The 57,671-nt window shown below is 33.0% G+C and carries 43 protein-coding genes, 1 tRNA gene and 1 other RNA gene (1 of these 45 running past the window's edge); 31 read left to right on the top strand and 14 right to left on the bottom strand.

The genetic code is table 11. The annotated features are described in order from the left end of the window. The 4 genes in view from HPY79_03810 to HPY79_03795 are tightly spaced (at most 54 nt apart) and all read left to right on the top strand, a layout consistent with a single transcriptional unit that may run on beyond the window. On the top strand, positions 1–616 hold the 3' portion of the coding sequence (locus HPY79_03810; GenBank protein NSW44934.1) for a glycosyltransferase family 4 protein. It extends 509 nt beyond the left edge of the window; only the last 616 of its 1,125 coding nucleotides appear in the window; the start codon falls outside the window, past its left edge; the stop codon is at positions 614–616. 54 nt (positions 617–670) lie between these two features. Further along, complete coding sequence (locus HPY79_03805) at positions 671–1,720, top strand: arsenic efflux protein (protein ID NSW44933.1); 1,050 nt, start codon at positions 671–673, stop codon at positions 1,718–1,720. Between the two features lie 12 nt (positions 1,721–1,732). Beyond that, positions 1,733–3,160, top strand: a complete 1,428-nt coding sequence (locus HPY79_03800; protein NSW44932.1) for a bifunctional metallophosphatase/5'-nucleotidase — start codon at positions 1,733–1,735, stop codon at positions 3,158–3,160. 10 nt (positions 3,161–3,170) lie between these two features. Then, on the top strand, positions 3,171–3,623 hold the full coding sequence (locus tag HPY79_03795; protein NSW44931.1) for an LEA type 2 family protein: 453 nt from the start codon (positions 3,171–3,173) through the stop codon (positions 3,621–3,623). A gap of 449 nt (positions 3,624–4,072) precedes the next feature. Here the strand turns inward: HPY79_03795 and HPY79_03790 are convergent, their stop codons facing one another. Both HPY79_03790 and HPY79_03785 read right to left on the bottom strand, forming a co-directional pair. Continuing rightward, positions 4,073–5,506, bottom strand: coding sequence for a hypothetical protein (locus HPY79_03790; GenBank protein ID NSW44930.1), 1,434 nt, complete (start codon positions 5,504–5,506; stop codon positions 4,073–4,075). A 7-nt stretch (positions 5,507–5,513) separates the two neighbouring features. Further along, positions 5,514–7,436, bottom strand: a complete 1,923-nt coding sequence (locus tag HPY79_03785; GenBank protein ID NSW44929.1) for a hypothetical protein — start codon at positions 7,434–7,436, stop codon at positions 5,514–5,516. Between the two features lie 544 nt (positions 7,437–7,980). Here HPY79_03785 and ffs point away from each other — a divergent pair. The 5 genes from ffs (at position 7,981) to HPY79_03760 (ending at position 14,095) form a co-directional block, all read left to right on the top strand. After that, positions 7,981–8,080: signal recognition particle sRNA small type (gene ffs / locus HPY79_03780), an RNA gene on the top strand. 64 nt (positions 8,081–8,144) lie between these two features. Next, positions 8,145–10,871, top strand: a complete 2,727-nt coding sequence (locus HPY79_03775) for a tetratricopeptide repeat protein (protein ID NSW44928.1) — start codon at positions 8,145–8,147, stop codon at positions 10,869–10,871. Then, positions 10,871–12,430: a response regulator gene (locus HPY79_03770; protein ID NSW44927.1), complete on the top strand. Its 1,560-nt coding sequence runs from the start codon at positions 10,871–10,873 to the stop codon at positions 12,428–12,430. The genes HPY79_03775 and HPY79_03770 overlap by 1 nt, the downstream gene beginning before the upstream one ends. Beyond that, a complete protein-coding gene (gene tsaE, locus HPY79_03765; protein NSW44926.1) occupies positions 12,430–12,849 on the top strand; it encodes a tRNA (adenosine(37)-N6)-threonylcarbamoyltransferase complex ATPase subunit type 1 TsaE in 420 nt (139 codons plus the stop codon). Before HPY79_03770 ends, tsaE begins: the two co-directional genes overlap by 1 nt. Positions 12,850–12,868: 19 nt before the next feature. After that, positions 12,869–14,095: an alanine dehydrogenase gene (locus HPY79_03760; GenBank protein ID NSW44925.1), complete on the top strand. Its 1,227-nt coding sequence runs from the start codon at positions 12,869–12,871 to the stop codon at positions 14,093–14,095. A gap of 61 nt (positions 14,096–14,156) precedes the next feature. Here the strand turns inward: HPY79_03760 and HPY79_03755 are convergent, their stop codons facing one another. After that, complete coding sequence (locus tag HPY79_03755; GenBank protein ID NSW44924.1) at positions 14,157–16,541, bottom strand: TonB-dependent receptor; 2,385 nt, start codon at positions 16,539–16,541, stop codon at positions 14,157–14,159. Between the two features lie 217 nt (positions 16,542–16,758). On the opposite strand from HPY79_03755, the gene HPY79_03750 reads away from it, so the two are divergent. The 15 genes from HPY79_03750 to HPY79_03680 all read left to right on the top strand — a co-directional run bounded on the left by HPY79_03750 (position 16,759) and on the right by HPY79_03680 (position 32,874). Next, positions 16,759–21,153, top strand: a complete 4,395-nt coding sequence (locus tag HPY79_03750; protein NSW44923.1) for a PKD domain-containing protein — start codon at positions 16,759–16,761, stop codon at positions 21,151–21,153. Between the two features lie 195 nt (positions 21,154–21,348). Beyond that, entirely contained in the window at positions 21,349–22,350 is a 1,002-nt protein-coding gene (pta, locus tag HPY79_03745; GenBank protein ID NSW44922.1) for a phosphate acetyltransferase, read from the top strand. A gap of 11 nt (positions 22,351–22,361) precedes the next feature. Further along, positions 22,362–23,579: an acetate kinase gene (locus tag HPY79_03740; protein ID NSW44921.1), complete on the top strand. Its 1,218-nt coding sequence runs from the start codon at positions 22,362–22,364 to the stop codon at positions 23,577–23,579. Between the two features lie 22 nt (positions 23,580–23,601). Continuing rightward, positions 23,602–24,501 (top strand): bifunctional enoyl-CoA hydratase/phosphate acetyltransferase, encoded by a 900-nt coding sequence (locus tag HPY79_03735; protein NSW44920.1) that lies wholly within the window; start codon positions 23,602–23,604, stop codon positions 24,499–24,501. Between the two features lie 85 nt (positions 24,502–24,586). Further along, positions 24,587–25,663 carry a butyrate kinase gene (buk, locus tag HPY79_03730; protein NSW44919.1) on the top strand — a complete coding sequence of 359 codons (1,077 nt, stop codon included), beginning with the start codon at positions 24,587–24,589 and terminating at the stop codon, positions 25,661–25,663. Positions 25,664–25,763: 100 nt separating this feature from the next. Beyond that, positions 25,764–26,933: a proline dehydrogenase family protein gene (locus HPY79_03725; GenBank protein NSW44918.1), complete on the top strand. Its 1,170-nt coding sequence runs from the start codon at positions 25,764–25,766 to the stop codon at positions 26,931–26,933. Between the two features lie 12 nt (positions 26,934–26,945). Then, entirely contained in the window at positions 26,946–27,449 is a 504-nt protein-coding gene (locus HPY79_03720) for a hypothetical protein (GenBank protein ID NSW44917.1), read from the top strand. Continuing rightward, positions 27,449–28,573 (top strand): DNA-protecting protein DprA, encoded by a 1,125-nt coding sequence (gene dprA / locus HPY79_03715; protein ID NSW44916.1) that lies wholly within the window; start codon positions 27,449–27,451, stop codon positions 28,571–28,573. The genes HPY79_03720 and dprA overlap by 1 nt, the downstream gene beginning before the upstream one ends. A 52-nt stretch (positions 28,574–28,625) precedes the next feature. Next, positions 28,626–29,396 carry a TatD family hydrolase gene (locus tag HPY79_03710; protein ID NSW44915.1) on the top strand — a complete coding sequence of 257 codons (771 nt, stop codon included), beginning with the start codon at positions 28,626–28,628 and terminating at the stop codon, positions 29,394–29,396. Between the two features lie 3 nt (positions 29,397–29,399). Next, a complete protein-coding gene (locus tag HPY79_03705; protein ID NSW44914.1) occupies positions 29,400–30,431 on the top strand; it encodes an asparaginase in 1,032 nt (343 codons plus the stop codon). A gap of 86 nt (positions 30,432–30,517) precedes the next feature. Beyond that, positions 30,518–30,607, top strand: a tRNA-Ser gene (locus HPY79_03700). A gap of 52 nt (positions 30,608–30,659) precedes the next feature. Continuing rightward, positions 30,660–31,496, top strand: coding sequence for a MotA/TolQ/ExbB proton channel family protein (locus HPY79_03695; GenBank protein ID NSW44913.1), 837 nt, complete (start codon positions 30,660–30,662; stop codon positions 31,494–31,496). An 8-nt stretch (positions 31,497–31,504) separates the two neighbouring features. Then, positions 31,505–31,813, top strand: a complete 309-nt coding sequence (locus tag HPY79_03690; GenBank protein ID NSW44912.1) for a hypothetical protein — start codon at positions 31,505–31,507, stop codon at positions 31,811–31,813. A gap of 9 nt (positions 31,814–31,822) precedes the next feature. Next, complete coding sequence (locus HPY79_03685; GenBank protein NSW44911.1) at positions 31,823–32,404, top strand: biopolymer transporter ExbD; 582 nt, start codon at positions 31,823–31,825, stop codon at positions 32,402–32,404. Next, positions 32,404–32,874, top strand: coding sequence for a biopolymer transporter ExbD (locus HPY79_03680; protein ID NSW44910.1), 471 nt, complete (start codon positions 32,404–32,406; stop codon positions 32,872–32,874). The genes HPY79_03685 and HPY79_03680 overlap by 1 nt, the downstream gene beginning before the upstream one ends. A gap of 81 nt (positions 32,875–32,955) precedes the next feature. Here the strand turns inward: HPY79_03680 and HPY79_03675 are convergent, their stop codons facing one another. Then, complete coding sequence (locus HPY79_03675) at positions 32,956–34,293, bottom strand: saccharopine dehydrogenase NADP-binding domain-containing protein (GenBank protein NSW44909.1); 1,338 nt, start codon at positions 34,291–34,293, stop codon at positions 32,956–32,958. 496 nt (positions 34,294–34,789) lie between these two features. Between HPY79_03675 and HPY79_03670 the strand changes: the two genes are divergently transcribed. The 5 genes from HPY79_03670 to HPY79_03650 all read left to right on the top strand — a co-directional run bounded on the left by HPY79_03670 (position 34,790) and on the right by HPY79_03650 (position 38,161). Then, positions 34,790–35,221, top strand: coding sequence for a hypothetical protein (locus HPY79_03670; protein NSW44908.1), 432 nt, complete (start codon positions 34,790–34,792; stop codon positions 35,219–35,221). 241 nt (positions 35,222–35,462) lie between these two features. After that, positions 35,463–36,293 carry an ABC transporter ATP-binding protein gene (locus HPY79_03665; GenBank protein NSW44907.1) on the top strand — a complete coding sequence of 277 codons (831 nt, stop codon included), beginning with the start codon at positions 35,463–35,465 and terminating at the stop codon, positions 36,291–36,293. Between the two features lie 4 nt (positions 36,294–36,297). After that, complete coding sequence (locus HPY79_03660) at positions 36,298–37,056, top strand: hypothetical protein (GenBank protein ID NSW44906.1); 759 nt, start codon at positions 36,298–36,300, stop codon at positions 37,054–37,056. 3 nt (positions 37,057–37,059) lie between these two features. Next, entirely contained in the window at positions 37,060–37,428 is a 369-nt protein-coding gene (locus HPY79_03655) for a GntR family transcriptional regulator (protein ID NSW44905.1), read from the top strand. 1 nt (position 37,429) lies between these two features. Beyond that, entirely contained in the window at positions 37,430–38,161 is a 732-nt protein-coding gene (locus HPY79_03650; protein ID NSW44904.1) for a DUF2807 domain-containing protein, read from the top strand. 46 nt (positions 38,162–38,207) lie between these two features. Here HPY79_03650 and HPY79_03645 read toward each other — a convergent pair whose 3' ends face one another. From HPY79_03645 to guaB, 10 genes are all read right to left on the bottom strand, one after another. Continuing rightward, positions 38,208–39,464: an HlyC/CorC family transporter gene (locus HPY79_03645; protein NSW44903.1), complete on the bottom strand. Its 1,257-nt coding sequence runs from the start codon at positions 39,462–39,464 to the stop codon at positions 38,208–38,210. Between the two features lie 179 nt (positions 39,465–39,643). Next, a complete protein-coding gene (lptC, locus tag HPY79_03640) occupies positions 39,644–40,216 on the bottom strand; it encodes an LPS export ABC transporter periplasmic protein LptC (protein NSW44902.1) in 573 nt (190 codons plus the stop codon). Positions 40,217–40,228: 12 nt separating this feature from the next. Further along, a complete protein-coding gene (locus HPY79_03635) occupies positions 40,229–42,268 on the bottom strand; it encodes a hypothetical protein (protein ID NSW44901.1) in 2,040 nt (679 codons plus the stop codon). Then, the gene (locus HPY79_03630; GenBank protein ID NSW44900.1) at positions 42,265–42,984 is read right to left on the bottom strand and encodes an SAM-dependent methyltransferase; all 720 of its coding nucleotides are present in this window, start codon (positions 42,982–42,984) and stop codon (positions 42,265–42,267) included. Before HPY79_03630 ends, HPY79_03635 begins: the two co-directional genes overlap by 4 nt. A gap of 15 nt (positions 42,985–42,999) precedes the next feature. Beyond that, positions 43,000–44,568, bottom strand: a complete 1,569-nt coding sequence (locus HPY79_03625; GenBank protein NSW44899.1) for an organic solvent tolerance protein OstA — start codon at positions 44,566–44,568, stop codon at positions 43,000–43,002. A 30-nt stretch (positions 44,569–44,598) separates the two neighbouring features. Beyond that, positions 44,599–45,570, bottom strand: a complete 972-nt coding sequence (locus HPY79_03620; GenBank protein NSW44898.1) for a MoxR family ATPase — start codon at positions 45,568–45,570, stop codon at positions 44,599–44,601. Between the two features lie 5 nt (positions 45,571–45,575). Next, positions 45,576–46,907 (bottom strand): peptidylprolyl isomerase, encoded by a 1,332-nt coding sequence (locus HPY79_03615; GenBank protein ID NSW44897.1) that lies wholly within the window; start codon positions 46,905–46,907, stop codon positions 45,576–45,578. Next, positions 46,904–47,779 carry a hypothetical protein gene (locus HPY79_03610; protein NSW44896.1) on the bottom strand — a complete coding sequence of 292 codons (876 nt, stop codon included), beginning with the start codon at positions 47,777–47,779 and terminating at the stop codon, positions 46,904–46,906. Before HPY79_03610 ends, HPY79_03615 begins: the two co-directional genes overlap by 4 nt. Next, positions 47,779–49,746: a peptidylprolyl isomerase gene (locus HPY79_03605; protein ID NSW44895.1), complete on the bottom strand. Its 1,968-nt coding sequence runs from the start codon at positions 49,744–49,746 to the stop codon at positions 47,779–47,781. The genes HPY79_03610 and HPY79_03605 overlap by 1 nt, the downstream gene beginning before the upstream one ends. A 24-nt stretch (positions 49,747–49,770) precedes the next feature. After that, a complete protein-coding gene (gene guaB, locus HPY79_03600) occupies positions 49,771–51,243 on the bottom strand; it encodes an IMP dehydrogenase (protein ID NSW44894.1) in 1,473 nt (490 codons plus the stop codon). A gap of 349 nt (positions 51,244–51,592) precedes the next feature. Here guaB and HPY79_03595 point away from each other — a divergent pair, with 349 nt between their 5' ends. Together HPY79_03595 and HPY79_03590 are read left to right on the top strand one after the other, a co-directional pair. Then, a complete protein-coding gene (locus tag HPY79_03595) occupies positions 51,593–56,509 on the top strand; it encodes a hypothetical protein (protein NSW44893.1) in 4,917 nt (1,638 codons plus the stop codon). Position 56,510: 1 nt separating this feature from the next. Continuing rightward, complete coding sequence (locus HPY79_03590; GenBank protein ID NSW44892.1) at positions 56,511–57,236, top strand: methyltransferase; 726 nt, start codon at positions 56,511–56,513, stop codon at positions 57,234–57,236. Positions 57,237–57,671 lie beyond the last annotated feature (435 nt).

The following is a 57,671-nucleotide window of genomic DNA, read 5'->3' as shown; positions in this document are numbered from 1 at the left end:
TAATGCACCAAATTTACCTGTGTGTGTATTATCGCACGAGCAAAAAGTCGCCATTCGACAAAAATATACCGGTGGTAAACCTTACTTTTTTTATTTAGGTTCGTTGCACAAACGTAAAAATATTGGGCGAATGTTGTTGGCTTTCGATGCCTTTTTGACTGAACAAAAATCTGATTATTATCTGGTTATAGGTGGACGAGCGATGTTTTCTGATAAAGAAATGGAAAAAGATTATCAGAAAGTAGTACACAAAGAAAGAATTGTATTTACCGGTAGGTTAAATGACGAAGAAGCAAGTAAGCTTATGGGGGGAGCTACAGCATTGTTGTTTGTCTCGTTGTTTGAGGGTTTTGGAGTACCCATTGTTGAAGCCATGCAATGCGGTGTGCCTGTTATAACTTCTAACCTTACATCTATGCCCGAAATAGCCGACGATGCAGCTGTGTTAGTTAATCCGCTCTCAGTGCAAGAGATAGCTCAAGCAATGACCCAATTGGTCAACGATGAACCTTATCGAAAAAGGCTTATCGAAAAAGGTTTTAGTAGAGTGCAGGTTTTTTCGTGGGATAATTCTGCTGAAAAATTTTGGGAAGCTATTGAAAAAATGTTAAAGTAGCTACAATCCTATTTCTTTGCTTTGAATTTTATTAGATTTGCAAAAAATAATGTTATGCATGGGGAATGGTTTGAATTGATTCAAAAAACATTGATGGTATCGGGCTTTGTACTGATGCTTATGATTGTTATCGAATACATCAATGTTAAAACATCGGGTAAATGGAATCAGGGGTTAGTTAAAAACAACTTTTTTCAGCTTTCAAGTTCAATCTTTTTAGGTTTAACACCCGGATGCGCTGGAACTTTTGCAGTGGTTTCATTGTATTCTCATAATATTTTTGGCTTTTTTGCACTGTTAGGAGCTACTATTGCTACTTTTGGCGATGAAGCCTTTGTTATTTTTTCAGCATCCCCCGAAACAGCTTTCAAATTAACCCTTTGGTTAAGTATTACCGCTATTTTATTAGGACTGCTTTTTATGGTTATTAAGTTGAAGCCAACTGTCAATTTAGAAAAACACTTTGAAACGCACGATGAAGATTGTTGTAAACATTCTGAACATACTCATGTGGTAGATATTACTCATAATTTTAGAAAAATTACAATAGAGCGTGCATTTCTAACGGCAATTATTGTTTTACTAACGCTAAATATTTTATTCCCCGAACATGCCGATCATGCTGAGCATGAACATGATTTATTATCGCCTGAATCGATAGTTTTTTTTATTTTATCATTAGTGTCTTTGTTTATCGTAATGACTGTACCAGAACATTTTCTTAAAGAACATATTTGGGGACATGTGTTGAAAAAGCATTTTGTTCGATTATTTTTGTGGTCGTTTGGAACTATTTTTGCCATTCAAATTTTGCAATTAATTTACCCCATTGACCATTTAGTTTCAAATAATTTGTTTTTAATGTTACTTTTATCGATATTCATAGGTATTCTTCCTATTTCAGGACCTCATTTATTCTTTTTTACATTATTTATGCAAGGATTGATACCTTTTAGTATTCTTTTTGCTAATTCGTTGGTGCAGGAGGGGCATGCCGGTATTCCATTATTAGCAGAAGATAAAAAGGCTTTTGTTTGGATTAAATTCATTAAAATAATTATAGCAATTGGAGTAGGTCTTATTGGTATTAAAATAGGTTTTTAAAACATTTAATTTATGATAAAAAGACTTTTCGTTCTGTTAATTTTTGTTCCGTATTTTCTTTTTGCACAGACAGCAAGAGAAACTGAAATCGTTATTTTGCATGTCAACGATATGCATGGTAAAATCGATAAAATGCCTTATTTGGCTACCATGGTAAAAGAAATTCAGGCAAAGCACAAGCATGTGTTTTTGTTTTCGGCGGGCGATTTGTTTAGTGGTAATCCAATAGTGGATAAATACAGCGAGAAGGGTTTTCCCATCATTGATTTAATGAACATGTTGCCATTTTCGCTTTCTACTATTGGTAATCACGAATTTGATTTTGGTGGCGAGGTATTAGCTAAACGAATCTCCGAACTAAAACATCCTGTGGTAGTTAGCAATATGGTAAAAATGCCAAAATATTTTTCTAAACCAAAACCATTTGAAGTTTTTAAAATAGATGATATTGAAATGGCGGTTTTAGGCATTACGCAGGTAGGAGAGCATGGGGTTCCTGATACCCACCCCGATAGAGTGAAAGAATTTGGATTTGTAGAGGGTAAAAAAATGGCACTTCAAATATTGCCAACATTGAAAAAATATCCTGTACGAATTGTATTATCGCATATGGGAGTCGATAATGATTCGTTGTTGGCATTACAAGCTCCACAAATAACAGCTATTGTAGGAGGACATTCGCATAAAGCATTACAACCCATGAAAGTTGTTAATGGCGTCCCCATTGTGCAAGCCGAGAATTATTTAAAATATCTGGGCATGATGACGATAAAAGTGGTAAATAAGAAAGTGGTTTCAGTTAAAGATACCTTGCTGCCAATCAATAAAAATATTCAACCCGATACTGCACTTTTACGTAAGGTCGAATTTTATAACAACAACGACGAATTTAAGAAAATTGTGGGCTATATAGGCGATACCATTAAGGGCGAAATGGCTTTGGGTTCATTGTTTACCGATGCATTGCAGCGAATTGCCAAAACCGATTTGGCAGTTCAGAATTCGGGTGGTATTCGCGTGCATATGTTGCCCAAAGGTGCAGTAACCGTTCGGCAATTGTACGAATTAGACCCATTTGGCAACGAGTTGATGATTTGTAAACTAAAACCCGAAAATCTTCGTGAAATGATTCAATATGGATATTATAAAGAAGGGAAGTTAGATATTTTTTCTGCTGGATTTAAGTCGCGTGTATATTTAAACGATGTTAATAAGATTGCAAAAATTGAATTGCTCGATAATAACAATCAACCTTTGGATGAAAATAAAGTATATACGGTAGCAATGGGGAGTTATTTATGCAATGCATATCGTTTTGGCAAACAAGGAGAAAGCCAATCAACCAAAATGACCACCACCGATGCTTTGATGAAGTTTCTTTCACAAATAAAATCAGCTAATTATGCTGGTGCAACAAGTAGCGAAATAATACATAAATAAATGGAGTGCAATGAAAATATTATTCCCCTTATTATTTATAGCTTTTTTAACTTCGTGCAAAATAAATGAAGTAGAAGTAAAGAAATTTGAAAGCATCAAATTTAAAAATATTGGCGAAAACAAGGCAAATCTCGAGTTAATGATACCGGTAAATAACCCTAATAAGTTTGGTTTTACTATTTCCGATATTAAGCTTGATTTAGCTCTGAATGGAAAAGAAATAGGGAAGGTAAAAAAAACAACCAAGTTGCGAATACCCCCTCGTTCAAATCAATTGTATCCTGTTGGAATAGAAATTGAAATAGATAAAGCTTTGGGAAATATTACTTCTTTAACCGCAAGTTTACTAAAAAATAAAGTTGGTGTTAAAGCCAAAGGTTATGTCAAGGTGCGTAAGTTTATTTTTACCAAAAAAATCCCCATCGATCAAAATGAAGCTGTAAAGCTGTTTAGAGATAAATAATAATACTCATTTTGTATTTGCTAGGCTATTTTTTTTGCAATATCTATTTTTCTAATTTTACAACGTCCCAAAATGTCAATTGTTGAACGATGAACCCAGATTACGCATTAGAAATGCGATAAATCGTGGTTATCCCAATGTTGATGAATAAAAGCTTCTTTTTTTGTCGAGTCCAACCTTTTTCCCGTCATTCTGAGCTTGTCGAAGAATGACCCCAATGCTCATTAGGTTTGTGAATGGTTATACCTCTACAGACTCGGTATGACGGTGGGTATAGGGTTGATTTGAATTACTTATTTTTATCACAGATTACGCATTAGAAATGCGTAAAAGATAAAATGCCCCGTTCACGTCATTGCCTTTAGATTTGCATTGTGTTGCAAAATGAAGCGACTAAACGAAGTGAATAATCTCCCCAACATCCCTCGACAATAAACGATAAACAAAAACTAATTCTTAATCAAAATAGGTTTCGATATAATATTTTTTTCAGAAATCATAGTAAAATAATAAATCCCGGCAGCTACGGGAATATTTGTAGTTATGTTTTGCATCGGTTCACTTAGAATCATACTATTGGAAAATAAGGTTTGACCAATGGAGTTAGTAAGTAAGAATTTATAGTTATTATTAGGAATTCCTTGAATAAGAAAAGATAATTGTCCGTTGCTTATAATAGGTTGAAAATCTTCGTTGTAGTTTTCTGATGAGCAAGTGGCTTGTACTATTTGCGAATACTTGCTTTCTCCATTGTTGTCTATTTGTAGTAAGCGGTAATAGGTGTTAGGATAGTAGGGATTTATATCGTTAAAAGAATACGTAATCATACTGTTGCTATTTCCTTGTCCTTCAATAAAGCCAATGATTTCCCATTCTTGTGCATCGGGACTTTTTTGAATTTCAAAACCTTTGTTGTTGGTTTCGCTGAACGTTTGCCATGTCAACGTATTTTTGTTGCCGTCGCAATTAGCTATGAGAGAAATAAGTTCAACGGGGAGTGGCTTACTTGTACTTCCAAGTGTAATAAGAATATAATTGAGCGATATGGCATCGTTGGTGGTTGTACTATTAACATAGTCGCTACCAGTAGTAACCGTAGTAGATCTTGGTTGCCAATAAATAGGGTTGCCTGCACCATATTGAACTTTTTGGAACATTTGTAAATCAGATTCAATATGTCCATTTAATTCGTAATTATTAACTCCTCCCCAATAGTAAAAATTGTTTACCGTTATAGGTGTATAGGCTCCCGAACCTGGTTGTATTCGATACCATCTAAAAATGCTATAATTGCTGGTGAATGTACCTGTACCTTGTTGTGCATTGCAACCTCTAACAATTCGTGTATCGTTGCCTAAGGCAATGGTGGGTGTAAAGTTAAGTCCTAAGCCAGCAACATTACTACTGGGGTTATTGCGTATAGCTTTGATGGTTCCTATGCCGCTACCTTCGCCGCCATCACTCATTTCATCGCTATTGGTACCTCTAATACGTGCGTTTTCATTTTCACCAGATACGTTTCCAGTATAATCTAAATCACAAATATAATTTGTTACATCAAAATTGCCCGTTTGTAAATATAAAGTACCAAAAATTCGAACATCGGTTAACATGATGATATGATCGAAACCACTCGTTTTTAACGTATATACATTTGAAAAAGTGGTTGTATTGGTGCCTTTAATATATTGATTACCACCCCCTGAAAATTTTACATTGCTACCATTAGCACAAGTTACAGTGCCATTATTTGTCCATTTGGCATTATCAGAAAGTATGAGATTAGAATTAGATGTTAAATAAAAATTAGAGGCATTGATGATAAGACCTTGAGAAAAAGACTTGTATGAAATGATTATTAATATAATCAAAAAACGTAACATTATTACATTATTTATTTTTTTTAACATATAATTTAGAAACAATATCTTCTTTTTTGGACTTTGTTTTACTTTTTCTAATCGTTACCTCAGGTTCTTTAATCGGCAATAATATTCCAAAACGTTCATCTTCATTTCCTTTTCGTTTAGCAATTACACGATAAGAAAATGAAGCATTACTATCATTTCCATCATTTTGAATAACTTTAAATTTATCAAATTCTTTTTCAACATAAACACCACCTGAACATTTCCCTTCAAGTTGAATAAAAATATGCATAGGATGTTTTTCATTTATTGTTACTGCTTCAAGAAATAAAGTATCTAGATAAATAATTGCTACACCATTGTTTAATTGACCAAAACCGATATCTTCATACCAAACTTCTGGACTTTCAGTACAATAAAGTAATCTTGTTGTACCATCGCTCGCTTTAAATAAACTACTTTTGGTTCCAGTTGCAGTTAATCTTCCCCTGCAATAAATACCGTATCTATTAGCAACATTATCTATTCCACAATTAGCATATACTGTAGCTTGAATATTAGTAGTTCTCGATGCATTACTATATGCATAAACTGCAATTGCGCTGCTACTATTAGTATTTGACACATCATTTCTGAAATAGCTTCCCAAACCTGTAGCTGTGTTATTGACTCCTTCTATACCTGCTCCACCTGTTAAAGTATAATATGATAAATAATTACCACCAAGGCCAATTATAGCGATTCCATTTGAATGTTTATTTATTGAAAATAAACCCGCACCCCTACTTTGTGAAGTAGAAGTATATATCCCATTACCATTATTAGTACTTGAAGCAGCAGAATTTGAAAAATAACCTGCATCGCCACTTGGGTTATTCGTTGCCCCATAAATACCAGCAGCATTTTCATCAGCTGTCGTATTATCTAAAAAACCAAGAATAGCAGAACCAGAACTATTCGTTGTGTAACCATAAATACCATTAGCGTTAATACTTGCAATTGTGCTGTTGTTATATCCAAAAATAGCACTAGCATTATTTTGATTTGTATAAGCATTCAAAGCAAAAGGATATGTTGCATTTCCTACAATTCCAACAAAATCTGATGGATCAACAGCCGTTGTTTGTCCAAAAACATATTGATTCCCAGAATTAAAATAACTTAGACCGCCACCTCTAATAATTGTACTATAAGTGCCATAAGTTGTACCATAAAGACCTATTCTACCATAACCTGGAGCCCCACCTTCTGAACCCATAAATATAGTAGGATTTGTTGAGCCGTAACCTCCTATTTGTAAGGCATCTGTTGCGGCCGTACCATAGCCAATTCTAACGGCACCACTACTAAAAACTCTAATCCTCTCATTATTATTCGTTTTAAAAATAAAATCTTGTGCATCGGTCGTACCAATAAAATTGGTTGTAGGGTTTGTACCACTATTACCTGTAAGTTGCCAAGCTAATGAATTCATGGAACCGAAAGAGCCAGAACCTAAAAGAACATCGGTAGCCGTTCCACTAAAATTAGTAATAGATAAGTCACCACTACTGTTTGTTCTGAGAATGGCTCCTGATGCTCCAGAGGAGTAACCTGCAAAACGAACGGTGCCTGTTGTATGCAGTTGTGTTGCGGGTGCTGAAGTACCGATACCAACATTACCTGTATTCGTAATTCTCATTCGTTCTGTGGCATTGGTTCCAAAAATAAGTGCATTGTTTTGTCTATTCAAAATTGAATAATCGTTGCTTGACACAGAAAAAGTTAATCCTGTATTAGCGGCGCTGCTACGGCTCAATTGTAATAAATTTCCATCTGAAGTCCAATAAATATGCAATGGACTTTGTGGAGTTGTAAAAGTACCATCATTGCTAATACCAATGTTCTGGGCGTTTAACCATAAAAAACTAATAACTAATAATGATGTAATATAAAAATGTTTCATATTCTTTTTTTTAATTAAACGTAAAATTACCTAAAGGGTTGCCTGTATATTTTATTTTTTGACAAAGGTAATTTTTTTTATGATAAAAGTCAATATTTAAGTTAGAAAAAAATAGTTTAATGGTGTATAAATTTGTCCTACATGCTTTTATTAATTTATGTAATTTTTTTTTGATTTTTAGAATTCTTTGAATGTAAGACTTATGTGTCTGTTTTTCAAAGGATTTTTTTTAATTAAGTAAATTTACTCTTGGTTAAGAATAATTAATTAAATTTTACGATTGTTTGTGTCATTATCTTTTAACTGTTAATATGAAACTATTGCAAAACTCTTTTTTGTCATTACTATTTTGTTCACATAATTGATAAGATATTGAAAATAAGATTGATATTTTAATTGCAATAACAATACTGTTGTTTTAATTTGTTTTTGCAAAGGTCTTAATATATGAATATCATATATTTATATACAAAGCAATTAGCTATTTGTTAATAAAAAATGATTTAGTCTTGCAAGTAACTAAAAAATGTTGTACTTTTGTGTCGGGCAAGTCTTATACGACCAGCTCCCTCTGAACTCCCCCAGGTCTGGAAAGAAGCAAGGGTAGGAGGTTGTAGCGGTGCGATATAAGTAGCTTGCCCTCTTTTTTTTATTAGTTGATGCAATAATTTCATAAAAGTTTAGTTATTTTGCATAAGTTTTTTTTACATGAAGCTATTTTGTGTTTATATATCAATTTTACTTTTTTTGTTGATATCGTCTTGTTCGACTAAAAAGAACACTTTTGTTTCTCGTACGTATCATAATTTGACTTCGCATTACAATGCTTATTTTAATGGTAATGAATCTTATAAACAAGCCATAAAACGCATTAATGCCAATCCGAGTGACGATTATTCGCTAATTTTGAATGTAATGGCCATACTCAATGACGAAGCTGTGAAACAGGCTTCTGCCGATATGGAACGAGCAAAAGATAAAGCAGCTATTGTTATAAAAAAGCATTCAATAACAGTTAGGCCAAAGGCAAAATCGAACATGACGCCTCGACAAAAAGCTTTTCGTAATCGTACCGAATTTTGCGAATGGGTTGACGATAGTTGGTTATTGCATGGCAAAGCAAATTTTGTAAATCATGACTGGTATGCTGCAGAAGAAGATTTTGAATATATAATAAAAGAATATACATGGAGTTCGATAAAATACGAAGCAAGTATTTGGTTAGCATTAACGTATATACAACTTACAAAATACGAAGATGCTAAGGCATTACTCGATAGAGTAGATGGTGATAAAGATTTTCCTAAAAAGTACCGAAAATTTTTAAATCAAACATATGCTCAGCTCTTTATAAAACAACAAAATTTTACTCAAGCTATATCTAAATTAACCACAGCCATAAAATTCACCCGTAAGCGACAGGAAAAGGCTCGAAGTTTTTACATTTTAGCACAATTATATCAATATAATAAACAATTGTCTAAAGCAACAGAAAATTATACCCAAGCGATAAAATATAGCAATCGCTATGAAATGACTTTTAATGCTCAAATAAATAGGGCAACATGTTTCGAGGGTGGTAATGCCGATATGATTCGTAAGGAATTGTTTAAAATGCTTAAAGATGATAAAAATTTAGATTATTCAGATCAGATATACTATGCAATTGCCAATTTATATTACAAAGAAAACAATACTTCCGAAGCGCTCATGTACTATAAAAAAAGCATCGAGAATACAAAAAGCAACAATCATCAAAAAGCTATTTCGTATATGTCGGTTGGTGATATATACTTAAATATGAAAGATTATGTTAAGGCTCAGGCGTATTTTGACTCCTCGTTAACATTAATGGATAATAACTATCCTGAATATAAACGTGTAAAAAGTTTGGCTAATAATTTAAATACATTGGCTGATAATTTAATTATTATTCAAACCGAAGATAGTTTACAAAGATTAGCTAAAATGTCAGAAAAAGATCGGAATAAAATAATTGACGACATAATACAGCGATTGATAGACGAAGAAAAACGTAAACAAGAAGAAGAACAAAAGCAGGCTAATAATATGCTGTTTATGAACCAGCAAAGTTTAAATCCTTTGGCAAATCAAACCTCTGGTGGCAAATGGTATTTTTACAATCCTTCGACACTAGCTATGGGGATGGCCGAATTTAAACGTAAATGGGGGAATCGTAAGCTCGAAGACGATTGGCGTCGTAAAAATAAAGCAGTAGTATTAACCGCCAATGCTGAAGATACAACTCAAACTCAGAGTGGTAATCAGCAAGTTGCTTTAAATCCTAAGCAAAGGGAATATTATTTAGTAAATTTACCCCTTACTGACTCATTAATGCAAGCGTCGAACAAAAAATTAGAAGATGCATATTTTAAATCGGGTGAAGCTGCTATGAATCAACTCAATGACTATGATTTAGCAATTAAACAATTTACAACGCTAATCGAACGTTTTCCAAATACTTCATATAAATTATTAACATATTACGATTTATATAGATTACATAATATTTTGCAACAAACTTCTCAGGTAGAAAGTTATAAAAATAAAATAATTAATGAATTTCCTGATAGTAAGTTTGCTCAAATGCTTTCAAATCCTAATTATTTGAAAGACGAAGAAGAAAAAACAATGAAGATAAAGACATTGTACGAAGAGGCTTTCGATTCATTCAAAGACAACGATTTTAAAACGGTATTTCATCATTACAGAACAGCTGATTCACTATATAAAGATACCCCCATATTTTTAAAATTTAAGTTGCTCAAAGCTATGACTGATGGTAAACTTGGTAAAATTAATGATTATAAAAATCAATTATCGGAAATCATTGAAAAATATCCGGGTACTTCGGAAAAACAACATGCGGAGTTTTTATTAGCTTCGCTCAATAATTTTGACCCTAATTATTTAGCTTCCTTAAGTCAGAATAATATAAAACAACAAAGTATAAATAAAAACAATTCAAATACTGTACAAAATACTCCTAACAACAATCAAACAGAGGAAAATAAAGAAGAGGCAGAAGATACATTTTACAGTTATGACGAAAATGCAAATTATCAGTTTATAATTTTGTTAGATAAAAATGCAGATATAAATCGATTAAAATATAATTTATTTGGTTATAACATAGATTATTTTAGCATGTTTGATTTTCAGATTCTAAATGGAATATGGAACGACAAGTATTACTATATCAAGGTATTTCCCTATAAAAATTTTAAAGAAGCGGTTAAATATTACAAGCATGTTAGTAAGAATCAGGATATTGTATTTAAAAACATTCATGAAAAACATTATCAATATTTTGTAATCTCTGACGATAATTATACAAAGCTTCAATCTACTGGCGAAATAGAGCGTTATCAAAAGTTTTTTAAACGCAAGTTTTTAAAGAAAAAGCAGCAATAATGAGCACTAGCTTTAATATTTTATGGGTGGACGATGAAATTGATTTGTTGACACCTTATTTTCATTTTCTCAAAAGCAAGGGTTATGAGTTACATTCATGCTCAAACGGGACCGACGCATTAGATTTAATAAAGCAATCAAGCTACGATTTAGTAATTTTAGATGAAAATATGCCCGGTTTAAGTGGCTTACAAGTACTCGATGAGGTAAAAAAGATAAAGCCACACTTACCGGTTATTATGGTTACCAAGAGCGAAGAAGAAGATATAATGAATAGTGCCATTGGTGCTAACATTACTGATTATTTAATAAAACCCGTTAATCCGAATCAATTATTGCTTGCTATAAAAAAAGTTTCTGAAAAGGTAAAGTTAATTAGCGAAAAATCGCTTCAACAATATCAAAGCGAATTTAATCATCTGACACAACAAATAATGTATGCTCAAAATTTGGAAGATTGGAAAAAAATATATAAAAATATATTATTTTTTGAACAACAGTTGGAATTGACCCATAACGAAAGCATGCTCAATGTATTGCAATCTCAAAAGATAGAAGCTAATCATACTTTTTGTAAATACATAAAAAATAATTATTTACAATGGTTTTCAGATACTCGCCAATCGTTACCTCTTATTTCGTCAAACTTATTGTCAAAGAAATATTTTCCTTTGCTCAATCAATACGAAAAAGTAGCTCTTATTCTTATTGATAACTTACGTTACGATCATTGGGAAGCAATATCAAAATTGTTATATAATAATTTTATAATTGAAACTGATTTATATACGGCCATTTTACCAACAACTACATCGTATGCTCGAAATTCACTGTTTGCAGGTTTAATGCCTTCTGAAATTGAAAAGATTTTTCCAGATATTTGGAAAAATGACGACGATGAAGGTTTAAAAAATATGTACGAAGAAGAGCTATTGAAAAGACAATGTGCACGTTTGGGGATAAAAAAAAGCTTCTTTTTCAATAAAATTATCACCAATCATGATGGTAGTCATTTTCTTACTCAGTTGCCTAATTTACTTCAAAAATTTAATCAAGGAGTTATAATTTATAATTTTATTGATATACTTTCGCACTCTCAAACCGAATCGCGTACCATGCGTGAACTTGCCAACACCGATGAAGCTTATCGGAGTATTGTTTATTCATGGTTTGAGCACAGCCCCCTTTTCGAGATTTTTATGAAATTGGCAGAAGAAAAATATATTCTCTTTGTTACAACCGACCATGGTTCTATTCGGGTTGAGAATCCTGTAAAAGTAATAGGAGAGCGTAATCTTAATACCAATTTACGTTATAAACAAGGTAGAAATATGAACTATAATGCTAAAGAAGTATTTGAGATTAAAGAACCTTCTAAAGCCTACCTTCCGAAAGCGATGGTTACTGCATCGTATATATTTGCTCTAAATAATGATTTTTTCGCTTACCCCAATAATTTTAACCAATACGTTGGTCTTTATCGCGATACTTTTCAGCATGGTGGGGTCAGCTTAGATGAAATGTTAATTCCATATGCTATCTTGAAACCCAAAATATGATTCGAATAGAATATACCGATATAAATAAAATATCGGAAGTCTCAACAAAAATAATAAAACTCGCAAATCATTTTCGTATATGGGCTTTTTATGGCGAAATGGGTGTAGGTAAGACTACACTTATAGCCGAATTGGCAAAGCAATTGGGATCTAGTACATTAGCGAGTAGCCCTACATTTGCTATTGTTAACGAATATCCATTACCTAATGACGAAAAAATATATCATTTCGATTTTTATCGTTTATCCAATTTGCATGAGTTGATAGAGATTGGTTTCGAAGATTATCTTACATCAGGAAATTATTGTTTTATGGAGTGGCCAGAAATTGCCGAGCCCATATTAAATCAATATTCATTTTTAAAAATTTTTATAGAACAAAATGAAAAAGGAAACCGATATATTAGTATAAACGTATAAAGCTTCAAAAAAAAATAACATGACGCCCAAAAAAACAACCATTAAATCAGATACTTTAAGAGTAACCGAATTATTAACGCAAGAAGAAAAATTAGCATTTAAACACCCCTCTAAACGATTTGTAATAGGTATTCCAGCAGAAGAAAGCAACGAAGAGAATCGTATTGCCCTTACACCTTTAACGGTCGATTTGCTCATAAATAATGGTCATGAGGTGCTAATACAATCGAATGCCGGTAAGGCAGCTAATTTTTTCGACCATCAATTTAGCGATGCTGGAGCTATTATTGTAAAAAATAAAGAGGAAATTTTTGCTCAATCGGATGTGCTAGTAAAAGTTTCACCCCTTACTGATGCCGAAATTGGCTTGATGCACGAAGGACAAATATTATTATCGATTCTTCATGTTCATACAAAAAATAGAGATTACATTCAACGTTTAATACAAAAACGAGTTACTTGTATTGCTTTTGAATATCTAAAAGACGAAAACGATTGTTACCCAATTGTTCGCAGTATGAGCGAAATTGCTGGTAATACGTCGATTTTGATTGCCGCCGAATATTTAAGTAATGCTCATCATGGCAAGGGCGAGATGTTGGGAGGTATTACGGGGGTCAATCCTTCGGAAGTTGTGATACTTGGCGCTGGAACGGCAGGCGAATATGCTGCCCGTACGGCACTTGGATTAGGTGCTATTGTTAAAATTTTCGACACTTCTGCTTATAAGCTTAAGCGATTACAGAATAATATTGGTCAACGAATTTATACATCGGTTATTCATCCGGTTGTTTTAGCTAATGCTCTTAAAACAGCCGATGTTCTGATTGGAGCTTTGCGTGTTTTGGAGCAAGGACCTCGCTTTTACGTTACAGAGGAAATGATTAAACTGATGAAAAAGGGTAGTGTGGTTATTGACATTAGCATTGATCAGGGAGGTTGCATCGAAACGTCTCGATTAACTACTCATGCAAGTCCGGTTTTTGAAAAATTTGGAGTTGTTCACTATGGGGTGCCCAATATTGCTTCTCGAGTTTCGAGAACTGCTTCATATGCTTTAAGTAATATTCTGGCACCATTAATCCTTGATTTGGGATATGCTGGCTCTATCAATAACCTAATTAAACAAAATAAGGGTTATAGAAACGGGGTGTATGTTTTTAATGGTATTTTAACCAATCCATATATTGGCGAAATATTCGATTTACAATATAAACCTATAGACCTGCTTTTAGCTGCATTTTAAATTGATTTAAGTATAATACCATACCCGCTAATTTTTTAGCTTAACGGGTATGGTAAGTTTTTTAGAATTTTATCGAAAAACCTGCTGTTACATGAAAAGGAGCCTGTGGATAATATCCTATCATATATTCCTTTTTATTGCCCGAATAATAAGTATATGCCCAACCATTGCTGATATAAACCTTATTATTTAAGAAATTATTGGCAGTTAGTTGAAATTTACATTCTTTTGCCCATTTGGTATTAAAGTTATATTCTACGGTAAAGTTGTTAACTAAATAAGAATCGAGCATCGTTTCAGGATTTTGAGTATTATCTAAATATTGTTTATCGACGAATTTAGTTTGAAGCATCAATTTTAGACCATGAACAGGAATGTATATAAATTGATTAGAAAAAATATTGTTGGGCGAATAAGAAATATCGGTGTTTTTTAAAATGGTATCTCTTTGACCCCATGTATCCCAGTCGTCAAAATAAGCTACAAATTCTTTTATTTTGTTTTGACTGGTGGTGAAATTGAAATTCCAAAGAAGTTTTTTCGTGATGTTCATACCAAATTCAAGCTCTATACCTCTGCGATAACTATTTTCAACATTGGTCATAATAGGACTACCTACATTATTGATAGCTCCTGTTAAAACTAATTGGTCGCGATAATTCATATAGAATAAGTTAATACCGACAAAAATATTTTCGTTTTTAAATTGATATGCAAGTTCGTAGTCGAATAATTTTTCGGGTTTGGGAACTTTTCCAGAATCAGCATCGGTAAAATTAGAGCGTTCGGGTTCGCGATGTGCTACTGCAAAAGTTGCAAAAATAGTTTGTTGGTTGCTAATGTTATAGTTAAACCCGCATTTAGGATTGAAAAATAGGTATTGTTTCGATTGTGTAATGTCTCTTAAATCGTCGTCTATACCACCAATAGCATAATCAATGGCTCTAAATTGTATGTCACCATAAACAGAAAGGTTGGCTAATAAGTGATAATTAACTTTTGCGTAGATATTGTAATCTTTTTTATCGCCGGTTCCGTTGTACCAACGATATTTTTTACTTGTGCTTTGAGCCATTGTATCGGGTACTATTTTAGCCCAGATAATATCACCAAAATGTTTGCCTTCGTAACGATTAGCACCTAAGCCAAGAGTAGCAAAAAGACTTTTTTTGTGGTAGTTAAATGAACTTACAATACCATAAAAATCGTTGTCAAGCCATTTTTGGTCAACAAAATCGCTTCTTGTTATGGTATCGTTTCCTATGATAATAGGGTTTAAACCAAAGCTCGAGTATTTTTTGCTTTCTCTATAACTTTCGTAATAACCTTTACCTTTGGTATAGTGAAAAGCTGTATGGGTATTCCAGTGTTCAGAAAACTCGTGCGTAATGTGCAATTGGTAGTGGCTTTGCCAATAGTTATCGGTTTGATTATCGTACGTGTATGGATTGAATGTAGGGTTTGTTTCTATAGAATCGCTAGGAACTCCGTACCATGCTTGATAGGTTTTTTCGTATCCTGAGAAATTAATAAATTTTATCATGGTTGATTTTGCATAATATCCGGCGGCGAAGTAATACGATTTTAAATCGCTTGATGCACGGTCAATAAAACCATCGGAATGTATTTTTGAAAGTCGTAAATCTACATTGAAATGATTATTGATAAGACCGGTGCTTGTATTAAGCATTAAACGCGAAGTATTAAAACTGCCGTAGTTTATGTCAAATGCGGCAAAGGGATCTTTATTTAGGGTAAGTGTTTGCATATTGATAGACGCCCCAAAGGCACCAGCTCCATTGGTTGAGCTGCCAACTCCTCTTTGAATTTGGATGTTGTCGGTAGAGGCGGCTATGTCGGGTAAATCGACCCACCAAACACCATGCGATTCGGCATCGTTAAGGGGAATGTCGTTTACGGTAACATTGATGCGGCGTACATCGCTTCCGCGAATCGAAATTCCTGTGTAGCCAACCCCTATACCTGCATCGGATGTGGTTACCACTGATGGAGTCATGCTTAACAGATAAGGGATGTCTTTTACCGGATTATTTTGCTGTATGGCTTCTTTACTTAATGAGCTTTGACTAGCACTCATGGTTTTGTCGCTTCGAGTAGCTTGTACAATGATTTCATCAGCTATGTATGCTGCTTTTTTTAAAGTGACATTTAAATTGGTAATGTCTGCATTTACTTCAATTTTTTGTTGAACGGTTTCATAGCCAATAAAACTAATTTTTAAATTGTAGCTCCCTTTTTTTACGTTTTTAAGCAAAAAATCACCATTTACATCGGTGTAAGTACCAATAAAAGTGTTTTCGAGCATTACATTTGCTAAACTTAGCGGTTGATTGTTTTCGTCAACGACTTTACCGCTGATTGAAAATTGACAAAAAGCATAAACATGCAGAAACACAGCTGCAAATAAAAAACTAAACTTTTTCATAAAAACTTTTTTTAGTTAGACAATTTTTTACAATTGTCAATGGGAGTCTTCGTTCCCGGCTCGGCATTACCCGTCCCGGTCCAAAGGGTATGATCTCAGCCCGTTGTATTAAGGCACCCCATTGATGTATGTCGCAAAAGTAATAGTTTTTTTTAAAAAAAATGATGAGTAAAATATTTTTTGTAAATTGCACTGTTTTTTAAGCGTTTCAACAATGATGAATAAAACTTTAATTTTAATTCTACATATTTTATTACTGGCTTCTTTGGTTCAAGCACAAGTGAATGCAAGTTTTACTGCTAGCCCTACACAAGGGTGTGCACCTATGACCATATCTTTTATTAATAATTCGACAGGTACAGGGACATTAACCTATCAATGGAATTTTGGAAATGGTAATTCGTCTAATTTACAAAATCCTACCGCTAATTATGTAAATCCTGGCACTTATACGGTTACGCTTATTGTTTCGAATGGAACCCAGTCTGATACTATGGTTCGTACAAATTATATTCATATTTTTCAAAACCCTTCTGCTAGTTTTACATTAAATCCAGCAATGGGGTGCGTTCCTCTGAATGTAAATTTTACCAATACTTCTCAACCTGGTGATACTGTAATTACAAGCTTTGTATGGGATTTTGGCGATGGAGGAAATTCCAATCAGCAAAATCCTAATCATCAATATACACAGCCGGGAGGCTACGGGGTTTCTCTTCAAATTACCGATGGACATGGCTGTCATTCTACATATACACAACAGGGGGCTGTAATTGTATCGTCTATTCCTCAGGTTGCTTTTACGGCTGATTTTACATCGAACTGTACGGCTCCATTTACTGTAAATTTTAACAATCAAAGTACGGGTATGGGCTCCCTTACCTATTTATGGAATTTTGGCGATGGCACTACTTCTACTGCTCAAAATCCTTCACATACTTATACGCAAACAGGAACTTATTCGGTGTCGTTAGAAGTAACCAATCAATATGGTTGTTCAAACGATACTACTTACACTAATTATATCAATATTAGTAGTGTAAATGCTGCTTTTCATACGAATTTGGGCGATACGGTTTGTGTAAATCAGATTGTTCAGTTTATAAACGATGCTGGTACAACTGCATTGTGGTCGTTTGGTGATGGTGGAACCAGTACTTTGTCAAATCCAAGCCACACTTATACAACATCGGGCTCTTATACTGTGATGATGATAGCGGCTCCCGGTACTCCATGTCAGGATACTGCTTATCGCACTATTTATGTGCGCTCTGCTCCCAATGCACAATTTAATTTTACTCCAACTTTTTCGTGTGGTAATCCTATTACGTTTAATCCTGTAAATACTAATGGAACTTCGTATCAATGGAATTTTGGTGATAATTCTAATGGAACAGGACTAAATCCAAGTCATTCTTATCAAGATAATGGAACCTATTATGTTAGCCTTATTATGACCGATAATCATGGTTGTCAAGGTGCATATCAAAACCCTACTCCCGTTATTGTTGAAAAGCCAGTAGCCGATTTTGAGGCTACTCCTAAGGAGGGATGCAAGCCGTTGCCGGTATCTTTTACCGATGGTAGTTCGTGTAATACTAATTATACGCATTTTACATCGTGGTTGTGGGATTTTGGAGATGGACAAACCTCAAACTTGCAAAACCCCAATCACACTTTTGCCGACACGGGTGTTTTCAATGTTACTTTAACTGTTACTACCGATTTAGGTTGTACGGCAACAACTAATATGCAAATACAAGTGGGTGAACATCAACATCCCCAAGTTTCTTATACCTATACGGGTGGATGTGCTAACGATACGGTTCATTTTATAAGCCTTTCGACAGACTCAAATTACATTGATTCATATAGTTGGCAATTTATGAACGATAGCAATTTAGTGGTAGGCAATAGTAATGAACAACATCCCGATATAACATTTCAAGGGAATGGTTATATTTCGTTAACTTATATGTTAAACCATAATGGATGTTATGATACACTTATTCTTGATTCCATTTTTGTGCTGAATGGTCCTTATACCGGAACAATAGATACTATTATGGTTGGATGTCAAAATCCTTATTTGATTGGAGCAATTATGCCTTTTATAAAACAAGCCAACCGTTGGTATTGGGATATGGATGGCGATGGGGTTTACGACGATTCTACCAAATTTGCAACTCCCGTTTATTCGTTGGGTGATACCGTTTGGTTTACCTATCCGGCACGTGGCAATTACGATATACATTTTATTGCTTACAACGATAGTTCAGGGTGTTTTTGGGAAGAAAATTTTTCACTCAAAATAAAAGATATTAAAGCCAATTTGCAAATTACAAGCCCAACATGTCCTAATCATGTTTATATGAATACAGAAAACACACAAGATTTTGATCAAATTACCTTTGTATATGGAGACGGTGCAGCGCATACGATGAGTTATACCGATTTTTTGGTAGATAGTTTAATTCAGCATCAATATGTTTTTCATAATTATCCTAATCATTCTGATACCATAACTGCTTATTTGATAGTATCCAATAATATTGGATGTGTGGATAGCGACTCGGTTACCATTAGAGTATTTTATCCACAACCTGGTTTTACAGGCAATCCATTACATTTTTGTGTTCCTTATAATGTATTATTAACCGATACAAGCCATGCCGATACAACGTTGGTTGCTTGGCAATGGACTTTAAATCCGGGTAATTTAACATCAACGGCTCAAAATCCTACCTTTTCTATATCAAATCCTGGGTATTATTCGGTAGATTTAACTGTTGTAGATGCTTTAGGTTGTTACGCTAATAAAGCAACTAATGCATATTTGCAAGCGGATCTTATACAAGCAAACTTTTCGAGTCTCGACAATACACTTTGTTTAGGTGATACCATTCATTTTATCTCGAACATTCCAAATATTACGCAATATGCGTGGGATTATGGCGATGGAAGTGGCTTAGAAATAGCTGTTAATCCAAATCATTTATATAACGATACGGGTAGGTATACTGTTACATTATATGTCGAAAATAGCCTACCTGGCTGTAAAGATACTGTTGTTGTGCAGAACTATGTTCAAGTTCAAGATATGAATGTGCAGTTTAGTGTATTAGATGCCGATACAAATTGTTATCCCTTTCCAATAACCATATTTAATAATACCGATACTATCTTTAATCCTACATGGCTTTGGAATTTTGGTGATGGTGGAGTGGCTTTTCAGCAAACACCTTTTCATAATTATACGCAGCCTGGAAATTATTGGTTGAGTTTCGAAGCTACTACAAGTTTTGGATGTAAAGACAAAGATTCATTGCTAATTACGGTAGGTGGTCCTTATACTGAAATCACCATGAGTGATACAATTATTTGTAAAGGTGCAACAGTTAACTTCAATGTAACACAAAATCAAAATATTTTAATTTATAATTGGGATTTTGGCGATGGTGCTACATCTAACGGAATTCCTACAAGCCATACCTATAACTATTATCCTTCAAACGGTTATTTTGTGCCTTCGTTAATTTATTGTAGCGATGCTACATGTTGTCAATCGGCCTTTGATACCTTGCATGTTCATCAGGTATTTGCCGATTTTTCTTATGTGCAAGACAATGGAAGTTCCGATAGTGTTGCTTGTGGTCATGCTACCTTGAGCTTTACAAACAGTAGTTCTGGAGCCGACTCTTATGTTTGGACATTTGGCGATGGCTCCAGCGATAATGCACAACAACCAAGTTCACACTATTATTTTAATACTGGGCAAACACAACAGACTTATTACATAAATTTAGTAGTTACAAGTCAAATAGGCTGTGTAGATAGTATTAAAAAACCTTTTATTTTATATCCATTGCCTACAATCCAATTAGGAAACGATGTTGCAGTTTGTCATGGAAGCAGCGTTCAGTTATCGGCTTCGGGAGGAAATTCTATAATTTGGCAACCTGTTCAGGGCCTCGATAATCCTTCTTCTTATTTTCCCAATGCCTCACCAGACAGTACAACAATATATACGGCTACTGTTTATGATACTTATGGCTGTAGCAACACGCAATCGTTATCGGTATTTGTTCAACAACAGCCAAGCCTTGATAATAGTTCCGATACAACTATCATTATTGGCGAACAGGTGAATTTATGGGCAAATTCTGATCAAAATACAGTTTCGTATCAATGGTCACCTGCAACAGGATTGTCGTGTACCACCTGTGCTAACCCAATTGCTCAACCTTTGCAAAATACAACCTATACGGTGCTTATAACCGATTCTATGCATTGTTTCCAAATTACCGGTACCGTTTACATCGAAGTGAAAGAAGAGTATAGCATTGACGTACCTACTGCTTTCACACCCAATGGCGATGGCAACAACGATGTGGTTTATGTGCGTGGTTGGGGTATTAAACAATTGCAAGAATTTAAAATATTTAACCGCTGGGGACAATGTGTTTTTGAAACCGATGATTTGCATCAAGGATGGGATGGGACATTTAAAGGAATGAAACAAGACATGGATACCTATGCTTATACGGTTAAAGCCATAACTTATGGTAATAAAACATTGACTAAGAACGGTTTAATAAATTTACTCCGTTGATAGTTTTTAAAAACTTGTTTTTAAACATATATTTTTCGCTATCATATTTCAATTTGTTGATAAACAGCAATATATCTGTTGTCTTTTATCAGTTTTAAAAAATTGAATAATGATTAAAAAAGGTAAGAGTTTCAAAAACTATTTAATAAATTTGAAACCTACTAAAATCAATATAAATATAAAAAATAGTTTTTTATGAATTTACTCGAAACCATTGTTAATAAAGCAAAGCAGCAAAAAATTCGCATTGTTTTACCCGAAGGTAATAGCGAAAGAACTTTAAAAGCTGCTGATATTATTTTACGTGAAGGAATTGCCGAGCTTACATTATTAGGAAACAACGATGAAATTTATTATTTGGCAAAACAATGGAATCTTAATCTTGAAAAAGCAACAATAATAAATCCATCAACAAGTCCAAAATTTGATGAATATGTACAAACTTTTTTGGAGCTTCGTAAGGAAAAAGGAATAACTTACGAAGAAGCTAAAAAAATGATTTCAGACCCAATTTATTATGGACCAATGATGATATATAAAGGCGATGCTGATGGTGAGGTAAGTGGAGCTGAGCATACTACTGCCGATACAGTACGTCCAGCATTGCAGATTGTAAAAACAGCTCCGGGCATTTCGGTCGTTTCGGGTGGTATGATTCTAATTACTAAAGCACAAGATTTAGGATATCAAGGCATGTTTGTTTTTGCCGATGTTGCTATAACCCCTAACCCAACAGCAAAACAGTTAGCCGAAATTGCTATTTCGAGTGCTCAAACTGCTAAATCGATTCTCGGACTCGATGTTCCTAAAGTTGCTATGTTATCTTTTTCAACTAAAGGTTCTGCAAAACACGAATTAGCGGATAAAGTTATTGAGGCCGTTAACATTGCGAAACAAATGCGTCCCGATTTGCAGATAGATGGCGAATTACAAGCCGATGCAGCTCTTATTGAGAGTGTGGGACAGAAAAAATCGCCTGGATCAACTGTGGCAGGACACGCCAATGTGTTAGTATTCCCCGATTTGCAAAGTGGAAATATTGGATACAAACTTGTAGAACGTTTAGGAGGTGCTCAAGCTATTGGTCCTGTTTTACAGGGTTTAGGAGCCCCTATCAACGACCTTTCAAGAGGTTGTTCGGTTGATGATATCGTTCAATTAGTAGCCATAACTGTTAATCAATGTATAAATAAATAAAATAAAAATCTATGAAAGTTTTAGTATTAAATTGTGGGAGTTCGTCTATTAAATATCAATTACTCGACATGTCAGGCGAACCAGACGTATTAGCTAAAGGGTTGTTAGAACGTATTGGTTTAAAAGATAGCGAACTCGGACATCAGGCAAAAGGTAAAGATAAGGTTAAATGGGTACGCGATATACCAAGTCATACCGAAGGTATCGATTGGATTTTAAAAACCCTAGTAGATAAAGAATATGGCGTATTAACAAATTTAAACGAAATAGCTGCGGTAGGACATCGTGTAGCTCATGGTGGCGAAAACTTTACACAAAGTGCACTCATTACAGAAAAAACTAAAAAAGATATTGAGGCTTGTATCGAATTAGCACCTTTGCACAATCCAGCTAACCTTAAAGGTATTCTCGCTATGGAAAAATTATTACCCGGTGTGCCCATGGTTGCCGTTTTTGATACTTCATTCCATCAAACTATGCCAGCCGAAGCTTACATGTACCCAATACCTTATGAATATTATGAAAAATATAAAATTCGTCGTTATGCTTTTCACGGAACTAGCCATAAATATGTAGCTCAAAAAGCTTGTAAAATGCTAGGATTAGATTTTAATAAAATAAATATTATTACATGTCATTTAGGCAATGGTGCTTCGGTAGCAGCTATTAAACAAGGAAAATCGATCGATAGCTCCATGGGTTTTACACCAGTAGAAGGATTAATGATGGGAACCCGTGTCGGCGATGTTGACGCTGGTGTATTATTATTTTTGATGGATAAAGAAAAACTCGATTGCAACGGCTTAAACAATGTTATCAATAAAAAGAGCGGTGTTTTGGGAATAAGTGGAATTTCGATGGATATGCGAGATCTCCATGCTGCTATGGAACAAGGTAATAAACGTGCAGAACTTGCTCTTAAAATGTATGCATATAGAGTAAAAAAATATATTGGGGCTTATGCTGCTGCATTGGGTGGTGTCGATTTAATTATTTTTACGGGAGGTATTGGCGAAAACGATTATATTATTCGCCGTTGGTCATGTGAGGGACTTGAATTTATGGGCGTTAAATTCGATAAAGATAAAAATTGCGGCGTAAAAGGAAAAGATGTTGTTATTAGTACCGACGATTCAAAAGTAAAAGTTATGGCTGTTACTACTAACGAAGAGTTAGTAATAGCAACCGATACTGTAAATATTGTTTTTTCAAAAAATATGGTTTATTAATGCAAATAAATTAAGTTGAGTTATGGAATTTAAAAAATTAGATGAATTTGTTCAAATAGCTAAGGCGGGTATCACAAAACGATTAGTAGTTGCAGCTGCCGCTGATGAACCAGTTTTAGAGGCTGTTTATAATGCAAGAAAAGAAGGTATTATTGAACCAATTTTAGTAGGCGATAAAGAAGCCATAAATCAAATTTGCACAAAATTAAATCTTGATTTTAATGGTGTTGAAATAGTTCAAGAATCCGATCCCGTTAAAGCTTCTGCCGTTGCTGTTTCTTTAATTAAAGAAGGTAGAGGAGATATATTAATGAAAGGATTAGTGGCTACGGGACCACTTTTAAAAGCTGTTTTAGACAAAGAAAAAGGACTACGCAAAGGTGCTTTAATTAGTCACATTGCATTTATGGAAATTCCTTTTTATCATAAGCTTTTAGCTATTGCCGATGCTGCAGTTAACATCGCACCTGAATTTGAAGATAAAGTAGCAATACTTGAAAATAGCATTGAAGCATTTCATAAATTAGGTGTAGATTGCCCTAAAGTAGCTGTTGTAGGAGCTGTTGAAACCGTTAATCCAAAAATGGAAGATACCATTCATGCTGCAATGCTAACTCAAATGAACCGTCGTAAACAGATAAAAGGTTGTTTAGTCGATGGTCCTTTGGCTGTTGATAATGCTGTTTCTAAAGAAGCTGCTCATCACAAAGGTATTGTTAGTGATGTGGCCGGTGATGCCGATTTAATTATCTGTCCCAATATAGCTTCTGCAAATATTATGTATAAAACATTAGGATTTTTAGCAAATGCATGCTCGGCAGCTGTTTTAATGGGAGCTAAAGTTCCTATCGTTCTTACATCACGTGCCGATAGCGATAAGAGCAAAATGATGTCTATTGCTTTAGCCGCTGCTATGAAATAGAAAAAGAGTCCTGTTTTACAGGACTTTTTTTATTGAATATATTTTAAAATGATTATTTTTACAGTAGAATTTAAAAACAAATATTATGAATTCATTTAGAATTTTAGCTATCAATCCAGGTTCAACTTCGACTAAAATTGCTGTTTTCGAAGATAATAAGGCTATATTTACAAAAAACATTAAACATACTTCAGAGGAACTCGCTCCTTTTGCTAAACTTATCGACCAATATTCATTTCGTAAAGAAATTATATTGAAAGAATTAAAAGAAGCTAATATCGATATTCAAACATTAAATGCTGTAATTGGTCGAGGTGGTTTAGTTAATCCTATACCATCGGGTGTTTATGAGGTGAATTCAGCTATGCTCGATGATTTGAGAATTGGCAAATTGGGTCAACATGCCAGCAATTTAGGCGGAATTTTGGCCGATGATATTGCACGTCTTATACCTAATGCAAAGGCCTACATTGCCGACCCTGTTGTTGTTGATGAATTAGATGAGGTAGCACGTTTTACAGGTCATCCAAAATTTGAACGTATTTCTATATTTCATGCTTTAAATCAGAAAGCTATTGCACGAACGCATGCTAATGCTATCGGTAAATCATACGAAGAATTAAATTTAATTGTTGCTCATTTAGGAGGTGGAATTTCTGTAGGTGCACATCGAAAAGGAAAAGTAGTTGATGTTAATAATGCCCTTGATGGCGAAGGTCCTTTTTCACCTGAACGTACTGGAACCCTTCCTGCTGGCGCTTTAGCAAGATTATGTTTTAGTGGAGAATATACATTAGAGGAAGTAAAAAAGATGATTACGGGTAAGGGTGGATTAGTGGCTTATTTAGGAACCAATGATGCTTACGAAGTAGAACAACGAGTTAAAAATGGCGATCGTTATGCTGAAAAAGTTCGTGAAGCAATGGCGTATCAGGTTGGAAAGGCTATCGCCGAAATGGCTGCTGTATTACACGGTAAAGTAGATGCTATTTTACTAACAGGCGGAATTGCATACGATAAAGATTTTGTCGAATATGTTAAAGAAATGGTTTCGTTTATTGCTCCTGTTGTTCTTTATCCCGGAGAAGACGAAATGAAAGCTTTAGCTATGAACGCTTTAATGGTATTAAGAGGCGAAGTAGAACCCAAAGTATATCGCTAATTATTAGCAAACTATATTGAAAAGCCGGCTATTTGTCGGCTTTTTTTTGATATTGAATTTATCTAACATTTTTCCTACTTTTGCTCGTTATATTAGCATTATGAATTTTTCATTTGAAAATGTAGAGCATGCTTTTGCCCATAAAAGCTTGAAAGAATTAAAGCAATCACGTTTTTTATTTAGAGTTATATTTAAGTCGTGGATTATTGCCCTAGCAAAACCTCTTATTAAATTTGCTTTATGGATTCATTTCCCTATTAAATGGGCTGTAAAACCCACTGTTTATAGATATTTTTGTGGAGGCGAAAATTTAAACGATGCGCTACGTTTAGTAAATAAATTAAACGATTTTAAAGTAAAATCGGTACTCGATTTTGCGGCTGAAGAAACTACTTCGCAAGAACAATCCGATAAAACATTTAAACAAGTAATGGAAATTATTCACTTAGCCCACACCAATAAAGCCATTGCATTTGCAGTATTTAAACCAAGTGCTTTATGTAGAGTAAAAGTTTTAGAAAAAGTTTCGAATAAGCAAATACTCAGTTCTTTCGAACAAAAAGAATACGACTCATTTGTTGCAATGGTCGATTACCTTTGTCAAGCAGCCTATGAAAATAATGTCCCCATTTTGATTGATGCTGAATATACTTCAATGCAAGCTGCTGTTGACGATGTGTTATGGCAAATGATGTTGAAATACAATAAAGAAAAAGCAGTGGTTTTTAATACGCTCCAGATGTATCGTAAAGACCGTTTAGCTTTTCTTAAAGAATGGTATCAAAAAGCTTGCGAGCAAAATATTTTTATGGGAGTAAAATTTGTTCGTGGAGCTTATTTGGAGCAAGAAAGAATTTGGGCAAAAGAAAAAAATATGCCTTCGCCCGTACATGAAACAAAACAAGATACCGATAACGATTTTGATAATGCTTTGCGTTTTTGTATGGAGCATTTGGATCGTATTGCTATATTTTGCGGTAGTCATAATGAAAAAAGTTGTACATTATTGGCAAATTTAATGCTTCAAAAACAACTGAAAAACTATGATGAACGTGTATATTTTTCTCAACTATACGGTATGAGCGATCATATTTCATTTAATCTTGCTCATGCTGGATATAATGTTGCTAAATATGTACCATTTGGACCTGTAAATATAACTATACCATATTTATTGCGAAGAGCCGACGAAAATAAAAGTATAGGTGGACAAGTGAGCAGAGAATTAAAGTTGATAGAACAAGCTATACATCAAAGAAAAATAAAATAAAAAATATATAAAATGAAAATAGATAATCAAGGAGATTATACTCGTTTAAGAGGGCAATTAGCCTTTGTAACTATGGTATTTATGGCTTTAATTGCCATAGGTCTGTTGTACGATATTTATGCTACCTATTTACTACCAATTCCTTCTTGGATTTATTCAGTATTTTTTGCTCTTTGTTTTATTGGCTACCTGATTTTTAGATCAAAAAAGAAATACAATATTATTATATATGATGATGAAGAAGAACCTCAAATGATACATATAAAATTTTATGCTATGACTTCGATTGTTCCCAAATATAACATGCTGAAAATTCCAAAAAAGGATTTGTACAAAATTGAAATTATAAAAGCATTTGCTAATCAGAGACAAGAATTGGTTATATATCAAAGAACAAAGCAAGGTATTGCTCGTTATAAGCCTATTTCAATTACAGGTATCAGCAAAGACATAAAAAATCAAATGTTATCAGCTTTGAATCAATATTCAAAGATTAAACTTGAGAAATTTGAATGATAAACGACCAGAGAGCTTTAAAAATTGCTATAACTTTAATACCTGGCATTGGCGATATTAATGCTAAAAGGCTTATTGCTTATTGTGGTGGTTTAGAGGCAGTTTTTAGAGAAAATAAAAATAATTTAGATAAAATACCTGGAATTAGCGACGTATTAGCTAAGAAAATAATAAAAACTATTTATAGCAACGATTTGTGGAAAAGGGTAGAAGAGGAACTCAAATTTTGCGATACTTATCAAATTCAAATTTTATCTTATCTCGACGAAAATTATCCTTATCGATTAAAACATTGTGAAGATGGGCCCGTTACAATTTTTACATTGGGCAATATCCCATTTAATGCTCCTCAGGTTTTAAGTGTTGTAGGAACTCGACGGGCAACACACTACGGGCGTGCTTTTTGCGATAAGATAATGCAAGATTTTAAAAATAATAATCTTAATGTTTTAATTGTAAGTGGCTTAGCTTATGGGATAGATATAGCTGCACATAAATCTGCTTTAGATAACGGATTACCAACGGTTGCGGTGGTTGCTCATGGATTAGATCAAATTTATCCCGCCGAACATAAAAAAATTGCTGCAAAAATGCTCGATAATGGAGGCTTAATTAGCGAATTTTTATCGAAAACACCTCCTGATAAAGGAAATTTTGTTAAACGTAATAGGATTATTGCTGGAATGTCGGATGCAACTTTAGTAGTTGAATCAAAGCGAGATGGAGGCGCAATGATAACCGCCGAAATAGCTTTCTCATACAACCGCGATGTATTAGCATTACCTGGAAAAATAAGCGATACCTATTCCGAAGGACCTAATTTTCTTATAAAATCAAATAAAGCCGCTCTAGTAGAAAGTGCCGAAGATATATGTAAAGTATTAGGCTGGTCTTTTAAAGTTAAGAATGAGCCAAACAATATTCCACTTGTTTTTGAAATAAACGAAGATGAGAAAAAAATAATAGAAATATTGAAAGATAAAGGTGATATTACTATCGATCTTATTGCCCTAGCAGCCAATATGCCTGTGAGTAAAGTTTCAGTATTATTGTTAAATATGGAATTCAATGGTCTTATTAAGCCTCTGCCCGGTAAAGTTTATACATTAGCAATAAAGCTTTAGATAATAAGATAAGTGTATTTTATTTTTCTAACAATTTTAGTACGTTTGCAAAATGAAATTTGTAGATACTCATACACATATTTATCTTGAGCAATTTGATGATGATAGGAATGAAATGCTCCAACGATCGAAAAATAATGGCTTAGTAAAATTGTTAGTGCCCGATATAGATAGACATCATCGAGAAAAAATGCTTGAAGTGTGCGAACAAAATAAAGGGTATTGTTATCCTATGTTGGGTATTCATCCTACATCGGTTAAGGAAGATTATAAAACAGAGCTTGAGCAATTGAAAGCCGCACTTGAAAAAAATAATGTTATTGCTATTGGCGAATGCGGACTCGATTATTATTGGGATAAAACATATATAGAACAGCAAACTGAAGTACTCGTCGAACAATTTTTTTTAGCACAACATTATAAGTTGCCATTAGTAATTCATTCGCGAAAATCATTAAATGAATTGATAAAGTTATTAAAGCAATATCAGCATTTAGGATTAACAGGTGTTTTTCATTGTTTCCCTGGTAATATTAAAGAAGCCGAAGAAGTTATTTCACTTGGCTTTAAGTTAGGAATAGGTGGAGTTGTAACATATAAAAATGCTACTATGGCAGAAGTAGTAAAAGAAATACCTATTAAATATATAGTACTAGAAACCGATGCTCCTTATTTATCGCCTGTTCCATATAGAGGACAACGTAATGAAAGTTCTTATATTCAAATAATGGCTAATAAAATAGCAGAATTAAAGAATTTAACCCTTGAGGAAGTTGCATTACAAACATCGAATAATGCACAACAATTATTTAAAATAGAATAAAAAATGGATAAGACTAAAATTTTATTGATTTATACAGGTGGAACGATTGGAATGGTAAAAGATAAAAAAACAAATTCACTTGTCCCTGTAGAAATTTCTGAAATTTTTAAACATGTTCCAGAGTTAAGCTTATTTCCATATCAAATTGATACTATTTCGCTTAAGCCGTTAATAGACTCATCTAATACCACACCCGAGTTCTGGAAAAATATGTTATCAATTATTAAGCAAAATTATTTATTGTTCGATGGTTTTGTTATTTTGCATGGAACCGACACAATGGCATATTCAGCCTCGGCAATAAGTTTTATGATAGAAAATGTTAATAAACCAATTATTTTTACAGGTTCTCAGTTGCCTATAAGCGAAATACGTACCGATGGACGCGAAAATTTATTAACAGCAATTACCATAGCTGCTTCAAAATTGCCTAATGGACAACCCACAGTGCCTGAAGTATGTATTTACTTTGAAAACAAACTTTTTAGAGCCAATCGAACCTCAAAATATAGTACCGATCAATTTAAAGCCTTTAAATCGCCCAATTATCCGCTTTTAGCAACTGCTGGCATCGATATTCATTACAATTTTCCTTATATCGATTATCCTTCGCAAAATGAAACGATTTTCCATAATCACTTAAACTCAAATGTAGCTATTGTTAAATTATTCCCAGGTATTCAACAACAAGTATTTGATGCTTTATTGAATATAAATGGATTAAATGGGATTGTGCTCGAAACCTATGGAGCCGGTAATGCTCCAACCAACGAATGGTTTATTAAATCTATAAAAAGAGCAATAGATAATGGAATTTGTATATTAAATGTAACGCAATGCTTAGTAGGGAGTATAAAAATGGGCGTATATGAAACAAGCCGCGAAATGTTGCAAGCGGGCGTTATAGATGGCAAAGATATGACTACCGAAGCAGCAGTTACTAAAATGATGTATGTGTTAAGTAAGGGTTTTAGTTATCAAGAATCGCGTTATTATTTACAACATTCCATTAGAGGAGAAATGACAGAAGAATAAGAAAAAAAATATCAAAAATTTGTTTATATATCCATTTATATTTTGTAATTTCACAGCCTAAAATTGTTCTTTGACTTTTGGTGTATGGAGAGGTGTCCGAGTGGTCGAAGGAGCACGCCTGGAGAGCGTGTATCCCGCTTCAAACGGGATCGCGGGTTCGAATCCCGCTCTCTCCGCAATGAATTTAAAAATGAATGATTATTAACTTAAATTAAAATGTTTATGCAAATGAGAAAGTTTTTTTCTTTTTTAACCGTTGTTAGTTTGCTCACTTTTGGAGCAAGTAATTGGGTAATGGGTCAAACTACCCAGGTTCAACAAGCTACCAATACTCAAATGGTAGATGATACAACTCAACCTGCTGTACAAGAACAGCCAGTTGCTCAAACAGATACTGCAGCAGCTGAAATGGCAGTTCCCGAAGAAAAAGGGTTACATCAAGTGTTTAAAACAAAATTTATCGAAGGTGGTGTTCCTTGGATGACCCCAATTCTAATCCTTTTAATCATTGGTCTTGCTATTGTTATTGAGCGTATTATTTATCTTAATATGGCTACAACCAATACTCAAAAACTTTTACAAAAAGTTGAAGATGCCTTAAATAACGGCGGAATAGAAGCTGCTAAAGAAGTATGCCGCAATACCCGTGGTCCTGTAGCAAGTATTTTTTATCAAGGTTTAGATCGTTACGATCAAGGTCTCGATGTAGTTGAAAAATCAATTGTTTCCTATGGTAGTGTACAAAGCTCTGGTCTCGAAAGAGGTTTAACCTGGATAAGTTTAGCTATAGCACTTGCACCTATGTTAGGATTCTTAGGTACGGTTGTTGGTATGGTTGAAGCTTTCGATGCTATCGAAGTAGCTGGTGATATTTCTCCCACTATTGTAGCAGGTGGTATTAAAGTTGCATTGTTAACAACAATTTTTGGTCTTATTGTTGCAATTATATTACAGGTATTCTATAACTATCTTGTTTCTAAAATTGAAACCTTAGTTATTTCTATGGAAGATAGCTCCATCTCTTTAATGGATATTTTAGTTCATTATCAACGTAAAAATAAATAATAGCAATTATGATTGATGTAGCATTATATTTAACATATTTCTTAATTTTTGTGGCCATCCTGCTTGTATTAGGTTTCGCAGGTTGGTTCCTAATTAAGAATTTCAAAAATAGTAAAAGCACTATTTTTGGAACGATAGGCCTAGTACTAATATTTTTATTATCCTATTTTATTAGTTCTGGCGAAGTTTACGAAAAGTTTCAAATCGGTGAACAACTATCTAAAATTATTGGTGGTTCTATTATTACATTGTACATCATGTTTTTTGGAACCATTTTAGCTGCTATCTATGCAGAAATATCTAAATTATTTAAATAAGATAGAATTATGCCAAAGAAAGAAATACCTGAAATTAATGCAGGATCAATGGCAGATATCGCTTTTCTGCTTTTGATATTTTTCTTGGTGGCTACAACCATGGATGTAGATAGTGGATTGTCACGAAAACTTCCACCATGGATTGACGAAACCACCGAAAAACCACCTGAAATAAAAAAGCGTAATGTATTTACGGTTTTAATAAATGCTAATAATCAGCTTCTTGTTCAAAACGAATGGGGAAATATTAAGGATTTACGAAAAAAAGCAAAAGAATTTATCGAAAATCCAAACGACGATCCCAATATGCCCGAAAAGGTGATGACAAATGTGCCTTTTTTTGGACAATATCCTGTTTCGAAGCAAGTTATTTCGTTGCAAAATGACCGTGGTACAAAGTATGAAATGTATCTAAAAGTTCAAAACGAGCTCGTTGCTGCATATAATGAATTGCGACAAGAACTTGCTATGAAAAAGTTTGGTAAAGATTACGATAAACTTTCGCAAGAACAACGTGAAGCCATTAATGAAATTTACCCACAACGCATTTCCGAAGCTGAACCTAAAAATATTGGAGGAGGAAATAAATAATGGGAAAATTTAAGCAAAAAACAAAAGGTGGTACACCCAAAATTAGTACTGCATCTTTGCCCGACGTTATTTTCATGCTTTTGTTCTTCTTTATGGTAACAACAGTAATGCGCGATGTTGAACTTAAAGTAAAATTGAAGTTACCAGCTGAAATTTCGGAAGCCAAAAAGATTGAAAAGAAATCGTTGGTGAGTTATATTTATGTGGGTGAACCGCGTCCGCAGTTTCAAAAAATATTTGGAACTGAACCTCGTATTCAATTAAACGATGCTTTTGCTAAGCTTTCTGATATTCAGTCTTTTATCGAAAAAGAAAGAGCTGCACGCCCAGAAAGTGATGTGCCTTTTTTAACTACTTCGCTAAAAGTAGATATTAATACTAAGATGGGTATTATTACAGACCTTAAACAAGAACTTAGAAAAGCAAATGCTCTTAAAATTAACTATTCAGGACGAAATAAAGGTAAATAATGTATTGATGATTATTTAAAAAGAAAAGGCTGAAAACATGGTTTCAGCCTTTTCTTTTATTATGTATTAACGTTTACAATTTTAATTAATAACCTGATGTTCTTCTATAAAATGAATTCCTATTTGTTCTAGTTTCGATAAAATAGGGTTGTAAAGTTCAGGTATTACTGGAGTATGAACACCCGTAAGATTGATTTCTCCTTTGAGCAGCATTTCAGTAGCAAAAGCAACCGGCATGCCAACGGTTATTGCCATTGAAGTTTCTATTTCGTTTTTACCTTTAACTACAAGTGAGGATGTAATCTGATGAAGTTCTTGATTTATTTCATATTTAAAAATATGTTGCATAACAATCATATCTTTATCGCCAGGCTCAAGTCTCCATTTTTCTTCCAATAATTTTTGCAATATTTTTGCTGGACTAGCATCTTTTAAGCCCACTATATTTTTTTCGAAAATTCCAGACCATTTTAAAAGATGTAATTCTTGCGAATTCATATCAAGATTGAATATTTTACACACTTTTTCTTCAACTGTTAAAGAATTATCGTACGGGAGATACATATTGATAAAATCGCGATAAGTAATATTTTCAGAATTTTCAACTATATAAGTATCATCGGTCATACCAAGTTGAACAAATATATTCCATGCTTGACAATATCCAGGACGACGCATAGTCCCTCTGAAAATGGTTGGTATATCTTGTAAACCATAAACTTCACGATAAGATAAAGAATCGCGGTTGGCATATACATCAAATTCACCTAAATCGAGTACTTTAACTCTAAAGGTACGTTTAAATAATTGTTGATATGGTATATATTTGATGGTTCCATTTTCAAAATATTTGGCTGTTCCTTGTCCGGCAACTATAACATTTCTTGGATTCCAAGTAAATTTATAGTGCCATGGATTATTATCTGATTCTGGAGCTATTAATCCGCCGGTATTGCTATAAAAAGCTTTCATAATACCTCCTTGTGAGCGTATATGATCGATAACTTTCATTGCCGACATATGATCGATACCGGGGTCAACACCCAATTCGTTTAAAAATATTAACCCTTTTTGTTTCACCTCTGGAGCTAGAGCTTTCATTTCTGGTGAAACATAGGAGGCTGTTAGCATATTTTTACCTTGTTTTAAACATTCGCGAGCCACTATTGGATGCATCATTGCGGGTAAAAATGATATTACTACATCGGCATTGCCTATTTCTAATTGCTTCTGTTCTTCATTGTTGATATCGAAGGCAATTGCACGACCATTGGGGTGATGATTAACTTTTTTTTCGGCTAATTCAAGCGAAACATCACCAACTGTTATTTTCCAGTTATTTTCTACAGATTTTTCTAATAAGTATTTAATCATTACTGTGGACGAAAATCCTGCACCTAATATTAATATTTGTTTCATACGTTTTATTTTATTTTAGGCAAAGATAGGTGATTAAATAATATATTTGATATGAGAAAAGGCAGATTTAAAACCAAATTTATAAGTTTAAAAAATAAATAATTAAAAGTTTAAAATTTAATTATGATTATAACTCATCGGATGTAGAAAGAACACTTAAATCTACATTACGCATTAGATATGCGTAAACGATAAAATGTTTGTAATCAATTCAAATTTCTTGTCATTCTGAGCTTGTCGAATTGCTTGTCATTCTGAGTTTGTCGAAGAATGACCCCAATGCCCATTTAGTTTTGCGTATGGTTATACCTCGACAAGCTCGGTATGACGGTGGGTGTAGGGTTTATTCTTCTGAAAATATTAATATTTTTATTAGCCTGGCTGAATTTGTTTATTCATGTTACTTGGTTAAAATAATTTTTCTTTTAATATATAAATTTACAAAATGTTGCACATTTAAAATATTTACCTTATGTTTGTTTATAATTTTTAATTTATGCAGCAAAAATCTACTCCATTTTGGTTTTTTGGATTATTTGGATCTGTTTTTGTCGTTTTTGTAATAGTTATTTCTATTTTATTTCCAATAGATAAGAGCCAATTATTTATGGTTATAATAAGCATTCTGATATTTGGATTTGTATCTTATCTTTTATTAAAGAAAGCGATTGAAATTGATAGAAATAATAAAACAGCTCGTCAATATGGACTTAGGATAACAGCAAAAGTTATAAAGCATTCAAAAGCTTTTAATTTCTTTTCATCTAAAATGTATAAAGTTTTAGTTGTTTCCTTTAATGTAAATGGTGAAGAAAAAACTTTCACAATAAAAACAAATAATAGTGATATACATATTAAATATCCAGTTGGATCAAATATTGAAATTATACATCATCCTGCAACTGGTTCTACCATAATAAATATTTAAAAACAAAAATTAATTTAGGTTTGCTTTATCTTATTATTGAAAGATAAAATTCTATTTTTACTTTATTTAATTTTCAATCGCTCATTATTTACATTTTAAGGTTTATTAAAATTCTTATAAATCTCTGTAATTTAGCTTTATAGAAAAGTTAAAAAAAAAGCAAAAAAATTTGGTAGTTTAAAAATATTGTCATACATTTGTAGTGTATTAGTATAATAGTACACTATAAAAATAAAATAGTATGATAAACGTTCAAAATTTAAAATTTGGTTATTCTAAAAAGAGATTATTATTTAATAATCTGAATTTGGAATTAAAAAGAGGCCATATTTATGGTCTTTTTGGTGTTAATGGTGCCGGCAAAACCACATTACTTAAGCATTTGTCGGGTGTATTAATGGCTAATAGTGGTAGTGTTGAGTTTAATGGACAATCTATAAGTACCCGATCGGTTAGCATATTGCAAGACTTGTATATTATTCCAGAAACCTTTAAACTGCCTGCTATTAGTATGCAAAAGTATTTTGATATTCATGCTCCTTTTTATCAAAAAATTGAAGTCGAAAAGTTTAAACTATGCTTAAAAGAATTTGAATTAGATGCAGCCATGAAGCTTAATGAAGCTTCATATGGTCAACAGAAAAAGTTTATTATAGCTTTTGCATTATCTACCAATGCGTCGTTAATATTGATGGATGAGCCTACCAATGGACTTGATATTCCTTCGAAAAGTCAGTTTAGAAAATTACTTGCACAGCAAATTCACGACGATTCGTGTATTGTTATTTCTACACATCAGGTTCGCGATTTATCGAGTTTGATTGATTATATCATAGTGCTCGATAATGGATATATTCGTTTTGCAGCTGATTTAGAAACAATTTCAAATAAGTTGTTTTTTAGTTTGAAAGAAAAATCTGACGAATCGGTAATTTATTTTGAAGAACAATTTGGCGGAATAAAAGCAATCTGTAGTCAACCAACGGATAAAAATTTTGAAATAGATTTTGAATTATTGTTTAATGCTATTATTCATGAGTCTGATAAAATTAATAAACTTTTAAATGTTTAGAAGTATGAAAACCAATGATTTTAGTTTAAAAAGAATCAAATTATTGATTCATCGTCAGTGGGTATTATCTGCTAAATCGTGGCGAATAGCAATGATTGCAGCAACTGGGATAAATTTTGCTATTAGCTTGTTAATATTGTTTACAACTCAAAACCCTGCAAATACACTACAATCGTTTAAGGTATCGATGCTTATTACATTTTCTATTATGGGGGCGGTTTTTGCTTCAGAGGCATTTAAAGAATTACAAGAACCAAATACTTCTGTTACTTTTTTAACACTGCCAGCTTCAATTTTTGAAAAATTTTTAACCGCATGGCTATTTACTTTTCCTGTTTACCTTATATTGAGTTATATTGTATATCGCTTTTCAATTGTATTATTGTATGTAATTGCCAAATCATTTTTTGTTGTAGATTTTTCTGTTGGTAGTGAAAGCTGGAGTAGTATTGGTACTTTATTTTTTGTTGGGTTTATTGTTCATGCTGTTTTTTTCTTAGGTGCATCTTGGTTCAAAAAACTATCGTTTTTTAAAACCTTATTAGTGTTGTTTTCTATAAGCATGTTGCATAATTTATGGTTGTATATATGGGGGCGTCTTCTATTACCTGTAAACGATTTGGCTGAAAAGGAGTTTGCTTTTAATGGTATTGTAATATCAAATCCCGAATCGATAGTTTGGGGCTTAAAAATCTTTATGCTTGTAGTTGCTATTATGTGTTTAATAACAGCATATTTTAAACTTAAAGAAAGAGAGGGTTAAACTATGCAATTTGCTAGTAATCAGGCCATATATTTGCAAATAGTCGATGAAATATGCGCCTATATTTTAACTGAAAAATGGGTTCAGGCTGAACGAATACCATCGGTTCGAGAGCTTTCGGTGCAACTTGAAGTAAATCCCAATACAGTATTGCGTTCGTATGATTTGCTTCAATCAGAAGGAATTATTTTTAATAAACGCGGTATAGGCTATTTTGTTTCGGCAGATGGCAAAGAAAAAGCCAAAACGTATTTGCGTCAAAAGTTTACGCAATGGGATATGCCACAATTTTTTAAGCAAATGGTATTATTAGGCATCTCTTTAAATGACTTAGAACAATATTTTCAAACATTTATTAATAAAATTAAGTAATATGAAAACAAGTACAAAATTTTTGATAGTTACAATTTCGCTACAATTTATTTTATCATTAATTGCGATTATTGTTCTTAGTAGCAAGCTAAAAAGTAATTTATTAGTTGCTTCTGGAAAAACGGTAACAGATGAAATAAAACTTAACAGTTTTAATAGTATTATGATTTCGGGAAATATCACAGTTCACTGGAAATGTAGCGATTCCGTTTATGCTAAAATGACAATAGATGAGGCATTTAAAAATCATATTAAATTACATCAAACGTCTAATCAACTGACGATTAATGCTCCGAAAGTATTTCGAAGAAAAAATGCTCTTTTAACATTGTATTCTCCTAATATCAGTAGTTTAATTATTCGAAATGGAGCAATTGTTTTGTTTGATGATACATTGAAGGTTGAAAAGCTTCAAATAGATTTAAAAGATGGAGCCGATGCTAATTTAAAATATAGTGGAAATAACTTGAAAATGTCGCTGAGTGATGGTAGTAGTGTTCAAGTGGAAGGCAATGCGACAAAGTCCGAAATGTATATAAAAGATGGAAGCAGTGTAAGTTTAGATAAGCTTAATCTATTAATAGCAAATGCTACTGTTAAAGATGGGTCTTCTTTGAAAGTAAATGTAAAAGATTCAATATCGGCCATAATTGAGGATGGAAGTAGCATTTACATTGATGGAAAGCCTAAAATAAAGCAAATAAAAACCGATCAAAGTAGTTCAGTACAATAATACAAAATAAAAGGGGCTAAAGCATATAGTCCCTTTTTTAATATCATTATGTTGTTTCTACTTTGAGTAATACAAGTTCTATTTTTGTATTTGTTCCTTTTAATATTTTAATGCTAAAGGGTGGAATTTGAATGGTTTCGTTGGGTTTAGGAATGCTATTGTAATGGAATAAAATAAAGCCAGCTAAGGTTTCGTATTCTTGCGATTCGGGTATATTTAGGTTATATTTTTCGTTAAGGCTATCTATTTCAAGTCGGCCTGCTAAAACATATTCATTATCATTGATTTTTTTATCAACTAATTCGTCGGTATCGTGTTCGTCGTTTATTTCGCCAAATATTTCTTCTAAAATGTCTTCAATAGTAACAATGCCCGAAGTTCCGCCAAATTCGTCAACTACTAAAGCTATACTTTTTTTCTTTTGAATAAATTCGCTAAGTAATTTTTGAGCCGTTAAGGTTTCTGGTACAATAATAATTTCGCGAATAATAGATTGAATTGAGGCTGGGTTCGAAAATATATCGCCTATATGAATATAACCTACTATGTTGTCGATATTATCTTTATACACTAATAGTTTGGAATAACCAGTTTCAATAAATTTTTCTTTAATATTCGATATTGAATTGTTTATTTCTACGGCAGCAATTTCGGTGCGAGGAACAATACATTCTTTGAGTTTTACTTTATCGAAAGTAAGAGCATTATGAAATATTTTTAATTCGTAATTAATATCTTCTTTTGTTTGGTCGTTGTTGATCGAATTTTCTATCATTTGGTATAAGTCGAATTTACTAAATACCAATTCTGTGCTTTTTGAGTTGTTTTTACCATAGAGCAAACGAATAATTAAATTTGACAAATGAATAAAAAACCATGTTAAAGGATAGAATAAGTAAAATAGAATTATGGATGGAACTGCAAATATATATAAAAGTGGATTGGGTTTAAGCATAAATAAGCTTTTGGGAATAAATTCGCCAAGAAATAAAATAATTACAGTTGAAATAAGCGTACTTAAGATTAAAATAATAAAAGTATTATGAGTGTAAAGGCTTAATTTAACATCTAAAAATTGTGAAAATAAAATACCATAAAGAACTAAAACAAAATTATTGGCAATGAGCATAGTAGCTATAAATTTTTTAGGGTTTTGATATATAGGGTTAAGAATTTGAGCATACCATTTGCCTTTTTTCTTATCAAGTTCAAGTCGCAATTTATCAGAGGTTATAAATGCAATTTCAAGGCCTGAAAAAATCCCTGATAAGATGAGTAATATTATAATATTAAGATATTGCATATTAGGATTTAATTTTTTTTCGAATACTTTTTCGTAACGAAAACATAAAAAAGCTAATACCCGTAATAATAAACAAAGGGTAAGTTTGTTCAAATGGTTTTCTTATCGATTCAATGATAGCTAATATAAGCGTGATGATGGCAATTATTAACCACATTCGTTCTAATATGATGCTTTTGTTATTGGTCTTTGACATTTACAGTTCCTTGTGTATTAAAGACTTTCCACTTGGTAAGGCTTTCGTCGGCTTCAAATCCGTTTTTTCCAATCAGTAGTCCGTCTTGAGTTATTATTTTACAAAATTTATTGCTATATACTTTTTTTGACTTTTCGTCCCAATAGAGCAATTCTGTATAAAGGGTATCGCCTTTATAGTTTCGTGCTATTACATTATTTTTTACTTCCCAAAGTTTTTTACTTTCGTAATGTTTGGCATAATTTGCAGAAATCATGCTTTCTACTTGAGGATAATTTGAAAAGGTTTCAACTATAATGCCATTAGGAAAAATGGTAAACGAATCTTTAGCCGTAATGATATATTTTACGACTTTTGCTTGAGCTCTAACAACAATAATACCAGAATCGCTACGTGTAAGGTAAAAGTTTTTTGATGATAGAACAGGTATAGTATCGCTGCTTACAATAGAATTGACTGTTTCGAGGCTATTGGAGCAAGAGAAACAGTAAAATAATAGAAATAAGTAAATTATATGTCTTAATGTTTGCAACGAAGAAAATGTTTTGTTCAACAAAAATAGAGATTTTTATTCTTTTATTAAAACTAATTTTTGTAGTAGTTGTTCAATTCGTTGATGTTTTAATGGATTGCTATCAACAAAGCTAATTCCTTTTATAGTAAAAACTTTGTTAATTAAACTTTTTTCGATGTCGTAATGTTGTTCCGATTTACAAATCCATGTGTCGTTTTGATTGACATACAAATTACAAATCCATTTACCATCAATTGAGTTGTAAAATGCAATATTGCCGTGTTTATCACATACAAATATGCGATGAAGGGTTGAATCGCTTAATACAAAAAGAGGTTTTGTCCATTCGGGTATGATTTCCCATATGATATTATTATTAAAAGTTATGGCTTTTATTGTATTATTTTGTATAATAATGCATGTGTCTTTATTTATGAAATGAGCACCATTATTGGCATATTGAAAATTTTTTTCTTGAAAATTAATTTTTTGGTTGGTAGCATATTGGTTATTTAAAAAACTATAAAGTTCTTCTTGTTCATTAAGGTTTATGGTATTAGAGAAAATAATTTGGTTACTGGGTTTTAATTGAAAAACTAAAATGCGGTTGTCAATATCTTTTGAGTATAAAGTTTGCTGATGTGGTGAATAATATAGTTGAAGTATATCGTATGGCGAAGCTTGAATTTCATTTATTTTTTTGTTGACTTTGATGTTCCAGATTTCTATTTTACCATTGTTAAAGCCTAAAAAAAGGTGTTCAGATGCAACAAAAATGGACGTTATATAGGAGCTTGAATAGTTGAATTTTTTTATAATGCTATCTTTCTGAATATCATAAATAATGGCAACCGATTCCGTATTATTTGCTAAATTAGGGTTATCGGTTTCGTTGTATGTAATAATTGGGTCGTAAACTATTGCTATATATGATTGATAAGTGCTAATATAACTAACACTTGCCTTGAATTTAAAAGGTAGATTTTTATATGTAGTTGTTTTAAGGTCAAAAATCTTTGTCATTCCGTTTTTAAGACCCATTATTATTAATTGATTTTCTTTGTTGTATGCAATGGTGTTAATTTCATTAATAATGGAGGTATAATATCCCATAACCTCACGTAGGTTAAAGCTAAAATCGTATTTTTTGAATTGCCCATAATTATTCAATAGGTGAATACGGGTAATATCGTTATTTATTTCGCCATAAACAACATAGCCAGTATCTATGATTGTACTTAGTATTTCTTCGCCCGAATAGCGGTAAATTCGTAATTCACCATTTTCAGCAGAGCCTACTCCAATCATTTTATTTGTGCGTGATACGAATAATGTATAAGGTTTGGTAGGGGTTTTAATAGAGGTTTCCTCCAATAAACGATTAGTGTCCCAAACGCGTATCATATAATTTTCGGACGATGCTGATACCAATTTACTGCTATCGGGGCTAAGTATAAGGTTGCTTAAATCATCGGTGTAGTTGCATAAGGGAAAAAAAGAATGAGTTGATGCATCAAAAAGTTGTACATTGCCATTTTGAAGAATATTTTGTTTGCAAGTATTACATTTTTTGAAACCAACAAAATAAAAATTGGGGTCTTTTGCCTTTAAAATCTTAATTGCAATAAAGGGCGAGGTAGATATAGTTTCAATAATATTCATTTGAGGATATTGGTACCATGTTAGTTTACCATCGGAAGTACTAACAATGAGATTTTTATTATTTTCACACCACAAAATAGTTTCAACTGAAGCAGAGGCTGTGATTCTTTTGATAATATCTCCTGTTAAAGTATTCCAAACAAAGACATTTCCACCTTCGTCTGCGCTAAATAAAAAGCTATTTGTGTTATCTATTGCAATAGCTTTTATAGTATTTGTGTGACCTATAAAGGTTTTTACAAGATTGCCACTCGAAAAATACCATAATTTTATAGTTTGGTCTTTAGAAACCGTATAAACATATCGTCGGTCGGTGCTAAAAATTAAATGGGTAACGTATGAATTGTGTTTAATAGGTAGTGAGAGCTGTTCGGTTTGTCCAAAAATCGAAATATACAATGATATAAATAATATGATAAATATTATTCTCATAGTTTACCCGAAAATAAGATAAAAATAGTAGGATTTTTTTCGGCGACCCATCTATTTTCATGCCATTGTGATATAGATAGAGTTTGGATGTATTCATTGGGTTGGGTAATATTAGAGGCAATACATAGTAATGAATTGGGGTTGCAAACTTGAATAATTTCGTTAAAAAGATTTTGATTACGGTAAGGTGTTTCAATGAATACTTGACTAATATTTTCGTGAAATGATTGATGTTCGAGTGTTTTTAGTTTGTTTTTTAATGGTTCGGCTTTAACGGGTAAATAGCCGTTAAACTTGAACTGTTGAGCAGGTAAGCCCGAAGCCATGAGTGCTAAAATAATGCTCGATGGACCTACTAATGGGCTTACTTTTATTTTTTGTCGATGAGCTTCAAGAATAATAGGGTAGCCAGGGTCGGCTATTGCAGGGCAGCCTGCCTCTGAAAGCATACACACATTAAATCCTTTTTTTAGTGGGTCAATAAAGAGGGTTAAATGATGCTTTAAACTGTGTTCGTTGAAAACTAAAAATTGACAATCGTCAATAGGAAATTGGGGTATGATTTTTCTTAAAAAACGACGCGTAGTTTTAACTTCTTCGACAATAAAATGTCTGCAGGATGAAATAATTTCAATGTAATATGAATCGTAAAAAAAAGATTGTATTTGATTACCCAAGGGAGTTGGTATTAAATATAAGATACCGGTTGAGTTCATGGGGTAAATTTTAAATTATGGCAAATTTATATTTTTTTTGAATATATCAGCTGCTTTAAGCGGGCGTATATTTTCGTACCATTTAAAATAATCGAGTCTGAATTCAACAGGATTGATTTGGTTTATGGGATAGAGTGTTGCATTCGGTTGTTTTAAAAAAATTATTTTTTTTATTTCATTGTTTTCTATAAATATTGTTATATCAGAGCTTTCGGCTTTGTTTGCTCCAATAATTTCGTTATTGTCTTTGGGGTAATATATGGTTTGACCATTGCCTTTTACATCAACTTTATATAATTTGTTGTTTTTAAAATAGCCGGTCATAGTTTTACCTTTTATTTGATTAAAGAGTGATGAATCTTCGTGTGAAATGATAAAAGCAATATCATTTAAGAATATTTTAAAGATAGAATCGTTGCGAAAGAATATTTTTATTTGTTTGGCAGTTAGTTGATGTTGTTCGCTCCACAAAATAGGGACTTTAAATAATTCCATAACAGAATCGCGGACCGAATAGACCAATGAATCGCAAGCGCCTTGTAAATCGTTTTTATACATTTTAACGTGATAATATGCTTTTAAGTACTTTAGGCTATCGGTTGTTGTTATATAGTAAAGGGTATCGGCATGTAGGTAAAGGGTATCTGTACTATCTTGGATGGCAACAAATAAAGCGCTATCGGTCATAAAAGCTTTATCGGGTTTTTCATGATAACGTCCGTAATTGCCTTTAATAATAATTTTATTGATGCTATCGATAAGTGATACATTTTTGGTTGCAATACCATATTGTTTGCCTCTGTCATAAAATAGGCTATCACCTTTCAGTAGTTTATTTTTACTCCATAAATATGCATTTTTGCTAAAACGACTAATATCTTTTTTGGTATCGTACCAACCGTTTTCACAATATATAAGGTTGGTGTCGCCAATAATTTTTGATGGACCATAAAAGGTTGAAATACCGCTTTGTATATTATATCTTAGCGAGTCGCTAAACATTTTGTATTGTGGATGGGTTAAAATAACATTTTTAACTGCTACAAAATCGCGTAAATGGGCATAATAGTATCCCCATTGACTTACAAGTACACTTTGGTTGCTAATAATTTTACCATAATTAAAATAATAAGCGATATGGGTGGTTCTATCGTAATTAAGTGAATCGCAGTAGAGTGTAGCTTTTTTGTGAGTTAGAGTAACATCGTTTCGAACTTTGGCTATGCGTGTATTGCCCGAATATCCTATATATTTTCCATAGAGATGGATGGTGTCGCTAAAATTAATGTGAACATTGCCATACATTTGAACATCGTTTTGTTCGGTATTGTAATAGGCACTATCACAGGTTAATATAGCATTTTCGTGTTTAAGAGTTACATTCCCAACCATTCTGCGAATATTTTTTCCATATCGCATTTCGTCGTAATCAATAAGATTGGCATTTACAAGCTCAATTTTTTTGATGTTTTGGGCTGTATGGGTAAAGGAGATGAATAAAAAAAATATTGCTAACCCATAAGTTGAATAGTGTTTAATGATTTTGAACAATTTATATTGAATATTGAATAAAAAAAATTTCATTTGTTATTTACAAACTGTTAAGTTGCAGTATCATTGTTTTAACAATTCATCGATGAGCATATCGTTTGTAATTCCTTCGGCTTCAGCTTGGTAATTACGTATAATGCGGTGTCTAAGTACTGGGTGAGCAACGGCTTTAATATCTTCGATGTCGGGGCTATATTTTCCATTAAGCAGTGCATGTGTTTTTGCACCAATGATAAGGTATTGTGAAGCACGTGGTCCGCTTCCCCATGTAATATATTTAGATGCTAAAGGGTGTGAGTTGTTGCGTGATGGGCGTGTGCAAGAGGCTAAGTTTACAGCATATTTTACTACATTAGAATTTACTGGTACTTTATAGATTAGATTTTGAAAATATATAATATCTTCGGCTGTTAAAATTTGGTTTATGTTATCTTCTTTGAGGCTTGTTGTTTGCTCTACAATGGTTACTTCTTCGTCAAAACTTGGGTAGTCGAGCAAAATGTTAAACATAAAACGATCGAGTTGAGCTTCGGGAAGCGGGTAGGTACCTTCTTGTTCGATAGGGTTTTGTGTTGCTAAAACAAAAAATGGTTCTTCTAATTTGAATTGTTTGCCTGCTGCAGTAACTGTTTTTTCTTGCATAGCTTCGAGAAGTGCAGACTGAGTTTTTGGGGGAGTACGATTTATTTCGTCGGCTAAAAGAAAGTTACAAAAGATGGGACCTTGAATAAATTTGAATTTGCGACTATCGTCTAATATTTCGCTTCCTACAATATCAGATGGCATCAGATCGGGTGTAAATTGAATTCGGTTATATTTTAAACCTAATGCTTTAGCTATGGTTGTTACTAAAAGTGTTTTGGCTAAGCCAGGCACTCCGATTAATAGACAATGTCCCTTAGAAAAAAGTGCGGTAATGACTTCATTAATAACTTGTTCTTGTCCAACAATAACTTTTTGAATCTCTGACTTTAATGCGGTATGGGTTTGTTGTAATTGTTTTACTGCTTGTATATCGTCGGTAGCTTGTATCATAGTGGTTAAAGTTTTAAAAGGTTAAACTCACATTTTTTATATTCTTCATCGATGGTGAAGTAGGTCGATTTCATTTTATTGAGTATCCAATTTTTTATTGCTTCTTGTTTTTTGTATTCTTGTGTTAATTGCTGAATATAATTGTAATCTTCTTTGAGGTTAGCTTTATGTTCTTTAAAACGTGCTTTAAGTTTTATGATTTTATATCCTTTTTTTCCTTGTTCGTTCGAAAATTCAAAGGGTTGACTTATTTGGCCGGATTTAAGGTTTTCTATTTGTTTTGCAGTTGCTGGATCAAGTTGGTCTATATCAAATCGGGTTGTGTTATTCATCATATTGACAGCAATTCCTTCGTTATACGCTGTATTTTTATCCATGCTATAAATTGTAGCTGCTTTTGAAAAAGTAATAGAATCTGAAATGATTTTTTGATAAATATTTTGTGCTTTGGCTTTTGCTTTCATTAATTCTTCGAAATTGCTTTTAATGGTAATAAGTATATGACGTGCATTAATTTGTTCACCTTTGCGTTCGATAAGCTGAATAATATGGTAGCCATATTCTGTTTCGATAATGGGCGAAACTTCGCCTTCTTTAAGTTTAAATGCTGCTCCCGAAAATTCGGGTACCATGTCGCTGCGTGTAAAAAAGCCTAATTCGCCACCTCGTAAGGCGCTTCCTGGATCTTCGCTGTAGAGAACGGCTAAGGTCGAAAAACTTTCGCCTTTTAGTATTCGTTCGCGAATATGATTCAGCTTTTCTTTGGCTTCTATTTTTTCTTTTTCGCTGATGGTAGGGTAAATTACAATTTGTTGGTATTCTACTTGTTCATGGATGGTTGGTATGCTGTCGGCGGGGATACTGTTATAAAAATTTCTTACATCGGTAGGTGTCACTTTTATTTTACCTGTAATTTTTTCTTGCATTTTTTCTGCCAACATTTGTTTTCGTAACGATTTGCGTAAGTCGGCTTTAATGTCAATTATCGATTTATTAAAATACTCTTCGAGTTTTTTTTCGCTACCAATTTGACTAATAAAATAACGGAGGCGGCGTTCCATTTCAGATTCTACTTCTTTATCGCCAACAGTTACACTATCGATTTCGGCTTGATGCAATAAGAAGTTTTGATATATGAGTTCTTCTAATATATTACATTTTAAATCGATATGATCGTATTTACTTTTATCGGGCATTTGGTGGTATTGATTTTCTAAGTCGCTTAAAAGAATCGCATTATTTCCGACAACGGCAATAACCTTGTCAATGATGGGCTTTTGACTGTAGCCTAAGTGGCTTAATAGTACGAATAAAATAATAAAAATGTATTGGTTCATGGGTAATAAAATTCTACTTTATTTTTGTTTATGTAATCTTCGAGTGATTTATTTTCTAATTCTTTTATAAGTTTAAGTTTTCGTTGTATAAGAATGTTAGGAATTACTACTTGTTTGGCGCCCCATTCTTTAGGCATTATTTCGCCTATGAGTTTAAAATCTTTAATATTTACGAAATAAGCAAAATTGCTATCAATGACCTCAATGGTTTTATTGTTTTTTAAAAAATCGTTTTGGTTTGAAATATTAATGGGTATATAGCTAAGTACTTTGTCGAAGCTTACCCACTCGTCGTTGAAATTATTGCATTGATATGCATATTTGTTACAAATAACATCTAATGCTTGAATATCAGCTGCTTTTTCGCTTTTGTAAATACTTTTAAGTTTATTGATTTGATTAAAGCTTCGGGGAATTTGAATTAAAAGTGCTTTTACAATGTTTTCGTTAAGTGTTAGTTCGTTTTGATGTTCGTTATAATATTTTTCGATTTCGTAGTCGCTAACAATAGTATCTAAATGTTCTTGAATATAAGCTTGCTGGTAGCGATAAATGAGTAGGTTGTTTTTAAAATTTTCAACTTCTTTTGAAACATCGAGTTGTTCGGCAGATAAATTTTTTTCTGCAATTTGTAATAAAACTTTTTTCTTTGCCCAGTTTTGTGCGTATGTTTGAATAATTGAAAAAGAATCTTCTTTGTTTTTAGCGTCTATTAATAATTCAGCAACATCCGATTGTGTAAGGTATTGATCAAAGGCGCGAGCAATAACTTTATCGTTAGGTAGGTTCTGTTTTTCTTGTTTACAAGAAAATAATCCCAATACTAAAGCTATTGCCCACGTTAATATTTTAACATATTGGGTTGGGTTCACTATTTAACTTGTTTTAAAACTTCTTCGTTAACTTTTACAGTATATTTTTTTCTAAGCTCGTCAATCCATTGTTTTTCTAAGTATGATTGGTAATCGGCTGTAACAACTCCTTTCGTCTCGTGCAATTGTTTAGGTTGTGGTGGAACCATGGCATTGATGTAAATAATTAGCTTTTTATCTTCGAAAAGAGTATATTTTTTATTTTGTGTTTTGTCTTCGTTGAAAGCTATTTTATCAATACCAGGCATTTCGCCTTTGCTAATAAGTTTAGTGTCTTTTTTGGTTAGACAGGTCGATTTTTTATTGATTGATTTTAAGATATCGTCTATCGTTTGTTGTTTTTTATTGTTTTCTATTGCTTTAATTAAAGCATCTTTGCATTTATCATTTTCGTATGTAATCCAAATAGCTTCGGCTCTGGTATCCCACATGTATTTATTTTTATTTTTTTCGTAAAATTCTTTTAATCCTACGGTATCTTTAATGGCTTTGCTCCATACCATTTTATCCGTTAAATCGAATAATAAAATGCCATCGTGATATTCTTGTAAAAGATTAGCAAAAGCAGGGTATTTGGTTTCTAATCGAGCATCTTCGTATGCTACGATTTTTTCGTTTTCCCAATTTTTATATAGTTGTTTGGCGAGTTCTTTTGCTGTTTCGTTGGTAGCTTTTTCTTTTGATTTAGATTTATAGTTGCTTAAATATTGCACAAATTGTTTTTGTATGTATGTTGAGTCTTTTAGAGTAAATAGTGGCTTATCAAGCTTAGCTGTTTTGGGAGCTTTAAAATTGCCGCTATATAAATTGGTGTCAACAAATGCAATTATTTCGTCTAAATTTTTCTTATTAAACGTATAGTTATATTCTTTTTTTAGTTTTTCGATTAGTACGTTTTTACTTTGTTGAGCTCTTGGGTCTTTAGCGATTTTTTGTGCTAAATCGTTGCGTTCGCTTTCGAATGCTGCAATGGGACGGGTTTCAATTTTTTTAATAATGTGAAAGCCGAATGCGGTTCTAAATGGTTTTGTTATTTCGCCTACTTTGGTGTCGAAAGCAGCGGTTTCAAATTCGGGAACCATTCTACCGGTACCAAACCAAGGCAGGTCGCCGCCTCTTTTTGCAGAAGCTTTATCATCCGAGTAATCCATGGCTACTTTGGCAAAGTCTTCGCCTTGTAAAAGTTTTTGGTATGCTTCATTTATTTTTTGTTCAGCTTTTTTTACATCTTCTTCGCTGGCATCGCGGGCAACTAATGCCATAATATGAGCAACTTTAACATCGCCTGGGTTTTCTTTTCGGTCGGTAACTTTAATAATGTGATAACCATACTGACTGCGGACTGGCATCGAAATTTCGCCTGGTTTTAAGCTATAAGCAGCATTTTCATAGGGGAGTACAGTGGTAAAAACAGTTAAGTAGCCTATATCGCCACCATTAATTTTGCTAACATCGTCTTGTGAGAATTCGTTAGCTAATTTGGCAAAATCTTCGCCTTTTAAGATGCGGTTTCTAATATCAATGGCTTTGTTGTATGCTGCTAATGTATCGGCAGGAGAAGCATTTTCAGGAACTTTTATAAGTATGTGACTGGTGCGTATGCGTATTTTTTTGCGTTCGTAAGCTTCACGTACTAATTTTTCTTCGGTCTCTTTATCAACAAAATAAGGAGCTGTTAACTGTTTGCGATAGTTTTGAAGTTCTTGTTTAAAATTTTGTGCTGTGTCTAGGCCATTGGCAATTGCTTCAAATACTTTTAGTTTGAAGTTAATAAATAAGTCTAGATATTCTCTTACAGATTTTTCGTCGGTAACTGAATCTTTGTTGTTTTTGTGAAAAATGCGTTCAAATTCCGATTTTGTAATTTTTTTGTCATTGATAGTCATTAATACGGGGTCGTTGTTTTGTGCATATCCCTTAAAAACTACAATTAAACTCATTAATGTAAAAAAGATACATCTTTTCATAGGTAATTATATTTAAGTTATTTATTATTCTCTGCTATAATTGGGTGCTTCGCTAGTGATAGTAATATCGTGTGGGTGACTTTCTACTACGCCTGCATGGGTAATTCTAACAAATTTTGCGTGATGTAGGTCTTTTATGGTTTTGGCTCCACAATAGCCCATTCCTGCTCTTAAACCACCAACCAGTTGATATAAAACTTCGGATAGTGAACCTTTGTAGGGCACACGTCCCGAAATTCCTTCGGGAACGAGCTTTTTAATGTCGTCTTCCATATCTTGGAAGTAGCGGTCTTTTGAGCCAGCTTGCATTGCTTCAATTGAGCCCATGCCACGATAAGTTTTAAACTTACGTCCTTGGAATATAATGGTATCGCCAGGCGATTCTTCGGTACCTGCAAACAAACTGCCTGCCATAATAGAATGAGCACCTGCTGCTAATGCTTTAACAATATCACCCGAATAACGAATGCCGCCGTCGGCAATAAGCGGTATTCCGGTATCTTTTATTGCCTTAGCAACATTATATATAGCACTTAATTGAGGAACTCCAACGCCTGCAATTACACGTGTCGTACATATTGAGCCAGGTCCAATACCTACTTTTACTGCATCGGCACCTGCATTGACTAAGGCTATTGCGGCTTCGCCGGTAGCTATATTGCCAGCTATGAATTGAACACTTGGGTATTTTTGTTTTGCTCGTTTTAGCAATTCTATTACCCCTTTTGAATGTCCGTGAGCTGTATCTATAGCAATAGCATCTACTTGAGCTTTTACTAATTCGTCAATACGGTCCATGGTATCGTATGTAACGCCTACTCCAGCGGCTACTCGTAGTCTTCCTTTATTGTCTTTACATGCGTTAGGACGGTCTTGTGCTTTTGTTATGTCTTTGTAGGTGAGTAAGCCTATGAGTCGATAATGTTGATCGACAACGGGTAATTTTTCGATTTTATGATTTTGGAGTATTTCGGCTGCTTTTTCTAAATCGACTGTTTGTGTGGTTGTGATAAGGTTGTCTTTGGTCATTACTTCGCTAATAGGCCGATTCATATTTTGTTGAAAACGCAAATCTCTGTTTGTTACAATACCTACTAATACTTTATCTTCGTTAACAACAGGAATGCCGCCAATTTTGTATTCTTTCATAATTTGTAGTGCATCGCCTACGGTGCTGTCTTTATGTATAGTGATGGGATCGAGTATCATTCCATTTTCGGCGCGTTTTACTTTCATGACTTCTTTGGCTTGTCGTTCAATAGACATGTTTTTATGAATGACACCGATTCCTCCTTCACGAGCAATGGCTATAGCAAGTCGAGCATCGGTTACTGTATCCATTGCTGCTGAAACGATTGGGATATTAAGAATAATATCGCGAGTAAATAAAGTTTTAAGTTCTACTTCTCGTGGTAAAACTTCGCTATAAGCAGGAACTAACAAAACATCGTCAAAGGTTATTCCTTCTTGTTCAATTTTATCATTAACAAAAGTCATGAAGTCAATTTTTTAAATGGTTTTAAAAATGGCTCGCAAGTTACTAATTTTTGTCCAATTTTTGTCAGTTATGATTGTTTTTAAAAATTTTAACATTGTTTTTGACTTAAAACGGTAGTAGTTGCTTTTTTATGTGATCAAATTTAGTTAATCTAAAGTTAGATTTTAAGAAAAGGGTTACGAGTTTATTTAATTGTTGATTAAATCGTTGTTTTTGTATTAAATTTTTTGTTAAACAATATTTTATCTCATATTTTTGATGGTGTTTTTAAGCATTTCAATAATCTGTATTAATATTGTTTTTAGTTTGAGTATTATTTTTTATCTTTACAGCATTCAAGCATAAATTATGCAAAAACTTTTTATTAGCATAATATTTATATTTTATATAAATCAAATATTCTCTCAGTCATTTGGTAATGAGTGGGTTAATTTTAACCAAAAATATTATAGAATCCCAATTGCTAAAACGGGTATTTATAGGATAAGCCGTCAAACACTCGTAAATGCAGGATTTAATATCAACAATATTTCACCTAAAAATATTCAAGTTTTTGCAAGAGGAGAAGAACAATATATTTATGTTCATGGCGAAAGTGATGATATTTTTAATACCAACGATTATATAGAGTTTTTTGGTAAAGCCAACGATGGAGAATTTGATAGTTTACTATATGATAATCCGAATGATTGTGTGAATCCTTACATGTCGCTTATTAACGACACCATTTATTATTACTTAACATGGAATACATCTACCAACAATAAAAGAGTTACGGTCGAAGACGACACCGATTTTCAATCGCATTTATCATCGTTGGCTACTTATTGTATGGTTGAACGAATTTACACTGCCCGTTCACAATATTTTTATGGTGACATAGGGGCGTGGTACAACGTTGCCGAGGGATGGGCTGCCAACTATTCAGACTTCAATCTTCCTCAAAGTTATAATATTGTTTCTGATAATTTTGCAAATGTTGCTGTTCCTTATCAAATAAATTTCACCTGCTTTAGTGCTTCTAATGCTTCATATACAGGTATAGGCAATCATCATTTAAATTTGTTTTTTAATAACCAGTTATTAGTAGATACGGTTTTTGCCGGTTATAAAAAAATAAATAAAACAATACAACTTAACGGGAATTTACCATCTACAAGTCAGTTGTTGCTGCAATCGGTCGATGATTTGAATGTTATTACAGATAAACTGGTTTTATCGAATATACGTTTATATTATCCGCATACTTTTGAATTTTATGAAGCTCGACAACAATTTGATTTATATAATAGTACTGCTAGCAATAAAATATATGTTGAAATAGACATTCAGAATAATGGTAATCTTGTTTTGTGGGATTTTCAAAACCATAAGAAAATAAATACGTTGTTCGATAGTGGTAAATATAAAGCTTTAATTCCTAATGGCGTAGAGCCCGTTCGTTGCTTTTACTCTTTTGAAGATTCCATTTATCAAGCAAAAGTATTGCCGGGTAAATATTTAACCGATTATGTTCATAATGCCGAAAAGGCCGATTATATTATTATTACACATGCAAAGTTAAATTCATCAGCAGTGCAATATGCTAATTATCGCAATCAAACAGGATATAAAAGTTTAATTGTTGATATTGAACAACTTTACGATCAATATGCATTTGGAATAGCTAAAAACCCTTTGGCTATTCGAAATTTTATTTATCATTATCATAACGAAAATCCAAATTTGATTAAGCATGTTTTTATTGTTGGCAAGGCTATTCACAGCGAAATGATTCGCAATAATAGTGTTTATTTTTCGCAATGTTTAGTCCCCACTTTTGGTACACCTCCTTCGGACGAATTGCTTGTTACTTTTCGTGGAGAAGAAAAACCTGCTTATTCTATAGGGCGTTTAGCTGCCACTTCAAATACAGATGTGTTAACCTATTTAAATAAAGTTATACAGCATGAGCATGCTGGTACGCAAGAATGGCAAAAACGTGTTCTTCATTTTGGAGGTGGTGTTAATACTTCTGAACAAATAACTTTTGCGGGCTATTTATCGTCCTTGGAACAAATTATTGAAGATACGTTATATGCTGGTTTTGTTCAAACATTTTTGAAAACAACAAGTTTGCCTATTCAAATTACGGTATCGGATTCTATTCGTAATTTAATTAACGATGGTTGTGGGCTCATGAATTTTTTTGGGCATGCTTCATCTGGAGGTTTTGACCAAAATATTGACGAACCATCGACATATAGTAATAATGGAAAATATCCGTTTTTGTTGGCTAATACTTGTTTGTCGGGTGATATTCATTTACCCGATTATATGCGTATTTCAGAAAAGTGGGTAATTATTCCCAACAAAGGATCGATTGGCTTTCTGGCATCGACCGATTTGGGTAATGCAGGTTATTTATTTTTATATTCTTCGGAATTTTATCGTCAGATTAGTTATAAAAACTTTGCTCAACCTGTTGGATATTCTATTAAAGAAGCAATTACTGAACTTTTAAATACAAATGGTAACAATACTAACATGAAAAATACATGTTATGATATGACTTTTCATGGTGATCCTGCCATTAAATTACCTGTCAATATTTTACCCGATCTTACCATTAGTAATCAGAATATTTCATTTTATCCTTCTATTGTTTCGAGCGAACTAGATACTTTTGAGGTTCATGCAGTTGTTACTAATATAGGTAGAGCTGTAACACAACCTTTTTTAGTTGATTTAGTAAGAAATTTTGCTGATGGTTCATCTGAAACAGTTTCTAAAGTTCTTTCACAATGTTTATATAAAGATACAGTTATTTTTCGCTTACCAGTAGACCTTATCCGAGGACCTGGGTTAAACCATTTTTGTATTAAGGTTGATGCCGGTAATTGGATCTCTGAATATAGCGAAACCAATAATGAGGCTTGTGTCGATTTTACCATCAATATTAGCGATATTGTACCGGTTTATCCAACTGAATTTGCCATATATCCATACGATACAGTTACATTAAAAGCATCAACAGGTTATCCGTTTTTACCCAATCAGAATTATATATTCGAAATAGATACTACCGACTTATTTAATAGTCCTTTTAAAAAATCGGCTATTATTAATCATCAAGGCGGAGTTGTAACTTGGAAAACACCGATTATACTCAATGATTGTACAGTATATTATTGGCGGGTTGCTTTACAAAACAATACATCAAATATTAACTGGAAAGAAAGTTCGTTTATTTATATCCCTGGCAAAACAGGTTGGTCGCAAGCTCATTATTTTCAGTTTAAAAAAGATAGATATCAATTTATTGAATATAATAGACCTTATCGTTCGTTCGATTTTATTACAACACCTCGTCAATTGCATTGTCAAACCAGAGGCTTAGGGGTATTCAGTAGTTATTTTGATTATCAGTACAACCTTGAAGGTATTATAGAACGAAGTTCTTGTTCGCCTACAAACGCTATGTTGGTGGTAGTTATCGATCCTCAAACCATAATGCCATGGGAAAGCAATCGCAATAATTACGGACATATTAATTATCCTATTTGCCCTGGTAAAAATAGACCCGACCATTATTACGTTTTTCCTACCGATGCTGCTCATTTCGATTTGTTTGCAAACTTTATTCGCGATACAGTACCCAATGGCTATTACATTTTGACTTATAATTTTTTATCGGGAAATTTTACTAATTGGAACGAAAATGCCTACCAGGCACTTGAACAGTTAGGAGCTGTTCAAATAAGAACAATACCTAACAATGGGGCATATATCTTTTTTTGTAAAAAAGGTGATAATAATGTTGTGTATGAAAGAGTAGGTGGAAATAATGATACTATTTCGTTTACTTATCATATACCGGTTAACTATTCTGAAGGTTATATATATTCTACTTTGATTGGTCCTTCTACTCAATGGCAAACATTACATTGGTTGCCTAAACCTAAAGAACAACCCAATAATGATTTGAATTATTTAAGTCTTATCGCTTATAAAGCTAATTTCGATTCTTCTATTGTAATTCAACAAATGGGCGAAGATACACTCGATTTATACACCTTAAATAACTACATAGATGCAAGTATATATCCATATGTGCGACTTGCTTTAAAAACATCAGACGATTCATTAAAGACACCCACCCAGTTAGTTCGTTGGCAAATTACTTTTGATGGAGTTCCTGAAACAGCTATAAATCCTGAAAAAGGATATTATTTTTATAAAGATACCGTACAAGAGGGCGATTTTATTAAATTCGCTGTAGCCACTCAGAATATAAGTCCTTATGATATGGATAGTTTGTTGGTAAAATATTGGATTCAGGATAAAAACAACAACGTTGTACCCATAGCTACAAAACGATTACGTACACATCCCGCCAGTGATGTGTTAATTGATACGATTCAGTTTAATACTATAGGCTATCCTGGCATTAATCATATTTGGTACGAAGTAAATTGTGTAAACCCAGCTTGGGCAACTTACGATCAGCTTGAACAGACTCACTTTAATAATATTGCCGAAAAAGCATTTTATGTTCAATCCGATAAGGTAAATCCATTGCTCGATGTAACTTTTGACGGGGTTCGAATATTAGATGGCGATATTGTTTCAGCTAAGCCTAACATTACAATTCAACTTAAAGATGAAAACAAATTTTTAGCCTTAAACGACACTTCTTTATTTGCTATTTATTTAACTCAATTAGAAACTAATGCTGAACATCGTATCTATTTTACCAATTCAGAAAACAATATGCAGTTTTACCCTGCTCAATTACCTCATAATAGTTGTAAAATAATTTATTCTCCAACATTAGCCGATGGACGTTATATGTTAAGAGTGCAGGCAAAAGATGTTTCTAATAACATTAGTGGCTCTTACGATTATACTATACGCTTTGAAGTTATAAATAAGCAAACTATTAGCTATGTGTTAAACTATCCGAACCCATTTAGTACATCAACACGTTTTGTTTTTACTTTAACGGGTGCTGAAGTGCCAGACGATATTTTAATAAGAATTTTTACTATTTCGGGGCGAGTTGTTAAAGAAATTAGAAAAAACGAATTGGGCAATTTGCATATTGGTAGAAATATCACTGAATACGCTTGGGATGGTACCGATCAATATGGCGACAAATTAGCCAATGGCGTCTATTTTTATCAAGTAGAAGCCAGATATAGAGGCAACGAAGTAGAACATAGAGCAACCGATGCGGATCGTTTTTTTAAACATGGATTTGGAAAATTATATATATTGAGATAACATGGCAAACCAATGGTTTAAATGCAAACAGTTTGAAATAAAACAAGATAAATGCGGACATAAAGTTGGCACCGACAGCTTTTTATTAGGAGCTTGGGCAAATGTTTCGAATGCAAAGCGAATTTTAGATATTGGAACAGGAACAGGTATTTTAACTTTGATGTGTGCCCAGCGAACCAAAGCTACCATAACGGCTATTGAAGTGGAGAAAGATGCCTTTGAACAAGCCGTCGAAAACTTTCGGAATTCACCTTGGCATGATAGAATTAAATATTATCATACTTCGCTTGAACGTTTTATACAAGTTCGAGAAAAGTACGATGTCATCATTTGTAATCCACCTTTTTTTATGAATGCCATTATTAGCCCCGATGCAAAACGTACTTTGGCTCGACATGCTCATTTGCTTACTTTATTCGATATAGTTGTATTTGCTCAAAAACGATTAAACGCTTCGGGTCATGTGTCTTTAATTATGCCCATTGAGCATTTACAGTATTTTATTGACTTAATAAAATCGAACAAATGGTTTGTTCATCGTCTAACTAAAGTATATCCAAAGATTGGAAAAGAAGCACATCGTATTTTAATAGAATTTGGTAAAGAAAAGAAAGGCCTAGAATACGATGAATTAATTATTGAGTCTGAGAAACGACATATTTATACTAAAAAATATTACGAACTTACAAAAGATTATTATTTGAATATTATGGTTGAAGAAATCTAAAACAGAATCATATCTGTCAAAAATAATTTTTTAAAATTAAAAAAGTAGAAATTGGTAACACTTCAAAAATGAAGTAATTGAAACTTTTGCAATACTCTTTTTTTTTCATTGCGATTCCTCTCATAATAATTGAGTAGAAGAAGCAATCTTTAAATTATTGAAATAAAATTGATTTTTTATTGCTATTACGAATACTGTTTTTTTTAGTTTTGAAAAATGTCTCGAAACGCAATATATTAACATTATTTTTTTTGATTTTTTTGATTATTGTATTAAATTGCATACATGAAACAACTATAAAATAAAAAGTAGCACTGGCAAAGATAAAAGATTTAGAACAAAAACTCGAAAAGCTTGAAGCTATGATATATAAGCTAACTATAAATAACAATTGATATGAAACGATATACTTACATTTTATTTTTCATTTTTGCA

Source organism: Bacteroidales bacterium (assembly GCA_013314715.1).
Lineage (GTDB): Bacteria > Bacteroidota > Bacteroidia > Bacteroidales > GWA2-32-17 > Ch61.
Note: the sequence above shows the minus strand (reverse complement) of the source record. Positions and strands in the feature narration are given on the sequence as shown.

Excerpts from the sequence above, each read along its gene's own strand:
- HPY79_03805 (NSW44933.1), top strand. The coding sequence starts at position 671 with ATGCATGGGGAATGGTTTGAATTGATTCAAAAAACATTGATGGTATCG.
- HPY79_03800 (NSW44932.1), top strand. The coding sequence starts at position 1,733 with ATGATAAAAAGACTTTTCGTTCTGTTAATTTTTGTTCCGTATTTTCTT.
- HPY79_03795 (NSW44931.1), top strand. The coding sequence starts at position 3,171 with ATGAAAATATTATTCCCCTTATTATTTATAGCTTTTTTAACTTCGTGC.
- HPY79_03790 (NSW44930.1), bottom strand. The coding sequence starts at position 5,506 with ATGTTACGTTTTTTGATTATATTAATAATCATTTCATACAAGTCTTTT.
- HPY79_03785 (NSW44929.1), bottom strand. The coding sequence starts at position 7,436 with ATGAAACATTTTTATATTACATCATTATTAGTTATTAGTTTTTTATGG.
- HPY79_03775 (NSW44928.1), top strand. The coding sequence starts at position 8,145 with ATGAAGCTATTTTGTGTTTATATATCAATTTTACTTTTTTTGTTGATA.
- HPY79_03770 (NSW44927.1), top strand. The coding sequence starts at position 10,871 with ATGAGCACTAGCTTTAATATTTTATGGGTGGACGATGAAATTGATTTG.
- HPY79_03760 (NSW44925.1), top strand. The coding sequence starts at position 12,869 with ATGACGCCCAAAAAAACAACCATTAAATCAGATACTTTAAGAGTAACC.
- HPY79_03755 (NSW44924.1), bottom strand. The coding sequence starts at position 16,541 with ATGAAAAAGTTTAGTTTTTTATTTGCAGCTGTGTTTCTGCATGTTTAT.
- HPY79_03750 (NSW44923.1), top strand. The coding sequence starts at position 16,759 with ATGAATAAAACTTTAATTTTAATTCTACATATTTTATTACTGGCTTCT.
- pta (NSW44922.1), top strand. The coding sequence starts at position 21,349 with ATGAATTTACTCGAAACCATTGTTAATAAAGCAAAGCAGCAAAAAATT.
- HPY79_03740 (NSW44921.1), top strand. The coding sequence starts at position 22,362 with ATGAAAGTTTTAGTATTAAATTGTGGGAGTTCGTCTATTAAATATCAA.
- HPY79_03735 (NSW44920.1), top strand. The coding sequence starts at position 23,602 with ATGGAATTTAAAAAATTAGATGAATTTGTTCAAATAGCTAAGGCGGGT.
- buk (NSW44919.1), top strand. The coding sequence starts at position 24,587 with ATGAATTCATTTAGAATTTTAGCTATCAATCCAGGTTCAACTTCGACT.
- HPY79_03725 (NSW44918.1), top strand. The coding sequence starts at position 25,764 with ATGAATTTTTCATTTGAAAATGTAGAGCATGCTTTTGCCCATAAAAGC.
- HPY79_03720 (NSW44917.1), top strand. The coding sequence starts at position 26,946 with ATGAAAATAGATAATCAAGGAGATTATACTCGTTTAAGAGGGCAATTA.
- HPY79_03710 (NSW44915.1), top strand. The coding sequence starts at position 28,626 with ATGAAATTTGTAGATACTCATACACATATTTATCTTGAGCAATTTGAT.
- HPY79_03705 (NSW44914.1), top strand. The coding sequence starts at position 29,400 with ATGGATAAGACTAAAATTTTATTGATTTATACAGGTGGAACGATTGGA.
- HPY79_03695 (NSW44913.1), top strand. The coding sequence starts at position 30,660 with ATGAGAAAGTTTTTTTCTTTTTTAACCGTTGTTAGTTTGCTCACTTTT.
- HPY79_03690 (NSW44912.1), top strand. The coding sequence starts at position 31,505 with ATGATTGATGTAGCATTATATTTAACATATTTCTTAATTTTTGTGGCC.
- HPY79_03685 (NSW44911.1), top strand. The coding sequence starts at position 31,823 with ATGCCAAAGAAAGAAATACCTGAAATTAATGCAGGATCAATGGCAGAT.
- HPY79_03680 (NSW44910.1), top strand. The coding sequence starts at position 32,404 with ATGGGAAAATTTAAGCAAAAAACAAAAGGTGGTACACCCAAAATTAGT.
- HPY79_03675 (NSW44909.1), bottom strand. The coding sequence starts at position 34,293 with ATGAAACAAATATTAATATTAGGTGCAGGATTTTCGTCCACAGTAATG.
- HPY79_03670 (NSW44908.1), top strand. The coding sequence starts at position 34,790 with ATGCAGCAAAAATCTACTCCATTTTGGTTTTTTGGATTATTTGGATCT.
- HPY79_03665 (NSW44907.1), top strand. The coding sequence starts at position 35,463 with ATGATAAACGTTCAAAATTTAAAATTTGGTTATTCTAAAAAGAGATTA.
- HPY79_03660 (NSW44906.1), top strand. The coding sequence starts at position 36,298 with ATGAAAACCAATGATTTTAGTTTAAAAAGAATCAAATTATTGATTCAT.
- HPY79_03655 (NSW44905.1), top strand. The coding sequence starts at position 37,060 with ATGCAATTTGCTAGTAATCAGGCCATATATTTGCAAATAGTCGATGAA.
- HPY79_03650 (NSW44904.1), top strand. The coding sequence starts at position 37,430 with ATGAAAACAAGTACAAAATTTTTGATAGTTACAATTTCGCTACAATTT.
- HPY79_03645 (NSW44903.1), bottom strand. The coding sequence starts at position 39,464 with ATGCAATATCTTAATATTATAATATTACTCATCTTATCAGGGATTTTT.
- HPY79_03635 (NSW44901.1), bottom strand. The coding sequence starts at position 42,268 with ATGAGAATAATATTTATCATATTATTTATATCATTGTATATTTCGATT.
- HPY79_03630 (NSW44900.1), bottom strand. The coding sequence starts at position 42,984 with ATGAACTCAACCGGTATCTTATATTTAATACCAACTCCCTTGGGTAAT.
- HPY79_03625 (NSW44899.1), bottom strand. The coding sequence starts at position 44,568 with ATGAAATTTTTTTTATTCAATATTCAATATAAATTGTTCAAAATCATT.
- HPY79_03620 (NSW44898.1), bottom strand. The coding sequence starts at position 45,570 with ATGATACAAGCTACCGACGATATACAAGCAGTAAAACAATTACAACAA.
- HPY79_03615 (NSW44897.1), bottom strand. The coding sequence starts at position 46,907 with ATGAACCAATACATTTTTATTATTTTATTCGTACTATTAAGCCACTTA.
- HPY79_03605 (NSW44895.1), bottom strand. The coding sequence starts at position 49,746 with ATGAAAAGATGTATCTTTTTTACATTAATGAGTTTAATTGTAGTTTTT.
- guaB (NSW44894.1), bottom strand. The coding sequence starts at position 51,243 with ATGACTTTTGTTAATGATAAAATTGAACAAGAAGGAATAACCTTTGAC.
- HPY79_03595 (NSW44893.1), top strand. The coding sequence starts at position 51,593 with ATGCAAAAACTTTTTATTAGCATAATATTTATATTTTATATAAATCAA.
- HPY79_03590 (NSW44892.1), top strand. The coding sequence starts at position 56,511 with ATGGCAAACCAATGGTTTAAATGCAAACAGTTTGAAATAAAACAAGAT.